Genomic DNA, 49,255 nt, shown 5'->3' with positions numbered 1-49,255 from the left:
GGAGAGGGGTTGGGGTGAGGGTGCGGTAGGTCTGCAATGAAGCAGTCGACGTCGAGCTCCGCCATCGACTCGCAATCGCGCCCTCATCCGTCCCTTCGGGGCACCTTCTCTCGATGGGAGAAGGACAGGTTGAGCCCTTCTCCCTGCGGGAGAGGGGTTGGGGTGAGGGTGCGGTAGGTCTGCAATGAAGCAGTCGACGTCGAGCTCCGCCATCGACTCGCAATCGCACCCTCATCCGCCCCTTCAGGGCACCTTCTCCTGATGGGAGAGGACAGCTTGAGCCCCTCTCCCCCATGAAGGAGGACAATGTCCCGATGGGAGAAGGAAGCGGTCATTCACCGCCCAGGCGCGAGGAGACGCGCTGGGCTTGGCCGGTGGTCGCAGACCTCTGGGGCGCCTGCTACCATGCGCGCCCCTGAGGTGACTGCTGCAGTTGCGGTGGTTTAAACGGGAATCCGGTGCGCGGCTCGCCTTGGGCGGGTCGCAATTCCGGAGCTGCCCCCGCAACGGTGGGCGAGACAAGGGTCTGCACGTCACGCCACTGTGCTTGCATGGGAAGGCGCAGGCCTGGGAAGCGTCCGCTTCCACTCGCGAGCCCGGAGACCGGCCTGAGGGACAAGACCCGGCACGCGGTGGGCGTGGCCTTGATCGTCTGGCGCTGCGGCGTTGGGCGCCTGGCCCGTTGCTGTCTGCCGCCCCCATTGCCCCCGCGCGGGTAGGCGCGGTTCCAGGAGCAGCAGTCGATGTCCGTTTCTTCCGTTTTGCCGACCCGCGCCGTGCTGGCCGTGGGGCTGTCGCTGTGCATGACCAACCTGGCCCAGGCCGAGGCCGCCGTCGATCTCGACGAGGTCGTGGTCACCGCCTCGCGCACCGCGCAGACCCAGGACCAGACGCTGGCGCCGGTTACGGTGATCGACCGCGCGCAGATCGAGCGTCGCCAGGTCAATTCACTGCAGGACCTGCTGCGTGGCGAGGCCGGCGTGTCGCTGGCCAACAACGGCGGCCCGGGCAAGCCGGCCTCGCTGTTCCTGCGCGGCACCGAATCCGACCAGGTGGTGGTGCTGATCGATGGCGTGCGCATCGGCTCAGCCACTTCCGGTGGGGCGGCCTTGCAGGACCTGCCGATCGAACAGATCGAACGCATCGAGATCGTGCGTGGCCCGTTTTCCAGCCTGTACGGTTCCGAAGCGCTGGGCGGGGTGATCCAGATCTTCACCCGTCGCCCGCAGGGCAGCTTCGTGCCGACGCTCAGCGTGGCGGCCGGCAGCAACAACGCGCGCCGCTACGGTGCCGGCCTGGCCGGGCGGAGCGAGGGCGATTTGGGCGAGGCCGGCGGGTGGTATTCGGTCAACGCAGTGCATGACGAAACCGACGGCATCAACGCGTATCTGGACACCAGTTCCAGCGCCTACGACCCGGATCGCGATGGGTATCGCAACGATTCGCTGAGCGTGCAGGGCGGCTGGCGCTTCAACCGGCAGTGGGATGCCGACGTGCACGCGTTGCGTGCGCAGAGCCGTAACGACTACGACGGCTCTGTCTTTGGCGGCAACCTGTCCAAGGGCGTGCAGCAGGCGGTCGGTGGCCGTGTGCGTTACGCACCCACCGATGCGCTCAAGTTCACTGCCAGCGTCGGCGGCAGTTCCGACTTCAGCGATGCGTATTACGACGGTGCGTACGTGTCCACCTACGACACCCGCCGCAAGCAGGGCTCGTTGCAGGCCGACATCACCACGGCACCGGGCCTGTTGACGGTCGGCTTCGACTGGCAGCGCGACGCTATCGCGAGCAGCGATAACTACGACGCCGACAGCCGTATCGACCGCGCGGCATTTGCGCAGTGGCAGCAGAGCTTCGGTGCGCAGTCCGTGCAGGCCAGCCTGCGTCGCAACGACAACAGCCAGTTCGGCGGCAAGACCACCGGCAGCCTGCTGTGGGGTTGGGACGTTGCCGAGCACCTGCGCCTGACCGCCAGCTACGGCACCGCGTTCAAGGCGCCCACCTTCAATGAGCTGTACTACCCGGACTTCGGCAACCCGCTGCTCGGGCCGGAGACGTCCAGCAGTGCGGAGCTTGGGCTGCGGGGGCGCTACGACTGGGGCACCTGGACGTTCAGCGCCTTCCAGACCCGCATCAGCGACCTGATCGCCTATGACGCGTCGCTGGTGGATGCCGCCCACCCCTTTGGCCAGCCGAACAATATCGACAAGGCGCGCATCCGTGGCGCCGAAGCCGGTTACGAGACCGCGCTTGCTGGCTGGACGCTGCGTAGCGCGCTGACCTGGCTGGCGCCGCAGGCCGATGGCGAGGTCGGGCACGGCAACTGGCTACCGCGTCGCGCCCGCCAGAGTGGGCGCATCGATGCCGACCGCACTGTCGGCGCGTTTGGCGTGGGCGCAAGCCTGTTCGGCTCGGGCAAGCGCTTCGATGACCTGGCCAACACCGAGCGCCTGGCCGGTTACGGCCTGCTGGACCTGCGCATGAGTTATGCGATCAAGACGGACTGGAAGGTGCAGTTCACCGCCAACAACGTGTTCGACCGCCGCTACGAGACCGCGCGCTGGTATGCGCAGCCCGGGCGGAATTACCTGCTCACCTTCCGCTACCAGCCAGCGCAATAACGCGATCTTTTGTCGCGCGCGAAGGCGGAATGCGCTGCGGCAGGTGCCGACCGGCCACAGGCGCTGGCCGCTTTGCCGGGCTGGGGGATTGACCGTGCTGCGTCCCCTGGCTCATGCCGCGCTGCATAGCGGCTCGCTCGCCCGACGCTATGGTTGCGCAGCCTGCCGGGCCACCCGGATGCGGCGTGCCTGCCTGCGCAAACGTGACATGTTGCCCACCGCTGCCGCAGTTGCGCGGGCAGGGGGTGCTGGTCAGCAACGCGGTCGGGCACGGCGATGTACCGCCGGGCGAACTCACGCCTCGTTTTGTCGATGAAGCCGCCCGGCGGCGCCAGGCGTTGGCGCTACAGTGCGGGCTTGCGATGGTGGTGGCAGGTTTGGCCCATGGTGCTGAAGGGAGAAGCGGTGTGACTAGCGACTGGATCCTTGCTGCATGCGCAACGCCGGATGCGCGCGTGCGCGCTGCGGCGCTGGCGCGGCAGGAACAGTTGACCAAGCCGCATGGCGCGCTGGGGCGGCTGGAGCAACTGGCGGTGCAGCTGGCCGCCTGGCAACGCAACGCGCACCCCACCGTGCAGCGGGTGTGGATTGCGGTGTACGCCGGTGATCATCGCGTTGCCGCCGAAGGTGTCTCGGCCTTTCCGCAGGCGGTCACCGGCGAGATGGTGCGCAACTTCGCGCGCGGCGGCGCAGCCATTGCGGTGCTGGCGCGCGAGCTCGGCGCACGGCTGGAAGTGGTGAACCTGGGCGTGGTGAACGACCCGGGCGAGCTGCCACGGGTGCGACGTGCGTGGATCGCGCCGTCCACCGCCAATCTCTGCGAGCAGCCGGCGATGACTCACGCGCAGTTGCGCGATGCGCTTGCCGCCGGCGCCGAGAGCATCGCGCAGGCCAGGAGTTGCGATACGCAGTTGTTCGTCGGCGGCGAGATGGGGATCGGCAATACCACCGCCGCCGCCGCGCTGAGCTGCGCCCTGCTGTCGCAATTTCCGCAGGCGATGGCCGGTGCCGGCACGGGTCTGGATGCCGAGGGCATCGCGCACAAGGCCACGGTGATCGCGCGTGCGCTGGCTGTGCACGCCGATGCCGCCACCCCGCTGGAACGGTTGCGCCGGCTCGGCGGCTTCGAGATCGCCGCCCTGGTCGGTGCGTATATCGCCGCTGCGCAGGCCGGCATCCCGGTGCTGGTGGACGGCTTCATTTCCACCGCTGCGGCATTGGTCGCCACCCGTCTCAACCCTGGCGTGCGCGAATGGCTGCTGTTCGGGCATCGCTCGCAGGAACGCGGTCACGCTGCGCTGCTGCGCGCACTTGATGCCGAACCGCTGCTGCAGCTGGATCTGCGCCTGGGCGAGGCCAGCGGCGCGGCGGTGGCGATTCCGCTGCTGCGCAGCGCCTGCGCCTTGCACAACGGCATGGCCACCTTTGCCGAGGCTGGCGTGTCCGACGCATGAGCGTGCGGACCACCGTGCTGCGGCATGCGATACCGCCAGCGCAGTGAGCGCGTACAGTTCGAGGACCCGCTGACCAAACCGGGGTGGCAACAACTGCGCACAGTTACTGCATCGCGTGATTGGAACTCCGGGCAGCATGCAGGTGGACCCTGTGCGACGTGCGTTCGTATGGCGGGCATCGTGCGCGGTCCCCATCAACCCGCCACCGGCAAAAACAGCTGCTGCGGTGGCGGGTGCATCAGGAACTGCTGGTGCGAAATATTCCAGGCGTAGGCGCCGGCCAGCGGAAAGGCCAGGTAGTCGCCGGGGGCCAGTGCGGCGACGGGTTGGTTGCGGGCCAGCACGTCCTTGGGCGTGCAGAGCTGGCCGACCAGGGTGACTGCGGCGTCGCTGATGACCGGCGGGTGCACCCCGCGCAGCACGCGGACCGGGTGGTCGTGCGCCTGTGCGGCCGGCGTGCGGAAGTGATGGGTGCCGCCGCGCGCGATTGCAAACCAAGCGCCGTGGCTGCGCTTGAGGTCAATCACTTCCATCAGGTACCAGCCGCAACTGGCGCTGACATAGCGGCCCGGCTCCAGGCGCAGGCGCACGGCATCGCCGTGCTCGCGCAACAACGCCGGCAGCCCCGCGCAGAAGCCGGCCCAGTCGAATGAAGCCTCTGGCGTCAGGTAGTCCACGCCGAAGCCGCCGCCCGCGTTCACCCTGAGCGGCCCGAGACCGTAGGCATGTCGCCACTGCTGCACGGTGCGCAGGTAGGCGGCGATCAGGTGCAGCTGCGCGCCGGCATCGCGCTGATGCGACATCAGGTGGAAATGAAACCCTTCCAGGCGCAGTGCCGACGTTGCGCGCAGCAGCTGCATGGCGGTGTCCAGGTCCTGCGGGTCGAGACCGAAGGGCGAGGGCTGCCCGCCCATCATCAGGCGCGTGCTCTTGGCGCCGGGCACGGCGATGTTCATGCGCAGGAACATCGGCACGCAGCGGCCGGCAGCCGCGGCGATGGCCGCCAAGCGCTGCAGCTCGCCGAGGCTCTCCACGTGCACGCTGCAGTCGGGCAGGGCCACCGCCTGGGCGAGTTCGCTGTCGAGTTTGCCGGGCCCGCCGAACAGCAGCGCTGCCTGTGGTTGCTGTGCATGCAGCCAGGCCAGTTCGCCACCGGATGCGGCCTCGAAGCCGTCCACATGCGGCGCGAGCGTGCGCAGGATCGGTGGCTCTGCATTGGCCTTGGCCGCGTAGAACAGCTCGCACGGCGCCGGTAGCTGCGCGCGCATCCACGCCGCATGCGCGTGCAGCGTGGCCAGATCGTAGACATACGCGCAGACCGGGCCATCGCTGCTGGCGCGCAGTTGCGGCAACGCAGCGATGACGCGGCCCGTGTCGATCTGCAGGCTCACGCCGCCACCTGCCGTGCGCGGACGATCGGCGCGATGGGATTGGGCAGGGCGGTGTAGTCGGATTGACGGTCGGCGCGTTGCAACAGACGGGTGCCGAGATTGTTCTTGCCCGGCAGCGGCGCGCCGTCGATCAACCCCTGCAGCGCGGGCTGTGCGCCGTGGCGCTGCTGCCAACGCACGGCAATCTCGCCCACGCAGTGCCACAGCTGCGCTTCCAGCGTGCCGTCACCCTCGGTCAGATGGAAGATGGCCTCGGCCAGGTTGTTGACCAGGGCGCAGTAGGCCACGCGGTTCCAGCCTTGTTCGGGCGTGTAATACAGCGATTGCCGCGCGCGCTCGCCGACGCCGTGCAGCCGTGTCGGTGGCCAATGGTGGGCAAGCAGCTTGGTGCCTTCCAGGTCGCGAATCCACACCCGTGTCGGCCACCCGTCGGCAAACCCGATCACGGTGTTCTGCAGATGCGGCTCCAGGGCGATGCCGTGCTGGAACAACGCGCTCCACACGCCGTCCAGCAACACGCTGGCATAGGCGCCGAACCAGCGCCGTGTGGCGGTGCGGCGATCCATCGGCGTACGGCTCAGCGCCTGCAGCTGCCGGGCGCAGACGCTATTGCCCTGCGCATCGCAGGTAAACAACGCTGCCGCTACCTGTGGCTGCCAGTGCGCGCGCTGCGCGGCGGGGATGGTCTTGCGGTACAGGATGCCGAAGCTCTCCGACAGGGTGCGTGCGGCGTGCGGGTCGGCGTCGTACAACGCGCGATCGACCTGCGCTACATCCAGCGAAGTCGCCGCCGGCTCCAGCATCACATCGAAGCCGGGCACCTGCGCGGCCAACGCTTGCCAGCTCGGCGCCAGCAGCGCGGTGAGGGCGACCGCACTTTCCAGTTCGTACCAGGCGTTCTTGCGCACGCAATTGGTCAGGCGCACATGCACCGAACACTTGAGGAAGTACTTCAGCGCCGGGTGATACAGCGTGCGCACCGACGAGGTGGGGCGCAGTGCAGCGCCACGCAGGCCGACCGGTGCGATGAGGCCGCGCGATTGCAGCGCGCGCAGCAAGGGGTCGTCCAGCAGGCGTTGCGCCTCCCACGGGTGGCAGGGATACAGCGCCGGGTCGCCGGACAGTTGCGTCAAGCTGGCACGCACGTCCTGGCCCTGCACGCGCAGCAGGCGCGGGTCGATGCGGAACCAGAACAACTGGAACTGCGCGCGCGCTTCCGGGGCACAGGCCAGCACCTGCTCCAGCGCGATGCCTTCGCGGCTTTTGGGCGTGGGATGCAGCGCATGCCCCCACAGCATCGATTGCTCCGCATCGATCATGGCCTCGCCGCTGGCCGCGCTGCGCTGTGCCTGCCGCAACAACGCCGCGGTGACCGCCACGCTGTTGGCGCTTTGTGCCAGCAGCTCCGGATTCACCGCCTGCCTGCTGCCCAGCGATTGCAGCAGGCAGCGTGCCAGAGCGTGCGCATCCAGGCTCTGCCACGGCTGGCCGGCGCTCTTGAGAAACGGCGTGGACGCAAACCGGCAGCGGCCCAGCTGGTCGGCATGGGCAATGCGCACGCACAGCGTGCCGGCGGCGCCCAGCGCGATGCGCAGCCAACGCTGTTCGGCAACCCGCGGGCCGGGGCGATCCAGCCCGCGGTAATCGAAATCGGCGGCATGTTGCGGGATGGCGAACTCGCGCAGGTAGCAGTTCAACCAGCAACTGCAGGCCTGGGCGTCGGCCATGCTGTCGTACCAGGGGTCATGCATCGTGTGCAGCGACATCGGTAGATCTCCTCGAAGGAAAGCGCACCAGGACGGTGAGCGCAGCAGCGGCGGCCGCCAGCGCGGCGGCCAGGAACGGGCTGGCCGGGCCGGCGGCCTGGGCCAGCGCACCGGCGGCGGCGCCGGCGGCCACGCCGGCCCACTTGCCGCAGGCATCGAACCGGCCGAACAGGCGCCCGGCGCCGTGGCCGCTGGCGACCAGGGCCAGGCTGCGGTTGAGCCCACGCAGGCCGAACAACATGCCAAGCCCGAACAGCAGCCGCGCCGCCACCAGCGCGATGGCGTCGTGCAGCAGCGCCTGCCACAGGCAGGCAAGCGCAAACAGCAACAGCCCGGGCATCAGCCATGCATGGCCATCGCCGCGCCGCCACCACGGCAGCACCACCAGGTACACCAGGTGCGGCAGGCTGTAGAGCAGGCCGGCGAGCGCATCGTGGCCGGCGCCACGCGCGAGTGCGTAGGGAATGAAATACGGGAAGGTCACCACCATCGCGAAGCAGAACAGGAACTGCGCCAGCAGCAGCGCAGGCCACGACGCTGGAGTGGCCTGCAATGGCGCCGGACCCGACGCGGCGCTTGGTGCAGCCACTGGCCGTGGAGCCGGGTGATCCGCCGGCAACCGCCAGGTCAGCGCGAATGCGATCAGCGGCAGCAGCGCGAGCGCGCGGTACAGCGATTGCGCCGGGCCCAAGGCAAGGGCCAGCCCCAGCAGCGCGGGTGCGCTCACCATTGCCAGCCGTGCCGAATACTGGGTCCAGTCCAGTGCGCGGGCCAACGGGCCGGCCTGCGGCTGGCTGGCCAGATAGGCGTTGGCCGCGGCCAGCGAGCCGCCGCAGCCGCCCTGCACGACCAGGCCAACCACCAGCCAGGTCAGCGACGGTGCGAAGCCGGCGATGGCAAAGCCCAGCGCCAGCCCCAGCTGCGCGCGCAGCAACGAACGCTTGCGCCCGTAGCGGTCGGCCAGCCGCCCCCAGGTGTCGGCCGTCAACGCGGTGCACAGCGTCGGCAGCACGTACAGCACGCCGCTCCAGCCCACCGCCGCGCCCGGTGCCAGTTCGGCCAGCACCTGCGGCAGGAACAGCGGCATGCCCAAGGCGGTGAAGGCGGCCAGATAGTGCGCTGCCAGCACCGGGCCGAGAATGCGCTTCATCGCCCACCACCGGCCTGATGGCGCGGCTGTTGCACAAACGCAGTGCCGAACGGATTGGGCGCGCTGTTGCCGTAGAACTTGTTGATGTCGCTCGCCCCGGTGAGCTGCTTGCTGAGCAGGCTGCCGGCACTGAGCAGGTACTTCACCGGCAACCGGGGCATGGCGAGCAGGTCACGCGCGGGCGCGGTCTCGATGCCTTCGGCGTGCAGGTGTTCAAGCGTCCGCGCGAGCTGCGCCTGCAGCTGCGCCGCCAGCGGCGCGCGCAGCGCCGGCTGCCACTCGGCCAGGCCTTCCAGCACCGCCTGCAGATCCAGTTGCAGCACGATGGTGCAGAACATCTGCGCCAGCGCCTGCGCATCGTCCACCGCAATCCGCGCATCGTGCAGCGGGCCCAGCGTGTCGATGTCCGGCAATCGGGCGCGCAGTTGTGGCATGGCGATCCGCGCGGCGTCGTTGTCCTTCATCAGCAGGCGGGTGCGTTGGCCGTGGGCATACACCAGCACGCTGTTTTGCTGATTGGCTTCCAATGCAATGCCGTAGCGCAGCCATAGCCGCAAATGCACCGCAAGCAGCAACTCGGTGTAGTCGCGCCACCAGGCCTGCACGTCGCCGTGGGCAAACTGCTCGGCCAGGTGGATCGCCATTGGCCGGCCATCGGGCAGCCACGCGCACAGCGCGGCCACCGGCACCAGCGTGGCGTCATCCAGGGGCGGATACCGCCGTACCAGATAGGCCAGGTGCCGGGTCTGGCCCACGTGCCCGCCATGCGACTCGTCCACGAACACGCACCGGCCCCGCAGGGCGCTGTCGTGCGCATCGATGCGACGCAACGCGCGCTCCAGCCAGTGCCCGTCGTACAGCGTGGACGGTTTGATCAGACGCAGGTTCAGTGCGCCCAGCGTGCGCATCGGGATCGGCAGCTTGAGGTGCAGGTGCGGCTGCTGCACTGGCACCAGCGTGCGCACCGACAGGGTGGGGCGCACCTGCAGCCATGCCCGCGGTGCACGCACCGCACCGGCCGGAAGCTCGAAGCCGGGCTGTTCCAGTCGCTCCCACACCAGCGGATGTACCGGCCAGGCCAGGTGGGTGTACGCAAGCGCCGACGGCAGGCCGAGCGTGGCCAGGTCCGGCCACAGCGCGGTCGGCGGCGTGCTGGTGCAGGTGGCCAGTGCATGCGGGATCGCCAGCCAGCGCAGCGCGAAGGTCGGCGCAAACTCCGGCGCGTAGTCGCGCAACTCCGATGCTTCCAGCCCGGCCTTGGCGCGCGCGGTGGGATAGAACGGGTGGTCGCGGTAGCTGGCCAGCTGGTCGCAACGGTAGGCACGTTCGGCCGGGTCTGCGTGCTGCAGGGCGGTGCCCAGCGCCGGTGCCTGCGCGTCATAGGCCTGGCGTGCCAGACCGCGGTGTGCAGCGGCGCAGTCGGCCTCGTCGGCATAGGCGCGGTGCAGCTGCAAGGTCTGCGCATCGAGCTCGGCGCCCATGCGCTGCAGCCAGGCCCGCGCGCCCTGTTCGAGCTGCGCACTGTCGGCCGTCTGCACCACCCAGCGATCGCTGCAGGCGCTGAAGTCCTGCAGCACGCCGCCGTGGTGGATCGGCAGCCACAACGTGCCGCCGGGCAGATGCGTGATGCGCCACCAGCCGTCCACCGGGCCGGGGTCGGGCCACTGCGCCAGCACGCCCGGGTCGGGCGTGGCCGCCTGGCCGCGGCTGACGATTCCGCGCAGATCCTCGCGCAGGCAGGCGTCGATGATGCGGGTGGCGATGTAGCGCTGGTCGTCGGCGCGGCTCATGCGTGCACCTGCGCGGTGTCGATGCGCCAGTGCAGACCGGCCTCGGCCTGCACCACCGCCTGCTCCAGCGCCTGCGCATCGCTGGCCACCGCACTCAGCACGCCCAGGTAATCCTTGTTGGAGTGGCTCAGCTGGATGCGTTCGCCCGGTGCGCGCATGCGCCGGTACTGCACGTCGCTGTGCGCGTCGCGACGGTGGAGGTCTTCGCTGGCGGTGACCAGCTCGCCTTCCGTTTCGGCCACGTAGTAACGCAGCAGGGCATGCGCACGCTCGCTGCGCAGCTGCGGCAGCGGTTGGCCCAGATGCGGCGCCAGCGCAGCGGCGAACCAGTGCCCGCCGAACATGCCGTCGAGCAGGAATTCGCGGCGGTCGCCGATGCTGCGGTAGTTGATCTCCACCAGTACCGGGCCCTGGTCGGTGAGGATGAATTCGCTATGGCACAGGCCGAAGTTGACGCCGAAGGCACGCAGTTGCTGCAGTGCCTGCGCAACGACGGCGGTATCGACCCGGGCATCCCACTGCGCTTCGCACTCGACAAAATGCGGTGGCGGCGACAGGCGCACCCTGAACCCGCCGATGGCCTGCAGCGTCTGCCCGTCGCCCAGCGTTTCCAGCGTGAACAATGGCCCCTGCAACATGCCTTCCAGCAGCACGGTGCGCTGCGGGTGGCGCTGCCAGAGCTCGTCGAGATAGTCCTGCAGGTGGGTGGCATCGGCGCAATGGCGCACATCCAGGCTGGCCACGCCTTCGCGCGGTTTGGCCACCACCGGCCACGGGATGTCGCCCGGTGGCGCGGCGCCGGTCGCCAGGGTGCAGAACCACGGCGAGGGCAGGCCGCGTGCACGCAGGCGCTGCCGCATCGCGGCCTTGTTCTTGGCCGCGTAGCAGACCTGCCAATCCTTGCCCGGCAACCCCAGGCCGGCCGCAACCAGCGCCGTGCTGGTCTGCAGATGATCGCTGTTGCTGAAGACCGCGCGTGGCCGCAGTGCGGCGTCGTGCAGCACATCCAGCACGCCGAGCGGATTGAACACGTCGCATTCGATCACCCGTTGCGGCGCATGCGTGGGGTGGTCGCGGAAATAGGCCAGGTGATCGAGCCGATGGTCGGTCAGCAGCCACACCGGAATGCCTTGCGCGTGCGCGGCCGGCAAAAAGCCATCGGTGATGGCCGGGTGGCAGACATGGGTGAGGATCACCAGGGGGGCTTCGGGTACAGCATTCATGGCAGCTCTCGTTCGACAGGGCGGTGGGGAAACCGATAGGGAAACGGGCTGCCTGGCGCCGCGAACGGGCGTTGGGTGGCCTGCGATCCAGCGATCGCACTGCCGCATGCTGCGGCGCTGATGCGTGCCTCATGCACGCCATGTGGTGGGCGATGGCGATGGCGTGAGCGCCATGGCCATCGTGGTCGACCACTGCCCCTGTACAGTGGTCGCGTCGTGCCGCTGCGGGTTGCTGCAGCGACGCCCATCAAGCGATGCCGACATCGGCCAGCTGTGCGTGCCGGTGCAGAACCGCAACGCGTCTCACGCCGCGTGCGCCTTGCTTCGGCCAGCACCGCGCACCGGGCGCAGTCGTTAGAACGTGTACTCCAGGCCGGCAGTCACGGTGCGGCCGGGCGCGGCCTGACGTCCCCACGGGCTGGTGTCCACGCCACGGAACCAGTACTGCCGGTCGAACAGGTTGTTGATCGCCAGCGAGGCGCTGAGTGCCTGCCCATCGCGTTCGAACAAGGTATGGCTCACCTGCGTGTTCCACACCATGTACGCCGGCAGCTGGCCCACCGAGGCGATGGCGTTTTCCTGCACGGTGTTGGCGGCATCGCTGAAGGCCTTGCTGAAGTAGTATCCCGACAGCGCGACAGTGGTATGACCGAGCGCGTAGGTACCGCCCCAGGTGATCTGATTGCGTGAGGTAAACGGCACGCGCAAGCCACGGAATGGCCCTGATTCCTGGCTGGCATCCAGATACGCGTAGCCGGCGTTGAGGGTGAGCGCGCGCAGGTTCTCGGGGCTCCATTGCAGTTCCACCTCGCCCCCTTGGTGGCGGGTCTTGCCCAGATTGCGGAACACGCGGGTGGTGTTGTCCAGCTGGATCTGCTGATCGAAGTCGATCAGGTAGGCGCCGACCTGGATGCGGGTACGGTCGTTGGGCTGATAGCGCGTACCGGCTTCGTAATTCCACGCCAGCTCGGCATCGAGATTGTTGCCGAAGATGATCTGGGTGACCTGTGGCGCGCGCATCGAACGTTGCCCGTCCGCATACAGGAACCACCGTTCATTGGCCTGGAAACCCACCGTCAGCCCCGGCAGCACGTCGCGGGTCTGGTTGAGCGTGCTCACGCCGGTGGCGCGGTTGAAATAGCGCGAATCCAGACGCTCGTAGCGCAGGCCGGGCGTAATGGTCAGGCGCTCGTCCGGCAAGGTGATGGCATTGCTGACATACGCCGCCAGGGCGCGGTCTTCGAACTGCCAGTCGCGCACCGTGGTGAACAGGCCATCGCGCAGCCGCAGGTTGCCGACCAGGAAATCGATGTCCTCACGCACCGCACGCACGCCGGCGGTCCATTGCTGCCGCACGCCGCCGGCACTGCCCATGCTCCAGCTCAGGCGCGGCTCGCTGCCCACCACGCGGAAGTCGCGCGGTGCGGTCTGGCGCAGTTGCGGCGGCAGGTCCGACCGCCAGGTTTCGGTGGCGGCCTGGCGCATGCCGACGATGAAGTTGCGGCTGCTGCGCGCGCTGAAGTTGGTCCAGTCCAGACGCACGTCCTGCAGCGGGCCCCAATCGCCCAGCAGTTGTTCATAGCTCAACGACGCGCGCGTGGTGCGGCCGTTGAAGGTGTCCAGCGGGCGCGTGGCCTGGCGCGGGTCGCGGCGATAATCGGCCGGGCTCAGGGCACCGGCCAGATCCATGTCCACCAGGTAGCGCTGTACGCTGGCCTTGAGCAACTTGGTGTCGTCCAGCCACCACTCCGCACGCACGCGCAGATTGCTGATGTCGGTGTCGCTATGCGCGCGCCAATAATCGCCGTAGGTGCGATTGGCATCGACCTGCATGCCGAAATTGTCGCTGAGGTAGCCGCCGCTGCTGAGCGCGCTGTCCTGCAGGAACTGGCCCTGGCCGCCGGCGGTGACCTTGTGCGCCAGCGTGGTGCTCCAGTCGCTGGGGATCTCCTTGCTGACCAGATTGATCACCCCGCCCACGTTGTTCGGCCCGTATTGCACCGCCGCGCCGCCGCGCACGATGTCGATGCGGTCGATCTGATTCAGCCCCACCGGAAACAGCGACAGGCTGGTTTGCCCGTACGGCGCCAGTGCCAGCGGGATGCCGTCTTCCAGCACCTGCACGCGGCCGCTGCGGCTTTCGTACAGGCCGCGCAGCATGAGCTGCGGCAATGCGCCGGTGCCGGTTTCGTCGAAGATCTTGATGCCCGGCACGCGCTGCAGGGCATCGTCCAGCGACCGGTTGCCGCCATTGCGCAGCTGCTCGCGGTCGATCACCTGGCGGCTGCCCGCGTAGCGCTGCACGTCGTCGGGTTTGGAGCGGCCGAGCAGGCTGCCCTGCACCTGGATCGCGTCCAGCGCACGGATCGGCGTCTCGCCATCGAGGCCGGCGGCATCGGGCGTATCGGTGGCGAACGCCGACGGCGACACGCTCAAGGTGAGCGCGGCCATGACGGCAGTGGTCAGGGTGTGGAAATGGAACGTCGACATCTACGGCGTGCTCCTGCAGGCGGGTAGGGAGGCGGGCGCGTCGAACGTGGCCAGATGGCCGCGCAACGCGCGCTGGATCAGGGCGCGGTCTTCGCCGGCCAGCAGCCAGCGCAGATCCGGTTGTTGCAGCCAGTGCGCGCGTTGCGCGTCGGTGCGTGGATTGGGGCAGAACGGCACGCCGGCCGCGCGGCAGTGCGCCTGCAGTTGCAGCAGCAACTCCCACACCTGCGCATGGGTGGGCTGCGGACCCAGGCCCAGATCCAGCGCCAGATCCAGCGCACCTTCCATCACCAGCGCCACGCCGGGCACGGCAAGAATGTCGGGCAATGCGGCCACGCCAGCAGCGCTTTCGATCATCGGCACAATGCGGATGTCGCGGTTGGCCTGCGCGATATAGGTCGGCAGGTCGGTGTTGCCGAAGCCGGTGACGCGGCCGCCGGTGATGCCGCGCCGGCCCAGCGGCGGAAAGCGCGCGGCGGCGACCGCGCACGCCATCTGCTGCGCCGATTCGGCGCGCGGCACCACGATGCCGCGCGCACCGGCGTCCAGCACGCGGCCGATCAGTTTTTCGTCCACCTCCGGTACCCGCACCCAGGCTTCGCAGCCGGACAGCTCACACGCGCGGATGGCATGTTCCAGTTGCTCCGGCGCACGCAACACGTGCTCCAGATCGAGCACCACGAATCCATAACCGATGCGGCCCAGCAGCTCGCACAGCTGCACGCTGGGCAACGCATTGAGAAGGCCGACTGCATACGCCATGGTAGAGGCCGCCAGGGAAACGGGCGCTCATCCTGCGCTTGATGGGAATGATTATCAAGTGTGTCTGTAGGGCAGTTTTGCGTTCCCTGGTCGCCGGCCGGAGCCATGGTCGTCTCGGCATTCTTGGTCTGAACTTTCCCCACGGACGCTGCATGCCAGCCGGATGTCTAGAATCGATGCCGTTATCTGTCGCGTGGGTGGGGCGCCCGCGGTGGTCCACGGCCCCTGCTTGCGATCGGTCATGCTCGACGCGACAACGCCCCTACCACGGCGACAAGTTCTGGACGCAGCTGAGCGCGCATGCGGCGTGTGGGCGGCGATCGCCCTGTGGTGCGACGCCGCATGTGGCACTACGGGCTGTCCGCCTGCAGCCGCCTTGCGGCAGCATCTCGCGGCATCGTCGGCTTACGACGCCGGCACATTCAACGCCCGGTACGGCGGGGTGGACATCACCATCTCGGCCAGCGAATAGGCCAGTTCGCGCTCTGCCAGCACGGCACCGTCGGCGCCGTGTTCGAGCAGATGCTTGACCTCGGTGTCGCTGTGCGCGCGCGCCAGCAAGGTCAGCGACGGGTTGATTGCGCGCAGCTTGGCCAGCGCTTCGCCGGCTTCCAGTGGCTGCGGGATGGCCAGGATCGCGATCTTGGCGTGCTCGGGGCGGGCCTCGGCCAGCACCCGATCCGCTGCCGCGCTGCCCCGGATGCCGGGAATTCCCGCTGCATGCGCCTTGGCCACGTGGTCGCCGTTGTCGTCGATCACCAGCACCGGCACGCCGCGGCTGCGTAGCAGCTGCGCCAGCGCGCTGCCGACGCGGCCGTAGCCGATCACGATGGCATGGCCGTCGGCCGGCAACGGCGGGCCAGGCGGCAGCTCCGGTTGCGCCGTGGCCGGTGCGTCCTGCGCCTGCTTGGCCTGCCAACGGTCCAGCCATGAGAACAGGAACGGGTTGGCCACGATCGACAGCAGCGCGCCGGCCAGGATCAGATCGCGCCCGGTCTCCGGCAGGATCGCCAGCTGCACACCGAGCCCGGCCAGGATGAAAGAGAACTCGCCGATCTGCGCCAGGCTGGTGGAAATGGTCAGCGCGGTGCCGGTCGGGTGGCCGAAGGCGCGCACGATCAGGAATGCCGCCAGCGACTTGCCCACGGTGATGGTCAGGAACGTGGCCAGCACCTGCCAGGGGTGGGCGATGAGGATCATCGGGTCGAACAACATGCCCACCGACACGAAGAACAGCACCGCAAATGCGTCGCGCAACGGCAGCGAGTCGCTGGCGGCCTTATGGCTGAGTTCGGATTCCTTGAGCAGCATGCCGGCAAAGAACGCGCCCAGCGCAAACGACACGCCGAACAGCGTGGCCGACACGAACGCCACGCCCAGCGCGATGCCGAGCACGGCCAGGGTGAACAGTTCGCGCGAACCGGTGGCCGCGACCTTTTCCAGCGACCACGGAATCACCCGGCGGCCGATCACCAGCATCGCCGCGACGAACGCCACCATCTTGAGCAGGGTCAACCCGAGCGCGGCCAGCAGCGAAGTGGACTGGCCGTCGTGCGCCGCCGACGGCGCGCCGGTACCGAGCACATCCGCCAGTGCCGGCAACAGCACCAGCGCCAGCACCATGACCAGGTCTTCGACGATCAGCCAACCCACCGCGATGCGGCCACGCTGGGTGTCCAGCAAGCGGCGTTCTTCCAGTGCGCGCAACAGCACCACGGTGCTGGCCACCGAGAGCGCCAGGCCGAACACTAGGCCGTGGATCAGCGGCCAGCCCATGCTCCAGGCCAGCGCCCAGCCGAGCAGCGTGGCCACCACGATCTGCGCCAAGGCACCGGGCACCGCGATCCACTTCACTTCCATCAGATCTTCGAGCGAGAAGTGCAGCCCCACTCCGAACATCAGCAACATCACGCCCAGCTCGGACAGCTGGTTGGCCATGGTCTGATCGGCCACGAAGCCCGGCGTAAACGGCCCGACGCACACGCCTGCCAACAGGTAGCCGACCAGCGGCGAGAGCTTCACCTTCTGCGCGAGCGTGCCAAGGATGAAGGCGACCGCGAGGCCGACGGCGATGATGTCGATGAGGCTGGTGTCGTGATGCATTCCAATCCGTTGTGAGAGTGTCCGGGAGAACGAGGCGGGCAGGCCCAGCCAACGGCACTGCGCCGGGCGTCGCCTGCGGGCATTGCATGGTCATGGCTGAGGTCGGCGCGAGGGGAACAGGACCGCGTTGCTGGTCCGGTTGGCCGGACGCCCATAGTACACAGCGCATGATTAACGCGATGCGACATGCGGCGCAGGCTGGCAACGCACCTGTAGGCATCAGGGCAGTGGCAACTTTTTCGCCACGCCGCGGACCCTTGCCAGGTGTACGACTGGTGGCGCAAGCCAGTGTGCGTGGCGCGGCGCGGCATGACCAGGCGAGGTGCGGATGCGCAGCTGACGCGCCCGTGCACATGGTGCGGTTGCGCACACTGTTCTGCATGAGCACTGCGCTGGATGTAACAACGCACTTCACGGTGGCGGCCGGTTGCCCGCACGCGCCCAACGCGCGCGTCGTCGCCTGCGGCCGCAAGGTGCTGCAACCGCGTATCGGGACCACGCGCTCGATCACGCAACTGCATCGCTGCAGCACATCGATTCAAGTTTGACGACAAGGCTTCGCGCCAGGGCATGGCGCACGCGCGACGGCGGCCGACAATCCGGGCGTTGCGGCGCACACGCCTCGCATCTTCCTCACGTCCACACCTTGTCGCCGCGCCCGGCGACCAGGCCCCACGAGCCCAGGCCATGCACCTTCGCGATCTCGCTACCCCACAGTTTCGCCAGGACCCTTATCCCACCTATGCGCGCCTGCGCGACGAGGGGCCGCTGGTGGAAGTGGCCGAGCGCCGGCTGATGAGCGGGCGTTACAGCGTGGTCGACAGCCTGCTCAGCGACCGACGCGTGGGCCGCGATTATCTGGAGAGCATTCGCCTGCGCTATGGCGACGATGCGCCGCAGATGCCGTTGTTCCAGGGAATGAGCCGCATGTTCCTGCTGGTCAATCCGCCGGCGCATACGCGCCTGCGCGGCCTGATGACCCAGGCCTTCAGTGCGCGGCAGATCGAGTCCATGCGCCAGGTGGCCAGCGACACCGCCACCGCACTGATCGCCAGCTTCCACGCCAACGGCCATTGCGATGTGCTGCAGGAGTTCGCATTCCCGCTACCGGTGCGCATCATCTGCCGCATGCTGGATATCGATGCGGCCGACGCCACCACGGTGGGGCATGCCACCAGCGCGCTGGCCAAGGTGTTCGACCCGATGATGACGCCCGATGAGCTGCAGGCCACCAGTGCGGCGTACCTGCAGTTGGAGCGTTATTTCCAGGACGTGATCGAGCAGCGCCGGAGCGCCGACGGCGATGACCTGATTTCCCGCTTCATCCGCGCAGAAGACAATGGCTGCCGCTTGAGCAACGACGAGATCGTCTCCAATGTAATCCTGTTGTTCTTCGCCGGCCACGAAACCACCTCCAACATGATCTGCAATGCGCTGGTGGCCCTGCATCGGCATCCGGACCAATTGGCATTGCTCAAGCAGAACCCCGCCCTGATGCCCAATGCGGTGCTCGAATGCCTGCGCTACGACAGCTCGGTACAGATGGCCACACGCACGGTGCTGCAGGAGTTCGAGGTCGATGGCGTGACCCTGCACGAGGGCGCCATGGTGTACCTGATGCTGGGTGCGGCCAATCACGATCCGGCGCAGTTCACCGACCCGCATCTGCTGGACATCCGCCGGCAACAGGGCCGTGCCTTGTCCTTCGGTGGCGGCATTCACCACTGCCTGGGCAACCGGCTGGCCTTGATCGAACTGGAAGCCGCGCTTGCGGCACTGCTAGAACATCTGCCGGCGTTGCGCCTGGAACAGCTTGACACGCTGACCTGGAACGACCGCTCCAACCTGCGGGGCGTGGACGCCTTGCTGGCGTCCTGGTGATGCCATGGAAAGGCATGGCCGCTCGTAGCGCATGGGCCGATGCAGGCGTCGACGCGAACAAACAGGCATCACCGCCGACCGGTGATGCCTGCACCCTGCGCCGACCGACGTGTCGGTCAGCGCAGGCGGCTCAATTGACGATCAGAACCGGTAGGTCACCCGGCCATACCAGTAACGGCCATTGAAGCCGAACGGTGACAGCGACGAATACTGCAGGCCGCCGGCGCGATCGTCGTAGGCGGTGGTCAGCTGCGCCTTGGTCGGGTACTGGTTGGTGAGGTTGTCCGCGCCCACGGTGAAGGTGAAGGTGTTCCAGGTCTGGCTGGCGGCCAGATTCAGCAGCCAGCGTGCGTCGTAGGTCTGGTCCTGGCTGCCATCGGCCGGGTCGCTGATGCGCTTGATCGCGCCGTAGCGGGTGGCATTGAAGTTCAGCGCAAACCCACCGATCGACCAATCCGCGGCGGCCATGTACTTGGTGCGCGGCGTGGCATCGGTGAGCAGGCCCTGGCTGGCGCGCCCGAAGTTCGGGTTGGACAGCTCCAGGATGGTGGTCTTGTTGTAGTTGGCGCTGGCACTGAGATTGAGCTTGCCGTAGCTGCCCAGGTCGGCCTGGTAGCTGTTGATCCAGTCCACGCCACGGGTGCGGCTGGTGGCGCCGTTGACGAAGAACTGCACCGCCGCCACCTGGCCGATCGGCTGCGCCAGCTGCAGCTGGTCCGAATACAGGATCTGGTCCCAGATGCGGATCTGGTAGACGTCCAGGCTGGAAGTGAAGTCCGCGGTGGGCTGCCACACGCCACCCAGGCTGTAGTTGGAGGATTTTTCCGGGCTCAGCGGGCGTGCGCCCAGCGCCACGGCAACCGGATCGGAGGTGCGGTAGGTGCCCACCTGCACCAGCTCGCCGTCCTGGATCAGGGTCACCACCGAGGCGTAGTTCTGCTGTGCCAGCGACGGCGCGCGGAAGCCGTTTGAGACGGTGGCGCGCAACGCAAACGTATCGGTGAAGGCATAGCGCGCCGACAGCTTGCCCGAGCGGGTGGAACCGGCATCGCTGTACTTCTCGTAGCGCCCGGCGATGCCGCCGGAGAGCTTGTCGGTCAGATCCGCTTCCAGGTTGGCGTAGACCGCATTGCTGTGGCGGCCGAAGCGGCCGGCCACCGACGGCTCCAGGCCGGAGAACACCTGCGCGCCACCGGGGTAGGGCGCGCCGGTGTCGGGATTGATGGTATTCGGGTCGAAGAAATACGAGTCCGGCGAGCCGGCGGTGATCTCGTAGCGGTCCTGGCGATGCTCGGCACCGAAGGCGACATTGACCGGATAGGCCAGGCCCCAGTCGAAGGACTTGTTGATGTCCAGATTGACCACGCCCTGCTCGATCTCGAAACCGCCGGAATTGAAGCGGGTCGGCGAGCTGCCGGTGGTCCAGTACAGGTTGGTGTTGATGCTGTCGAGGATGTTGAAGCTCATGTCGTTCTTGCCGTACGTGGCCGACACGTCCCAGTTCCATTCGCTGGCGGTGGTGCCCTTCAGCCCCAGCACCGCGGAGCGGTCGTTGACCGGGTTGTAGATCTGCGGCAGGAACCCGTTCGGATATACCGCCTGCACGTTGCGGCTGGTGTTGTCGAAGGCGCGGTAGTAGCCGTTGGAAGTGACTTCGCGCCGGCTCGCGCTGACATGGCCGTACAGCTCCACGTTCGGCGAGAACGCGTAGCCGAAGGCGGCCAGCCCCTGGTAGAAGGTCGAATCCGGATCGCCGTGGCGCTGGTAGGGCACGCCGCCGGGGTTGGCCGCACCGGCGATGGTGGTGGCGCGGTTGGTGTTCTCGCTGCGGTTGGTGTCCATGGTGTTCTGGTAGTTCCAGGACAGCCGCACCCAGCCCGGTGCGCTATCGCCACCGGTGCCGCCGAACGGCAGGCCGATCGAGCCGTCGATGCCGTTCTGCGCGCCATCGCCCTTGTCCATCAGGCCGCCGTTGATCGACACGCTGTTGCTGCCGGCATCGGCCCCGTGCTTGAGCACGATGTTGACCACGCCGGCGATGGCATCGGAGCCGTACTGCGCCGAGGCGCCGTCGCGCAGCACTTCGATGCGTGCAATCGCCGACATCGGCAGCGAGTTCAGATCCGCCGGGGCCGAGCCGCGACCCACGTACGGGTTGTAGTTGATCAGCGAAGAGGTGTGATAGCGCTTGCCGTCCACCAGCACCAGCACCGCGTCGGGCGAGAGCCCGCGCAGCGTTGCCGGGCGGGCAGCGTCGTTGCCGTCGGAAATGGCCGGGCGCGGGAAGTTCAGCGAGGGCAGCAATTTGCCCAGCGCGGTAGCGATGTCGGTGGCGCCGGTGGCCTGCAGCGATTGCTCGGTGATGATGTCGATCGGCGATTCGGATTCGGCCACGGTGCGGTCGCTGACGCGCGTGCCGGTGACGATCAGGGTGTCCAGGGTTTTCTGCGGTTCGGTCGATTGCGACTGCGCACTGGCAGCGAACGAACAGACCGTGAGTGCGACTGAAATCGCCAGCGAAAGTGCGTTGGTGGTGTGCATGGGAATCAAGGCTCAAAGGGGATGATGGAAACAGCGGTGACGCGTGTGATGCAGGGGAAATGCAGCGGAGCGCGGAGGCTGGCCTGCCTGCATGCCGCGCATTGCAGTGGCGCAGACGGAGGCAGCGGCGGCGATCTGCAACGCCGGTGTGACGCGGCGGGCATCCTTGCCGGGCGCATCCGAGCGGGACATGGCGATCCATCTGCGGTGTGACGCAATGGCCGGCACGTGCATGGCGCACGCGCGATGGCGTTGGCAATGCATGGTCCTGCGTTGCCGTGCAAGGCAGGCGCCGGCCGCTACCGACCGGCGTAGCCCATCACCACTTGTAGTTCACGTTGGCGTAGACCAGCGCACCGTTGAAGCCGAACGGCGAGGCGCTGCTGTAGGGCAGGTAGGTGCGCGTGCCCAGGCCCGCTTCCTGGCGGTCGGGATATTCGTTGAGCACGTTGTCGCCACCGACGGTGAAGTTCCACGCGCCCAGCTTGTAGGACGCGGCCAGGTCCAGCGTCCACTTGGCTGCATAGGTCTGGTCGCTGCCGGCGTTGGTACCGAAGGTGCTGAACTCGCCCCAGCGCGTGGCGGTGCCGGTGAACGACCAGTTGCCCGGCGACCAGGTGCCGCCCAGGAAGAACTTGTCGCGCGGCGTACCTTCGGTGATGCGGCCCAGTTCTGCGCGGCCGATGCGCACCGCTCCCGGGTCGATGGCTTCCAGTGCAGCCGGGTTGGCGGCGATGCGCTCGACTTCGGTCTTGTTGTAGTTGTAGCCGGTGGTCAGCTCCGCGCTGCCGCCATCCAGCGCCCAGCGGTAGGTGCCCACCGCATCCACGCCCTGGGTCTTGGTGTCCACCGCGTTGGTGAAGTAACGCCCGCCACCGATGCCCGGGAAGCCGTTGGCCTGCAGATAGTTGCGCGCAGCGGTGGAGGTGAGATTCTCCGACAGCACGATGCGGTCATCGATATCGATGCGATAGGCATCGACGGTGATGTACAGGTTGTCCACCGGCTGCAGCACCACACCCAGGCCATAGTTCTTGGATTCCTCGGCCTTGAGCGGCTCGGCGCCCAGTGCGATTGCGGCCGGGTTGTCGGTGCGGAAGGTGCCGATCTCGAACGGAATCGCCGTCACGCTGCCATTGGGCTGGGCCACGTTGAGGAACTGCGTGGCGATCGACTGGAAGTTCTGCTGCTGCAGCGACGGGGCACGGAAGCCGGTGGACGCGGTGGCACGCAGCGCCACCTTGTCGGTGAACGCGTAACGCAGCGACAGCTTGCCGGTGGCGGTGTCGCCGAAGTCGCTGTACTTCTCGTAGCGTCCGGCCAGGCCGGCCGACAGCTTTTCGGTGAGGTCCGCTTCCAGGTCCACGTATGCCGAGTGGCTGTTGCGGTTGTAGTACCCGGCATCGGAGAGCTTGAAGCCCGGGAATACCTGCGCGCCCGGAATCAACGCCCCGTTCGCGGAGGGAATCCCGCCATTGGCCGATGACGCAGCATCGCCCGGCGACTGGTTGAACTTCTCGCCGCGCCATTCCGCACCGAACGCCAGCGTGACCGGGTAGGCCAGGCCCCAATCGAGCGTCTTGGTGAAGTCGGCATTGAGCACGTTCTGCGTCACTTCCAGCGTACCGGCATGGAAGTCGGTGGGGCTTGCCAGCCCCAGGCTGTTGTTCAAGCTGTTGCGCACATCGAAGGTGAGATTGTTCTGGCCGTAGTTGTAGCTCAGGTCGATGTTCAAGCCGCCTTCGGTGGAGGTCTTCAATCCGCCCACCCACGACACGTCCTTGCTGACGTTGTAGATCTGCGGCAGGAAGCCGTCCGGATAGATTTCCGGGCGGTTGCGGTTGTCGCCGGCGAAACGGAAATAGCCGTTGGACAGCACTTCGCGACGGCTGACCATGCCGAACGAGTAGAAGGTGAGGTAATCGGTAGGGCTGTATTCGCCGTTGAACGAGATGGCGCCCTGGTCGATCTCGGGGTCGCCGTAGCGCTGCTCCACGCGGCCGCCGAACGGCAGCGCGCGGTTGGTCTGGTCCGAATGCCCGGCCTGCGCGGCCAGGTGCACCTTGCCGGTGCCGGCGAAGCTGAAGCCGGCATCGCCGGAGAGCTGATACTGCTCGCCGTCGCCGGCGCTGTACTTGCCGTAGCGGCCATTGACGCTGCCGCCTTCGCCGCTGCCCTTGAGCACCACGTTGATCACGCCGGCAATCGCGTCCGACCCGTATTGCGCCGACGCGCCATCGCGCAGCACTTCGATGCGCTCCACCGCCGCGATCGGAATGGTGTTGAGGTCGGCCGGCGATGAGCCGCGGCCCTGGGTGTCGTTGAGGTTGATCAGCGCAGTGCTGTGATAGCGCTTGCCGTTGACCAGTACCAAAACCTGATCCGGCGACAGGCCGCGCAGCTGTGCAGGGCGCACTGCGTCAGAACCGTCGGAGATGGCCGGGCGCGGGAAATTCAGCGAGGGGATCGCGCGTGACAGCGCGGTTGCCAACTCGGTGGTGCCGGTCGATTCCAGTGCCTGTGGCGAGATGATGTCGATCGGCGATGCCGATTCGGCCACGGTGCGGTCGGCCACACGGGTGCCGGTGACGATCAGTGTGTCGAGGGTTTTCTGCGCGGGAGCCTGTGACTGCGCGGCTGCGGTTGAAGCGGAAAACGACAAGGCGACAACGACAGCGACTGCGAGTGGACTGGACTTGCAATTCATGCGGTGACAACTCCGAGTGGGGAACGGATGCAGCGCAGTGGGCCCCCTCCCAGGCCGCGTCCGTGGCGGCAGCTGCGGTGCGTTCCCAACCATTAACCACGTGTAACCAGGTGTCAAATTGTGGTTACGTTGCGCGTGCAACCGTCATCGGAAATAAGCGTATGAAAACGGTGCCAGCTTGCACCACGGTGATGCATCGCTTGCACCGGACCTACTACCCCGCGGGTTTGCTTGCACCATCATGGACATCGATAACAGATATGAAAGTTCTGCATCAGAACGTGATTTGCACCATCTCGGCACTGCGTTGCGCAGGCCCATGGAAGACCGCTTCGATGTTGTTGCCATCCGGATCGAGCGCAAATGCCGCGTAATAGTTCGGGTGATAGGGGCGCACGCCCGGCGCACCGTTGTCGCGGCCGCCGTGGGCGAGTGCGGCCTGATGGAAGGCGTGCACCATGGCGATGTCGCGGGCCTGGAAGGCCAGATGATGGCGGCCGGTCAGGACGCCTTGCGCGACGGTGTGCCGGTCGGAAACGAACAGTTCGTCGGCCCAGAAAAACCCATCGCCCTCGCCGCCGATCGGGACGCCGAGCGCATCGAGCACGGCCTGATAGAAACGTCGGCTTGCCGGCAGGTCCTGCACCACCAGATGCAGGTGATCGATCAAGCGACCGCGACACACGTTCGATGCGTCCATCTGCATGCTCCGGCAATGACAGGAACACCGCTCATATCACGGCGCAGGCGCAGGCGCCGTCATCGTTCCGGCTGGTATGCGGACAGCGCGGCAAGGTGCCGCGTGCTAACGGAAGCGCCATGTGCACGTCGGCTCGTGCGATGCAGCCGGCGCCTGCGGCCGCTGACGCGTGTGTCGCAATCGCCTGAACGCACACGCCCCGGACAGGGCCGGGGCGTGTGGTCGAACGACAACGGCGAAGCTGCAGCGCTGACGCCAGCAAATGCGTCAGCCTGCCCGCATCGCAAGGCACGGTCGGCGTTGCCAGATCCGCTGCGCCATGCGCCGTGCAGGGGCCGTCGTTGCCGCACCTCGCGACGGCAGCGGCGCTTGCCGCTGCCTGCACGCATCGCTTACCAACGGTAGTTGATGCGCCCGTACACGTACGCACCGTTGAAGCCGAACGGCGACAGGTTGCTGTACGGAAACTGCCCGCTGGTGGAGTTGGCGAAGTTGTTCTCGTCCGGGTATTCGTCCAGCAGGTTGTCCGCGCCCAGCGTCAGCGTCCAGCGGTCGACCTTGTAGCTGGCCGAGGCATCCAGCACCCACTTGGCACCGAAGGTCTGGTCGTTGATCGCCGCAGCCGGGCGGGTGCTGTACTTGCCATAGCGCGTCGCGCCCAGCGCCAGCGTCCAGTGCTCGGAGTTCCAGCTGCCGTTGATCAGGAACTTGTCGCGCGGGAAGCCTTCTTCGATACGGCCACGCTCGGTGCGGTCGATACGCTCCAGGCTCAGCCCGTTGGCCGACAACGCCGCCGGGTTGGCCGCCACGCTGCGCACCTCGGTTTCCGAGTAGTTGTAACCGGCGGTCAGGTCCACGCTGCTGGCTGCAAGCTGCCAGCGATAGCTGCCCACCACATCCACCCCGCGCGTGCGCGTGTCCACCGCGTTGGTGAAGTAACGTCCGCCGTTGATGCCGAAGATGCCCTGCGCTTCCAGCAGGCTGCGCACGCCGGCACCGGTAAGGTTGGACGACAGCACGATGCGGTCGTCCACATCGATCTGGTACGCATCCACGGTGAGGTAGAGCGCATCGGTGGGCTGCAGCACCAGGCCCAGGCTGTAGGACAGCGAGGTCTCGGCATCCAGCGGCTCGGCACCGAAGGCACGTGCCACGGTGCTGTCGGCCGGGAAGGTGCGGATCTCGAACGGATTCGGGTTGCCGGCCAGGAAGGTGGTGCTGGTGGACTGGAAATACTGCTGCGCCAGCGACGGTGCACGGAAGCCCGACGACACCGTGCCGCGCAGGGCAATCTTGTCCGTGAACGCATAGCGGCCCGACAACTTGCCCGAGGCCTGGCTGCCGAAGTCGTCGTAGTCCTCGTAGCGACCGGCCAGGCCGGCAGAGAACTTGTCGGTGAAGTCGGCTTCGATATCGGCATACAGCGCATAGCTGTTGCGCGAGTACTGGCCCGACACACTCGGCGCGAAGCCGCCGAAGCCCTGCGCGCCACCGGCCAACGTGCCCGCCTGGAAATACGAGCCCACTTCGCCCGGCGACTGGTTCCACTTTTCGTTGCGGTATTCGGCGCCGAAGGCCACCGTCACCGGATAGGCCAGGCCCCAGTCGAAGCCGCGCTTGATGTCCAGGTTGACGATGTTCTGCGTGGTCTCCAGCGCGCCGTCGTAGAACGAGGTGGGCGAGGTCGGCCCCAGGCTCACGTTGAGCGTGTTGCGGGTGTGGAAATCGATGCGGTTGTAGCCATAGTTGTAGCTGGCATCCCAATCCCATCCGCTGGCGGTCGACCCTCGCACGCCGGCCACCAGCGAGCGGTCCTTGGCGTAGCTCTGGATCTCCGGCAAAAAGCCCTGCGGGTAGACCGACAGGATGTTCTGGCTGCTGCCCGGCGCGCGGAAGAACGCGAACGAGGTGATGTCGCGGTTGCTGGCGGTGGCAAATGCATAGCCGGTGATGCTGTCGCTGAACTGGTACTCGGTATTGAGCGAGGCGGCCTGCGCATTGACGTCCGGGTCGCCGATCTTGAACGCCTTCTGGCCCACGGCCGGCTGCGAGACGCTGGGCGCGCCGGCATAGCCGCGTGCGCGGTCGGTCGGGTCCTGCTGGTTGAGCTGGGCCGCCACATGCAGCCAGCCGCGGTCGCCGCCATAGGCCACGCCGGTGTCGCCGGACAGCTCGTAGTTGTTGCCGTCGCCGGCCGAATACTGGCCAAACCCGGCCTGCAGGCTGCCGCCCTTCTCCGCGCCCTTGAGCACGATGTTGACCACGCCGGCGATGGCGTCGGAGCCGTATTGCGCCGAGGCGCCGTCGCGCAGCACTTCCACCCGCGCGATCGCCGCCACCGGGATGGTGTTCAGATCCACCGCCGCGGCGCCGCGGCCGATGGTGCCGTTGAGGTTGAGCAGCGAGGAGGTGTGGCGGCGCTTGCCGTTGACCAGCACCAGCACCTGGTCCGGCGACAGGCCGCGCAGCTGCGCGGGGCGGATCGCGCTGGTGCCGTCGCTCAGCGCCGGGCGCGGGAAGTTCAGCGAGGGCAGGGCACGCGCCAGCGCGGTGGCCAGTTCCGGGGTGCCGGTGGCCTGCAGTGACTCGGCGCTGATGATGTCGATCGGCGACTGCGATTCGGCCACGGTGCGGTCGGACACGCGGGTGCCGGTGACGATCACCGTGTCCAGGGTATTGGCGGTTGCCGGGGCGGCGGCGTCCTGTGCCAGGGCCGGCGCGGCAAGCAGTGCAGCGACCACGGCGGTCGCAAGCGAGGAAAGGGGGATGGTCATGACAACTCCGAAAACTGTGGGGCCGTGTGCGGCCGCTAAAGGCTAGGCAGGGGGTGGTCGCGAGCGGGCGAAGACGGCGGCGGCCTACCTGAAGGCGCTAATTATTCGTTAACGCTAGAATGGCGTCGCAGGAATGCTGCTCATCTGCTCATTCCTTTTCGTTCTATCGGACTGTCCATCAATGATTTCCCTGCGCAACTTCTCCATGCGACGCGGCGAGCGTCTGCTGTTGTCCAACGTCGACCTGACCATGCATGCCGGCTACCGCGTCGGCGTGGTGGGCCGGAACGGCACCGGTAAGTCGAGCCTGTTCGCGGCGGTGAAGGGCGAGCTGGAGGCCGACAAGGGCGACGTGGACCTGCCCGGCAAGGTGCGCACCGCCAGCGTTTCGCAGGAAACCCCGTCGCTGCCCGACCCGGCGCTGTCGTTCGTGCTTGGCGGCGATATCGAGGTGTCCGCGGTGCTGCAGGAAGAGGCCGACGCGACCGCGCGCGAAGACTGGGAAGCGGTGGCCAACGCGCACCAGAAGATGGCCGAGCTCGGCGCCTACGACGCCGAGGCGCGCGCCGGCAAGCTGCTGCACGGCCTGGGCTTCCCGGCCGATACGCACCACCGCGCGGTGTCGTCGTTCTCCGGCGGCTGGCGCGTGCGGCTGAATCTGGCGCGTGCGCTGATGATGCCCAGCGACCTGCTGCTGCTCGACGAACCGACCAACCACCTGGACATGGACGCGGTGCTGTGGCTGGAGCAATGGCTGCTCAAGTACCCGGGCACATTGCTGCTGATTTCGCATGACCGCGAGTTCCTCGACAACGTCGCCACCCACACCCTGCACCTGCACGGCGGCACCGCCAAGCTGTATGTCGGCGGCTATACCGATTTCGAACGCCAGCGCATCGAACACCTGCGCCAGCAGCAGATCGCCCACGACAAGGAACAGGCAGAACGCGCGCATCTGCAGAGCTTCATCGACCGCTTCAAGGCGCAGGCCAGCAAGGCGACGCAGGCGCAGAGCCGCATGAAGCGCCTGGCCAAGATGGCCGGTACCGAAGCGGTGCGCGCCGAGCGCGAGTTCCGCATCCAGTTCGCGCAGCCCAATCGGCTGCCGTTTTCGTTGATCCGCTTGAATCATGTGCAGGCCGGCTATCCGGCTCCGACCTCCCTTCCCCCGCGTGCGGGGGAAGGTGCCCGAAGGGCGGATGGGGGCGACGCTGCCACGGTCATCCTGCACGACGTCGGGTTTGGGTTGGAGGCGGGCGACCGCATCGGGTTGCTGGGGCCCAATGGCGCGGGTAAGTCGACGCTGGTCAAGACGTTGGTGGGCGAGTTGGCGCCGTTGGCGGGGGAGCGCAGCGCGCATCCGGACCTGCGTATCGGTTACTTCGCCCAGCACACCGTGGAGTCGCTGCACGAAGGCCAGTCGCCGATGGACCACTTCCGCGACCTGTCGCCGGATCGTTCCAACCAGGCGTTCCGCGATTTCCTGGGTAAATGGAATTTCGCCGGCGACCGCGCGTTCGAGGTGGTGGATGGGTTCTCCGGCGGCGAGCGCGCGCGTCTGGCGCTGGCGCTGATCGCCTGGCAGCAGCCCAACGTGCTGTTGCTGGACGAACCGACCAACCACCTGGACCTGGAAATGCGCGAGGCGCTGGCCGAGGCGTTGAGCGACTTCGAAGGCGCCATCGTGATGGTCTCGCACGACCGCCATCTGATCGGCCTGGTCTGCGACAGCTTCTGGCGCGTGGCCGATGGCGTGGTCGAGCCATTCGCCGGCGATCTGGACGAATACGCCGCCTGGCTGCGTAGCCGCCCGGCGGCGCAGGGCACCAAGCAGAAGATGGCCGAAGCGGCACCGACCCCGCCACCGCCGACCAAGCCATTGCCGCCGAAGAAGGCCGTCAACCCGCACAAGCTGGCCAGCGCTGAAAAGCGCGTCGGCGAGCTGGAGGCGGCGCTGGCCGCGCTGGATCGTGAGCTTGCCAACCCGGGCAACTATGCCGACAGCGACAAGATGGCGGTGCTGGGGCGCGACCGCGAAACAACCGCGCAACAGCTGGCCGCCGCCGAAGCGGCGTGGATGGAGCTGATCGACGGCGCGTAAGGCAGGACGAGATGATGCTGCTGCGTGTTGATCGTGCTGATCGATCGCGCTTGCCGTAGGTGGTTTTCAGCGGTGCACGGCTTTGATGGTCTGCATCATGCGTAGACGGAGCAGTGTCTGGACCGAGCATGTGCCGCTCATCGGGTGTGCCATGAGCTCGGGTGGGTAGGGCAGTCGCCGCAGAATGCGTTGCGCTTCGCGCCCGCACCCTCATGCGGCGCTACGCGCCACCGTCTCCCCCATGAAGGAGGACAATGTCCGGGCGGGAGAAGGGTGCAAGCCGCAGCTCTGGTGACGAAACGCCCCTCTCCCTGCGGCAGAGGGGTTGGGGTGCGGGTGCGGCGGAAGACAGCCATCCTGATGGAGGGGCCAGGTGAGCTGCGGCGTAGCCATCGCATAGGAGAGGCTGTGTCGAGTGCACGCAGGCAATCACCACTGGAACGCACCCAACGTCACCCCAGCCTTTGCTCCACCAACAACCATGCAAGTAACCTCCTCCCCGCCTCACTCTCGGGCCGCGAACGTAGCCGCGTCAGCCAGTAGCGTCCCGCATCGATCGTGACCGGGAACGGGCAGACCAGGCGCCCGGCATCCAGGTCCTGGCGAAACATCGGCAATGGCAACAACGCCACGCCGGCGCCGGCCGCCGCGGCGCTGGCCAGCGTCAACGACGAATCGAACATGGCCCCACGCGCGGGCACGCTCGCCGCTCCCGCGGCACGAAACCACTGCGGCCACTCATCCAGCCGATACGAGCGCAGTAACGGCACCCGCGCCAGATCGGCCGGCGCGTGCAGGCCGCGCGCCATGCTGGGCGCGCACACCGGCGCAAACGGTGCCTCCATCAGCGCATGCGCGATCTGGCCCTGCCAGTCGCCATCGCCGAAACGGATCGCCAGATCCAGCCCTTCGCCGGCCAGATCGACCCGGTTGTTGTGGGTGGACAGGCGTAATTCGATATCCGGATGCGCGGCATGAAAGGTCGGCAATCGCGGCAGCAGCCAGCCGGTGGCGAAGGTGCCCACCACGCCCACGCTGAGCACCTCGCGATAGCGCCCATCGGCGAAGCGCTCCAGGGTGGCGGCGATGCGGTCGAAGGCCTCGCCCAGCACCGGCGCCAGCGCCGCGCCCTCGTCGGTCAGCGCCACCCCGCGTGGCAGGCGGTGGAACAGGCTGGTGCCCAGCTGTTGCTCCAGCGCCTTGATCTGGTGGCTGAGCGCTGCCTGGCTCACGCACAGCTCGTTCGCCGCGCGGGTCAGGTTTTGATGGCGGGCGGCGGCTTCGAACGCGCGCAGGGCATTGAGCGGGAGGCGGGGGCGGGGCATCGGGAGAGATTAGTTCAATTCATGCCTGGGATCGAAACATCGCGATGGTCGGCTGCGCCACGCGCCTCGATACTGCGGGCTCCCTCAAGGAGGCAGACGCATGTTGAATCGGCGAGAGTTCTTGTACGCAACCGGCGCGGGCATGCTGTTTGCGGCGTCCAGACCCGCACTGGCGCTCAGTCCGGCGGTGAATATGGACGACATGCTGCGGGCACAGTGGGCGGACATCGAACGTGGCACCGGTGGTCGCCTGGGCATCAGCCTGCTCGGCAGCGCCCCCGGCTGGCGCCTCGGGCAGCGCGAGAACGAGCGCTTCCCGATGTGCAGTACCTTCAAATTTGTATTGGCTGCCGCGGTGCTGCAGCGGGTGGATCAGGGCAAGCTCACGCTGGCGCAACCGGTCAAGATCCGTGCCGCGGACATGCTTGAGCATGCCCCGGTCACCGAGCGCCATGTCGGCGGCGCGCTGAGTGTCGGCGAACTGTGCCGGGCCACGATGATCCACAGCGACAACCCGGCCGCCAACCTGTTGTTCCCGCTGGTCGGCGACCCGGCCGGATTGACCGCCTTCCTGCGCAGCATCGGCGATGTCAAGACCCGCAGCGACCGCTACGAGCCGGAGATGAACGGGTTCGCCCCCGGCGAGCTGCGTGACACCACCACGCCTGCTGCGATGGCGTCCACGCTGCGTACGCTGCTGCTTGGCGATGCGCTGCAGCCTGCCTCGCGCAAGCAGCTGACCGACTGGATGATCGACAACCGCACCGGCGACGATTGCCTGCGCGCGGGGCTCACGGCCGACTGGAAGATCGGCGACAAGACCGGTAGCAACGGCACCGATACCCGCAACGACATCGCCATCCTCTGGCCGCCGAAGGGCCAGCCGCCGCTGCTGCTGGCGACGTACTTGAACGGCGCCAAGGTCGACGCTGCTGCACGCGATGCGGCGCTGAAGGCAGTCGCGGTCGCGGTGCGGGAATGGTTTGAAAGGTGAGCCTGCCGAAGCGATACGTGGCGATAGCGGTGCATGTCGATTCGGCAGGCACAATTGCGGCGAGGGAGGGTGCGACGTTCCTCCACGCAGCAGCGGTGATGCGGAGCGATGGTTGCCGCTGGCCAGCGGCAACATTCAACCTGGCACGGCCACTCGGCCCAGCGCATCGATCGCGACAGGTCTTTCCTGCTGCAACCGCGCCGGTCCACCCATGGCGGGATCGCTGACGCTGTCGGCGCCGGTTTCGATGCGACCTGCCAGGCGCTGGGCCGCGCCGTCGTGGTGCACCCACAGGTCGTACCAGCCACCGGTTGCTGCCGCTTTCCAACGGCGCTGCTCGGTCGCGCCGGGCGCAATGCTGAGGCGCTCGTGCGGCTGCGCGGCTGCATACGCGCCTGGTTGCAGGTCCACCTGCACGGCAGTGCTGCCGCCATTGCGTAGCGATAGCATCACGGATGTGGCGTCGTCCGGATCTTGGCTGATCTCGGTCATCAGCAACGGGGCGCTCAGGTCGCCGCGATAATGGCGATGGAATCCGTTGGGGCCGATCAGCCACAGATCGTAACGGCCATCGTAGGTGGTCCAGTCGCCGTCCAGCGTGGCATCGGCACCCACCGTATAGCGGCGCGGGATCGCCGCCAGGTCGTAGCGGTCGTAGACATGTAGTACCGCCGCCGCGCCGCTGTTGTGCATGCGTAGCCGGACCTCGCCACGCTCGGGCACCTGCGCCAGTTGCACGCTCGGCCGATACGGTACGGCGCGCGAACGGCGCACGCCAAACGGTTGCGCGGGCGGCTGCAAAGTAGACGGCAGCGGCGGCAGCGTGTGCTCGCGCAGGGCCGCTGCGCGCGTTGCCGCATCGCCCACATCGGGCAGCGCCGCGACGAACGGGCGTGCATCGGCGCTGCGGAAATCGAACGCGTTGGTCAGATCGCCACACACCGCACGCCGCCACGGCGTGATCTCCGCTGCGGGCACGCCGAAGCGGCGTTCCAGCAGACGCAGCACCGAGGTGTGGTCGTACACCTGCGAGTCCACCCAGCCACCACGGCTCCATGGCGAGATCACATACATCGGCACGCGCGGCCCCAGCCCGTACGGGCGCCCGCGCAGCTCGGGCAGATCCACCTTCTGCTCGCCTGGCGCCGGGTGACGGTGGTAGTCGTCGTCGGTGGCGATGCTGGATGCGCCGGTAAATCCACCGGCGGTGCGCGCGTCCGGCGACGGTGGCGCGGGCGGCGGCATGTGGTCGAAAAAGCCGTCGTTCTCATCGAACATCAGCAGCAAGGCCGTGCGGCTCCATACCGCCGGATCGGCGGTGAGCGCATCCAGCACGCGTGCGGTGTAGGCCGCGCCTTGGGCGGGGCTGGATGGATCGGGGTGTTCGCTGCCGGCCGCATCGGCGATGACAAAGCTCACCGACGGCAGCCGGCCGCCCAACACGTCTGCGCGTAGCTGCTGCACACCACGCGTGCTGATGCCACGCGCACGCAGCTGCGCGTCGTGGCCAGGGGCATTGCGGTACGCCTGCCGGAACGCGTCGAAGCCGGCCAGCGGGTTGTCGGTGAAGTTGTCGGCCATGTCCTGGTAGATCTGCCAGGACACACCCGCGCGCTGCAGATGTTCGACATAGGTGGCCCAGCGATACGGCTCGGCAAAGCCGCCCAGTTCCGGAAAGTTGTCGTGCGAATTCCCGATCACCGGGCCGCCTGCGCGCGCCTGCGGATCGTTGCCGCCGGTCCACAGGAACACGCGGTTGGAATTGGTGCCGGTCTGGATCGAAGCGTGGTACGCATCGCAAATGGTGAAGGCATCGGCGAGCGCGTACTGGAAGGGAATATCCGCGCGGCCGTAATGGCCCAGCGCATGGTCGTGCTTGGCGGCGGCCCAATGTCCGAGCGGGCCATGGTCCCAGGCCTGCTGCGCATCCGGCCAGCTGTGCGGTGTGCCCTTGACGCGCATGAAGCCGAACTGCGCGGCGGTGTCCAGTGCAAACGGCGTCAGCCATTGCTTGCCGTCCTCGCTGGGTTGCAGCCACACCGTGCGCGAGGACGCACCCGGCAGCGGCGGGGCTGGAATCGGAAAGCGATCGCCGAACCCGCGCACGCCGGGCAGGGCACCGAAGTAGTGATCGAACGCGCGGTTTTCCTGCATCAGGATCACCACGTGCTGCAGGTCGTTGAGCGTGCCGCTGCGACGGTCCGGTGCGACGGCGGCGGCCCGCGCGATGCTGGGAGGCAGCAGCGCGGCAGCGGCTCCGGCAAGCCCGGTCTGCAGAACGCGGCGGCGGGGAAGATCGATCATCGTGTCACCTGATTGGCTGAACCCTCACGAGTCCCTTCCACCGCCTGCGGGGGAAGGTGCCCGAACGGCGGATGGGGCACGGTCGGCAAGCAGCTAGTTGCAGGCGTAGGCGCGGGCTTTCTGGACCCCTGGTGTCTATGCCCCGCCGGCCTCGCCCTCATCCGGCGCTACGCGCCACCTTCTCCCGCCAGCGGGAGAAGGGAAACGCTGCCTTCCACCGCCTGCGGGGGAAGGTGCCCGAAGGGCGGATGGGGGCGCAGTACCCGCACCTAAAAATCTCTGACTAGCGTAAGTCAGTAGCAGCGCCCGTGCACCACGCACCGGTCGATCCGCCGTTACAGATCCAGCGTCAGCGTCAAACCGACCGTGCGCGGCGCCGCGATGAACGCGCTGTCGCTGCCGTCCACGCCTTCCAGGTAGCGTTTGTCGGTGAGGTTGCTGACATTGAGTGCCAGCAGCAGGCCGGTGAGTTGCGACGATAGCTGCGACAGCTCCACCCCCAGGTTCGCATTGAAGGTCGTCACACCATCGAGCGCGGCGCGGTTGGACGCGTCCAGATAGCGCTTGCCCAGGTAGCGTCCGGCCACGCCGAAGCGCCAGGCCTGTCCGCGCCAGTCGGCCGACACCACCAAGGTGTTGCGCGGCTGGCCGATCACCTGCGCACCGGGGGTGATCTCCAATGCGGTATCGCGCGCGGCATCGCCGCTGCCCAGATAATCGGCCTTGTTATAGGTGTAGGCACCGTTGATGCGCCAACCGTTGTCCCAGCCATAGCCCAGCGCTGCTTCCACGCCGCGTGCATGCACGCCGCCGAAGTTTTCGTACACGCCATCGGTTTCGCCCAGGTAGTCGATACCACTGACAAAGTTGGCTGGCACATACACGATGCGGTTGTCGAAACGGATGTCGTACAAGGTCACGCTGCCGGTCAGCGGCCAGCGGCTGATGCGCAGGCCAAGTTCGACGTTGTCGGCGGTTTCCGGTTTGACCCGGCTCAGTGCGATCGGGTCGGTTTCGCCCAGCACCCCGGAGGGGATGGCGGCAAAATTCTGCGAGTAACCGGCAAAGGCTTCCAGGCCCTGCACCGGCGTTGTCCAGGTCAGGCCGGCCGACAGCAGCGGGTCCGAATGCGCATCCGATTCCACATGCTGCGCCTCGCCGATGCGGCGGTCGCGGGTCTGGTCGAGGAAGAACTGCTTGACGCCCACGCGCCAGGCGAAGGCGCCGTAGCGCATCACGTCCTCGACGTAATACATCTGCTCGTCGGTCTGGTAGTTGTCCTTGAACTGCACCCAGTACGGCTGATGATCGAAGCTGATGTTGGTGCCGACGTTGAGCAGGCGATGCCAGTCGCGGGTGACACTGCGGTCGTAGCGCTCCAGCCAGGCGCCGGCGCGCACGGTATTGTCGATGGCGCCGAGATCGGCGCGCCATTCCACATCGGCCATCGCGCCGGCGCGGTGGTTGTCGTAGTGGCTGTGCCGATACGACTGCACCGGCACCGAGCCGGCCGGATAGCAGGCCGGGTTGGATTCGGCCGGCACCGCATCGCTGCCGGCGCAGCCAGCCAGCATGGTCGCAGCCGCGCCGCCGGGCGTGAGGTAATACAGCTTGCCCAGGTCACTGCCGGCGTACGCGGTGTTGCTGCCCCGGGCTTCGGATTCCGGCGCGCCGGCGCCATCGTTGGTGACATCCACCAGATACGGCGGAATCCAGTCGCCGCGGCCCTGCATGCGGTGCGCGTAGCCGGTGAGCGTGGCCTTGATGCCGTTGCCGCCATCAAAGGCGCCGCGCAGGTAGCCAAACGTGTTTTTGCGTAATGCACGCGAGCCGGAGCGGTAGTTCTGGTCCAGGTAGGGAATGCCGGTGAGCCTGCCTGTCAGCAGGTCGTGTTCGGGATCGCGCGCGAACTGCTCCGGCGTCACGCTGGTGTATTCGGATTCGTCGGCATCGTCGTAGGACGCGTAGCCGCTGAGCGCCCACTTGTCCAAGGCGCTGACGAATTTGCCGGCCAGGTGATCGCGGCTGGTGTGGCCGCTACCGTCGATCCAGTCGTCGTTGCGCGCCGACGAGCCGCTGATCCAGGCGCGCGTGTTGCCGCCGAGCAGGCCGGTGTCGTAGCGCGCGTAATACTTGCGCGCCTGGTTGTCGCCGATGCCGCCGATCACCCGCACACGCTGGGTGTCCAGCGGTTCGCCGGTGAGGTAATTCAAGGTGCCGCCCAACGCTTCGTTCGAGCGCGATGCGATGTCGGCGGTGCCCTGGCTCACTTCCACCGTTTCCAGATCCGGCATGTCGATGAAGCGATTGGCCTTGGAGCCGCCGCCATAGGCCGAGCCGCCATTGGGCACGCCGTCGATGGTAGTGCCGATCTGCTGGGTATCGCGATTGCTGACGAAGCCACGCATGCTGATCTGGGTGCCCCAATCCGACGAGCCGAAGGCATCGGCCTCGGTGACCACCACGCCGGGCAGTTCGTTGAGCGCATCGTTGACGCTGCCGAGCACGAACTGGCGGTCCAGCATTTCCTTGCTGACGGTGGTCTTGGAATACGTCATCGCCTGGCCGACCACCTGCACCTGGTCCAGCGTGGACACTTGCTCGCCAGTGCCAGTGCCAGTGCCATTGCCGTCTGCAAGCGGCGCGGATGGTGCGGCGCCGTCGGGAGCTTGTTGTGCGTATGCGGGAAAGGTCAGCGGAACCAGCAGCAAGGCAAGCGTGGCCGGATGGCGCACGCGCGGGCAGGACATCGAATCCATTGCAATCCAGCGGGCGGGGAAGGGAATGGCCGCAGCCTGCCGCGCTTGCGTTGCGTGATGATGACCGCGCAACCGATGCGGCTGCGATCACCCAATGGACGCAGCCCCTGGGCCGTCTACCAGGGCGACCGTCTGCCGCTGTCTGGGCGTCGACGCGGTATGGTGCTCTGGCATGAGATGCCAGAGGTGGCGCAGCCCCAGGTGCTGGAAGGGCTTCGCCCTCATGGTTTTTTGAGGGCGCAATCAACGAATCATAAGCCTATTCACAGCGTGGGTCAGCGCTGCGTATCTGGGTTTGAGCAAGTGCGATCACGGCCGGTTCCAGTGTCTTCAGGCCGGCCGCGCGTCCACCTTCGAGTGCCGCGGCAAGCGCTGTTCCCCGGTTGAACACCTGGTCAAGCGTAACCATCGCACCTACGCGGTTGGAGCTGGCGCAGTGGATCAAGACGTCGCCCTCGAGGCGGGCCTGATCGAGCATCCGCCCGAACGCACGTATCCGCGTGGGGTCAAGATCACTGGCGTCGGCGATCGGTAGCGATGCGTAACGCAGGCCAAGTCGATCAGCCTCCATCGCTTCGTCGTAGTCCACCGGCTCCTCGGGTGCGCGCAGGTTGATCACCGTTCGCACACCCTTGCGGGCGAGCTCCGCCAATTCAAACTGCGTCGGTTGGCCGCTGGCGTAATGGCCTTTGGCAAACAGTATGGGGGTCGTCATTGAATGGCCTCAGGCAGCACGTGGGCGGGCGTTGCGCTTAGAGCCAGCCAAACGCGCTGGCAGCACGCAACAGCATGTAGAGCGCAACAACAACGATCAGGCCGGCGAGTACGAGATTGAGCAGGCCATTGCGGTGGGCCAGGCGCGTGGCCAGACGCGCGCCCAACAGGCTGCCGACCGCCCCACCGCCGATGAAGATTCCAGCCAACGACCAGGCGACCAAGCCGGAGCTCGCGTAACTCACGGCGGTTGTCAGGCCAAACGCGCTGACCGCCACCAGTGAGGAGCCGACCGCAAACAGAATCGGCATGCCGGTCGACGCGATGAGGCCAGGAACGACCAGAAAGCCCCCGCCGATGCCAAAGAAGCCAGAGAGCAGGCCGGTGGCTGCACCGGACCCCAGCAGCTTGGGCGCATTGCTACCGTTGAACATCACGGAAGGGTCACCTCCGCGGCCGCGCGAGCGCACCATCATGCCGGCCACGGCCAGCATCAACAGGGCAAACAGGGCAAGCAACTTCTGCCCATCCATCGTCTTGCCCAGCGTTGCACCGAACCATGCGCCCACGACGCCGGCTGTCGCAAATGCCGCTGCACAGCGCCATTTGACGTTGTGCTTGCGAGCATGAGTGGTCAGGCCAATCAGCGCGTTGGCTGCTACAGCCAGTGCGCTGGTTCCGATCGCCACGTGCGGATCGTGCACGCCCACCAGATAGACCATGAGCGGTACCGCCAGGATCGATCCGCCACCGCCGACCAGCCCAAGCGTGAACCCCACTGCGCCTCCCGCCAGCGCGGCCAGCACGATTTGCAGTGAGGTCACTGGCGGGATTCCTGGCCAACGCAATACGCGGCGCACAACGCATCGATGACGCTCACAGCCGGGCCCTCGGCAAGCGCGTAGTAGATGGTCTGCGACTCGCGGCGCGTGGTGACAAGGGCCATCTCGCGCAACACCGCCAGGTGTTGCGAGAGCGCCGACATGCTCAGGCCCGTGATTGGCTGCAGGTCCCCCACCGAGGATTCGCCCTCGACTAGCTGGCAGAGCACGAGCAGGCGCGCCGGATGCGCCAAGGCCTTGAGCAGCGCTGCCGCCTCATCGGCATAGCGCAACATCTCTTCGGGAGACGGGATCGCCCTCTTTTGCTTCGGTGAACGGCTCATGGCTGCTTGCTTTGGAATTTGCTTGAAAATAGGTGTAGGAAAATCTAATTTAGATAAATCTAAATAAAAGCGCAAGAGGGCCCGGATGAATCCGCAAGTTCAAAGCTTCCACGATTCAGCAACATCCACCTTCACGCATTTGGTGTATGACCAGGACGGCGGACGGTGCGCCATTGTCGACCCGGTATTGGACTACGACCCAGCCCAGGCCCGGACCCAGACCACATCGGCAGATCGCGTGCTTGCGTTCGTGGACCAACACGCCCTGCGCGTGGACTGGATCCTGGAGACCCATGCACACGCCGACCACCTCACCGCTGCGGCCTACCTCAAGCGCATGACCGGAGCGCGCGTGGCCATCGGCCATGGCATCACCCGCGTACAGGAGCGTTTCAAGGCGTTGTTCGGGCTTGAGCCTGAGTTTGCGCCAGATGGTCGGCAATTCGACCGGTTGTTTGTCGATGGAGACACGTTTGCGATCGGCCAACTGCAGGCGCGTGCAATCGCCACGCCGGGTCACACCGATGACAGCCTCACCTATCTCATCGGCGATTCGGCGTTCGTGGGTGACACGGTGTTTGCTCCCGAAACAGGAACTGCGCGGGCAGATTTCCCGGGTGGCGATGCGCGCAAGTTGTATCGCTCCATCCACACGCTATTCGATCTGCCGCGTGATACGCGCCTGTTCCTTTGCCACGACTATCCGCCTGCCGGACGCCAGGCGCACGCGCAGAGCTCGCTGGAAGAGCAGGCGCAGCGCAATGTGCATATTGGCGGTGGAACAGAGGAAGCTGCATTCGTGAAGATGAGGACCGAGCGCGATGCCACCCTGGCAGTGCCCAAGCTGATCCTTCCCGCCTTGCAGGTAAATATCCGTGCGGGCGAGTTGCCCCCGCCTAGCGCCAATGGCATCCGGTACTTGCGGCTTCCTTTGAACCAGTTGGGAGTCGACGCATCGTGACATGGCTCATCACCCTTTCCGGTGGCGTACTGATCGGCCTGTCCGCAACGCTTCTGCTCTGGCTGAATGGTCGCATCGCCGGCGTCAGCGGAATCCTGGCCGGCCTGCTGTTTCCAAAGGCAGGGGATGTGTGGTGGCGGGCGATGTTTCTGCTTGGCTTGATCGTCGCCGCGGGCCTCTACCTGCGGCTGGTTCCAGGTGCGCCGCTGCCACGTAGCGACCATGCTCGCCTGGGCCTGATTGCCGCCGGTCTGCTGGTAGGCCTGGGCACCCGCATGGGCAATGGCTGCACCAGCGGTCACGGCGTGTGCGGCCTCGGTCTTTTTTCGCTGCGCTCCGCGGCCGCAGTCCTCACGTTCATGGTCACTGCGATGGCGACGGTGTTCGTCGTCAGACACCTCTGGAATTGACGATGAAGAAGCGTTCGTTTGCGGCCTTGCTGTCCGGTGTGCTGTTCGGGCTGGGGCTGGCGATGTCCGGCATGACCGATGCGCGCCGCGTCCTCGGTTTCCTCGACGTGTTCGGCCAGTTCGACCCATCCTTGGTCCTGGTCCTCGGCAGTGCCGTTGCTACCACCGCCATCGCGTTCCGCTTCGTGCTACGCCGCAACAGGCCCGTGTTTGCCGAGAGGTTTCAACTAGCCGGCGCGCGAGCGGTAGACCGCCGGTTGCTGGCCGGGGCAGCACTGTTCGGAATTGGTTGGGGTCTTGCCGGCTATTGCCCGGGGCCTGCGCTTGCCGGGTTGGGAACAGGCTCCGTGGAGGCCTTGTGGTTCGTGCCCGCGATGCTTGCTGGAATGTTGATGCACCGTGCCCTTGACCGCGCGTGACACTTGTACGGCCCAGCCTTCCTTGCAATGTGTGGCTGTGTTGCCGCGGCGGCATCGGCGGCATCGCAACGGTGCCGGGATGCCTTGCGAGGTGTAAGCGCAGTGCTTGGTGCACTTGCTGCTTGCGCAGTACATCCGAGCAGGCAGACGCTCGGTCGGTATCCAGGCTGCCGGACAGTTTCGAAGGCCGCACGGTGCTGGAGCAGCCTTGGCGGTTGCCGCTTGTCCGATCCACGCACACCACCACCGCCAGGGAGGGCTTGCCGTTCGCCGTCGCGGGCCTGTCCGTGGCGCGGCGGGCAATCAAAGCGCCCTGGAGGTCGTTGCGGCGTGTGCCGCGACGATGGATGCGCAAGGATCCGCCGCCATGCAGCGGGGCGTACGAAACGCGCTGTCGTCAGCTGCGCGTGCTGCTCGGTGCCACTTCGGCCTGTTGCGTTTCCGGCATCAATTCCAGCGCCGACGGCGTGGTGCGCAGCATCGGGCGGAACGCAATGGGGTGGGTGCGACGGCGTGCAAACCGCAGCAGCCGCGACAGCGTGAAGCCGGCTAGCGCCAGCAGCATCACCGCGAAATATACCGGCAAGGCGGTCGGGCCGAACTTCTGCATTGCACCGCCGGCCAGCGCCGGGCCGATCGCCGCACCCACACCGTGTACCAGTAACAGGCTGCTGCAACCGGACAGCAGGTCCTCGCGCGGCAGGTAATCGAGCATGTGCGCAACTGCAAACGGGTACAGCGAAAACGCCAACCCGCCATAGACGAAAAACAGCACGAACAACACGGTGGTCTGCGTCTGCACCATCGGCATGGCGGCAGCGATGGCGATACCGGCGGCCAGTACGCTCACCGTGACCAGGCCGATGCGGCGGTCATGCCCGTCGCTGATGCGCCCGATCGGCCATTGCAGCACCGCACCGCCCACGATGGCAGCGAGCATGAACATCGCCACGCCATCGGCATCCAGCCCGATGCGGTTGGCGTACACCGGCAACAGGCCCCAGAACGCACCCATCGCCAGTCCGGAAAGGCCGGCACCAACCGTCGCCACCGGCGCCAAGGCGTACAGGGTTTTCAGTCGCAGGCGCGAGACCTGCGGTACCTCGGGCGGGATCAGCCGCGTGGTCATCACCGGCATCACCGCCGCGCAGATCAGGATCGCCGTCAGCGTAAACATCGCCGGTGCACCTGCATCGCCGATGCTGAGCAGGATCTGGCCCAGCGCCAGCGCCGATAGATTGATCGCCATGTAGACCGAAAATACCCGGCTGCGCCGACGCGCGTCCGGCTCGGCGTTGAGCCAGCTTTCGATCACGGTGTACAGGCCGACCAGCGCCGCGCCGGTGACCAGGCGCAACACGCCCCAGCCCCAGGGATCGAGCCAGATCGGATGCAGCAGCACCGCAATCGCCGCCAGCGATGCGTAGAACGCGAATGCACGGATATGTCCGATGCGGCGGATCAACGGCGGCGCGAAGAACGTGCCGAGGAAGAAACCGGCGAAGTAGCCGGACATGATCAGCCCCAGCGCACGCGCATCGAAGCCGGCCTGGCCACCGCGCACGGCGAGCAAGGTACCAAGCAGCCCACTGCCGGTCAGCAGCAGGGCAACGCCGAGCAATAAGGCAGTCAGCCGCAGCATGGATGCGGCCCTCGTGGGGGGAAAGGCGCGTCGATCACATGTTCGAGTGTAGCAGCCCGGGCAGTGCGGCTCAGTCCGGATCTCGCCGCGCGCAGCCTGCAGCGACGGTCGCCCGCACTGGCGCATGTCCACGAACTGCAGCGCATGTGGGTGCGGATGGGCGACCCGCGCACGCAGTGCCTCGGTTGCCACGGAGAAGTCGGACCGGATGATCGCGTGGCGGCTGTCGTATTTGCCGGCATGCCTGTCTCAACCGGCTGGCCACTGCGGCATCGCACTGCGTCGCCGGCGTCTCCGCGCATCACGCAGTGCGACGTGCCAACGCATCAGGCCCCATCTTCGCGCGCACGGGTTGGCCATTGCGCCGACGCACCCGCATCCGTCTAGAATCTGCGCCCCTGCATCGTCTTCCTCATCTTCTGCCATGCCCATCTACGCGTTCCAGTGCACCACCTGTGGCCATTCGTTCGACCGCCTGCAGAAGATGGCAGACCCCGACCCGCAGAGCTGCCCGGCCTGCGCCGCAGCCACCATCAAGCGCCAGGTCACCGCGCCGTCGTTCCGCTTGTCCGGCAGCGGCTGGTACGAGACCGATTTCAAGTCGGCTGGCGAAAAGAAGAAGAACCTCACCGACAGCAGCGCAGGCGGCGAGGCCAAGCCGGCCGCGGCCGGCGACAGCAAGCCAGCGGCTGCGCCGGCCGCAGCGGCGGCGAAGCCGGCATCCGGCGCGGCGTGACGGCGACCCTGCCAGGCGGTGGCACCTGCACGACTTGCGCGACGAAAACGACACAGGCCGGTCCACGCCGGACCGACCTGTGGATTCCCGCCTGCAACGGCCCGCGTTCAACCCTCAGCGGGCGTCGAACCGCGCGCGGCAACCGTCGTTGACCCAGACGGTCGAGCGGCGCGGGTCGTAGCCCCAGGTGCGGCCTTCCTCGCAGCGCGTGTCCGACAGCTGGCGGGTCAGCACAGGGCGGCCGGCGCCCACGTCCCAGTCGCAGGTGCGCAGGCGGCGGTCGTCGCTGTTGCAGGTCACCGAGTAATCGCCGCGAGGGCGACCGCCGCGGTCGTCCCGATCCCAGCCGCCGCCACGGGCCTGCGCAAAATCGGCCCGGCAGCCGTCGTCCACCCAGATGCGGCCTTGTTCCTGATGCCAGTTGCGTCCCTCCACGCAGGGGGTGCCGGAGAGCTGGCGCACGATCATGGCGCGCCGCCAACCGGTATTGCAGACCGCCTGGCGCTGGTCGCGGCTCTCGCAGCGCACCGTGCCGGCCGCGGCGTTGCCGGGGCGATCGTCGCCGCCGTTCCAGCCACCACCGCCCCAGCCTCCGCGGGCCTCGGCAAAGCGGCCGCGACAGCCGTTGTCCACCCAGATCCGGCCGCGGTCGCTGCCCCAGTTGCGCCCTTCGATGCAGCGCGTGCCGGAAATGTTTTCCACCAGCGCCGCGCGGCCACGGAACGGGGTGTCGCATTCGCGGCGGCGGTTGTCGTTGCTGGAACAGGTGACCGTCTGGCCGTTCCAGCCACGGTGCTGCGCGGCGGCGGGACGGCTGGCCAGCGCGCCACCGAAGGCGAGGAGGCTGAAGCCGGAGATCAGCAGGGCGGTGCGCAGCATCGTGGCGTCCTTGGTGCGGGAGGGGCGTGGCGCCTATTCAGCCGGGCGCCGACTTAAGCGTCGGTGACCGCCGCCGCATTTGCTCCTGCCGGCCGCCGGCCCCAGAATATCCGGCTTTCCGGCGCCGTCCTGCGTCGGGTTTTCAGCGGAGCTTTCGATGCGTACCCACTTCTGCGGCCTGGTCGACGAGACCATGATCGGCCAAACCGTCACTCTCGCCGGCTGGACCGACGTGGCCCGCAATCTGGGCGGGGTGTGCTTCATCGACCTGCGCGACCACGAAGGCATCGTGCAGGTGACGGTGGAGCCGGTGGCCGGCGACGACGCCAGCGCAGAGCTGTTCAAGGTGGCTGCCAGCCTCGGCTACGAGGACGTGCTGCAGGTCGAAGGCGTGGTGCGTGCGCGCCATGCGGTCAACGACAAGCTGCGCACCGGCAAGGTGGAAGTGATCGCCACGCGCATCAGCATCCTCAACAAGGCCGCGCCGCTGCCGTTCCACGCGCACGAGAACCCCGGCGAGGACACCCGCCTGAAATACCGCTATCTGGACCTGCGCCGTCCGGAAATGCAGCGCATGCAGCGCACCCGCATCAAGCTGGTGCAGGCGCTGCGCCGGCACCTGGATGCGCGCGATTTCCAGGACATCGAAACCCCGATCCTGACCAAGGCCACTCCGGAAGGCGCGCGCGACTTCCTGGTGCCGGCGCGCATGCATCCGGGCGAGTTCTACGCCTTGCCGCAGAGCCCGCAGCTGTTCAAACAGATCCTGATGGTGGCCGGCTTCGACCGCTACTACCAGATCGCACGCTGCTTCCGCGACGAAGCGCTGCGCGCCGATCGCCAGCTGGAATTCACCCAGCTCGACATGGAGTTCGCCTTCGTGCGCGAACGCGACGTGCAGGATTTCGTCGAGGACATGATCCGCGCCATCTTCAAGGAAGTGGTGGACGTCGAGCTGGCGGCGCAGTTCCCGCGCATGACCTGGGCTGAGGCGATGCGCCGCTATGGCTCGGACAAGCCGGACCTGCGCATTGCGCTGGAACTGGTCGATGTGGCCGAGCTGGTCAAGTCCAGCGAATTCCCGGTGTTTACCGCCGCCGCCAACGATGCCGACGGCCGCGTTGCCGCGTTGCGCATCCCCGGTGGCGCAACGCTGTCGCGCAAGCAGATCGACGACTACGCCGCGCATGCCGCCAAGTACGGCGCCAAGGGCCTGGCCTATATCAAGCTCTCGGAGACCGGCGAAGTCAGCTCGCCGATCGCCAAGTTCTTCAGCGAAGAGGCGTTTGCCGCGCTGCTCAAGCACGTGGGTGCGAGCAATGGCGACATCGTGTTCTTCGGTGCCGGCGGCTACAACACCGTGTCCGATTTCATGGGCGCGTTGCGCCTGAAGGCCGGCAAGGACTTCAGCCTGGTCGCCGATGGCTGGGCGCCGCTGTGGGTCACCGATTTCCCGATGTTCGAATGGGACGACGAAGCGCAGCGTTACGTCGCCTTGCATCACCCCTTCACCGCACCGGCGGTGGACGATATCGCCGACCTGCGCGCCAATGCCCGCACCGCGGTGTCGCGTGGCTACGACATGGTGCTCAACGGCAATGAAATCGGCGGCGGCTCGATCCGTATCCATCGCCCGGACATGCAGAGCGCAGTGTTCGAGCTGCTCGGCATCGGCGCCGAAGAAGCGCGCGCCAAGTTCGGCTTCCTGCTGGATGCCCTGAACTACGGCGCACCGCCGCACGGCGGCATCGCCTTCGGCATCGATCGCATCGCTGCGCTGATGGCCGGCACCGAATCCATCCGCGACGTGATCCCGTTCCCCAAGACCACCGGCGCACAGGACCTGATGACCGACGCCCCGTCGCCGATCGCCGCCGAACAGCTGGCCGAGGTGCACGTGCAGGTGCGCCCCAAGCAGGCCTGACCTGCGCGCAAACACGGCCACGCCTCGCGCGTGGCCGTGTTTGCCCTGCCAGGCGCCAACGACCTTGGCGAAGTAGTGGCGAGCCATCCGTGCGCCGCGCTCAGGCGCCGCATCTGCCGATTCCCGATTCTCCACTTGCAGCAGCGCCGCCGCATGCGAGAAGCTGCCACGTCCCATCCGGTACGAGAGGCCCGCATGACCCGCATTCGCCGCGCCACACCGGACGATGCCGAAGCGCTGTCGCTGTTGGCCGCACAGACCTTTACCGAAACCTTCGGGCATCTGTATCCAGAAGAAGACCTGCGTGGTTTTCTCGAAGAAACGTATGCGGTCGAGCGCGCGCGCATCGTGCTGGCGCATCCGGACTACGCGATCTGGTTGCTGGAGATGGACAACCTGTTGGTTGGTCATGCCGCCGCCGGCCCCTGCGGGCTGCCGCACGCAGACGTACGCCCAGCCGATGGAGAACTCAAGCGGCTGTATCTGCTGAAGGACTACCAGAACAGCGGTTGGGGCAGCCGGCTGTTCGAAACCGCACTGGAGTGGCTGGAGCGCGACGGCCCGCGCACCCTGTGGATCGGCGTGTGGTCGGAGAACTTCGGCGCGCAGCGGTTCTATGCGCGCTACGGTTTCGAGAAAGTGGGCGAGTACGACTTCCCGGTTGGCAAAGTTGTCGATCGCGAACACATCCTGCGTCGCAGGCCGCTGATTGCGGCCGATTGACGGCATGCCGGCACCGTCCGCACTTGCCCGGCGATTGCGCGCCACCTGCAGGCAATCGCGCTGATGCCCGGCGCGGCCGCTGCATTTCCAGGTGCAGCCAGGCGCGCCTCGCGCGAGCCGGCGACCACCGCCGACGTGCTGCTGGTCCACGGCATCTGGAACACCGCGCACTGGCTGCTGCCGCTGGCCCGGCGGCTGCGGAGCGAGGGACTGGCGCCTGCAGTGTTCGGCTATGCCAGCGTGTTCGGCGGTCCGGCGCAGGCAGTGCCGCAATTGATCGCGCGGCTGCGCGCCAGCCGTGCACAACTGTTGATCTGCCATAGCCTCGGCGGCCTGGTGGCCCTGCAGGCGTTGCAGGACGCGCCCGATCTGCCGGTGCGTCGGGTGGTCTGCCTTGGCTCGCCGCTGCGCGGCAGTGCCGCCGCGCGCAGCCTGGCCCGGCGTGGCGGCGTATGGGCCATGGGCCGCAGCGCCGCGCTGTTGCAGCACGGGTTCACCCGTTGGGACGGGCCGGCCGAGATCGGCCAGGTGGCCGGCTGCGTGCCACGCGGCGTCGGCCGCTGGCTGGCGCCACTGGACGCCGGCTCCGACGGCACCGTTGCGCTGGCCGAAACCCGCCTGCCCGGCCTGCGCGACCATTGCGTGGTGGAGGCCAGCCACAGCGGCTTGTTGCGCTCGCCCGAGGCGGCCCGGCAAGCCCTGGCCTTCCTGCGCTACGGCCACTTTGCGCCTTGAACATCCGCTGGCGCATGTCGGCGCCCCGGTGCGGGCGGGCAATCAGGTAAAATCCGCGCCCTGTCATCCAAGCCAGTCTGGAACCACCCATGGGTAGAGGCCCCTCGATCGAAGGCCGCAAGAACGCCTCCGACGCCAAACGCGGCAAGATGTTCACCAAGATCATCCGCGAGATCAGCGTGGCCGCCCGCGCCGGTGGCGGCGATCCTTCCAATAACCCCCGTCTGCGCACCGCCATGGACAAGGGCCTGTCGGCGAACATGTCCAAGGACGTGATCGAGCGCGCCATCAAGAAGTCCACCGGCGAGCTGGAAGGGGTGGAATACGAAGAAGTGCGCTACGAGGGCTATGCGCCCGGCGGCGTGGCGGTGATCGTGGACTGCCTGACCGACAACCGCGTGCGCACCGTGGCCGACGTGCGCCACGCCTTCAGCAAGTGCGGCGGCAACATGGGCACCGACGGCTCGGTGGCCTTCATGTTCAAGCGCCTGGGCGTGCTGAGCTTTGCCGCCGGCACCGACGAAGACACCCTCACTGACGCGGCCATCGAGGCCGGCGCCGACGATGTGGTGGTGTACCCGGAAGACGGCGCCATCGACGTGCTGACCGCCCCGGACGCCTTTGCCCAGGTCAAGGACGCCCTGGTCGCTGCCGGGCTGGAACCGGCGCATGCCGAAATCACCTTCCGCGCCGACAACGACATCGCCGTGGACGGCGACACCGCCGTGCAGGTGCGCAAGCTGCTCGACATGCTCGAAGACCTGGACGACGTCCAGGACGTCTATTCGAACGTCGACCAAGCGGCGCTCGGCGCGTAAGCGCCGGGAATCGGGAATGGAGAATCGGGAATCGAAACAGCAGCATCCTGCATCGCTCGGCAATATCGAGCACGCCAGTAGGCCGCTTTACCCATTCCCGATTCCCGACTCCCCAATCCCGGCCTCTAGATGACCCGCATCCTGGGCATCGATCCCGGCTCGCAGCGCACCGGCATCGGCATCATCGATATCGACGAGGGCGGGCGCAGCCGGCATGTCTACCACGCCCCGCTGGTGTTGCTGGGCGAGGGCGACTTTGCGCAGCGGCTCAAGCGCCTGCTGCATGGGCTGGGCGAGCTGATCGAGACCTACCGGCCGGACGAGGTAGCGATCGAGAAGGTGTTCATGGGCAAGAGCGCCGATTCGGCGCTCAAGCTCGGCCATGCACGTGGCGCGGCGATCTGCGCGGTCGTCATGCGCGACCTGCCGGTGCACGAGTACGCTGCCACCGAAATCAAGCTGGCGCTGGTCGGCAAGGGCGGTGCGGACAAGGTGCAGGTGCAGCACATGGTCGGCATCATGCTCAACCTGAAAGGCAAGCTGCAGCCCGACGCCGCCGACGCACTGGCGGTCGCCATCACTCACGCCCACGTCCGCGCCACCGCGCAACGTCTGGGCGTCAATACGCAACAGGCCTGGAGCCGCAAGAAATGAGAATCGGGATTCGGGAGTCGGGATTGGGGATTCGCAAAAGCGGGTCCGCTTGCGCTGAGCGGATCGAGATGTATGCGGCAGGCGTTAACGGCCGCGAGGGAAATAACCAATCCCCAATCCCGAATGCCCAATCCCGGCACCGCCCCGGCGGTGCCCAATGATCGGCCGTCTGCGCGGGATCCTGGCCTACAAGCAGCCGCCGTGGCTGGTGATCGACGTGGGCGGGGTGGGTTACGAGCTGGAGGCGCCGATGAGCACCTTCTATGACCTGCCCGACGTCGGTCGCGACGTCATCCTGTTTACCCATTACGCGCAGAAGGAAGACAGCGTGGCGCTGTACGGCTTCCTGCGCGAGGGCGAGCGGCGGCTGTTCCGCGACGTGCAGAAGGTCACCGGCATCGGCGCCAAGATCGCGCTGGCAGTGCTGTCCGGAGTCAGCGTGGACGAGTTCGCCCGCCTGATCACCAGCGGCGACATCACCGCACTCACGCGCATCCCCGGCATCGGCAAGAAGACCGCCGAGCGCATGGTGGTGGAGCTGCGCGACCGCGCGGCCGACTTCAGCAGTGGTGCGCCGATCACCGGCCAGCTCGGCCCGGATGCGGTGTCCGAAGCCACGGTGGCCTTGCAGCAGCTGGG

General features: G+C 67.2%; 35 protein-coding genes, 1 pseudogene and 1 riboswitch (1 of these 37 running past the window's edge). Of the genes and pseudogenes, 16 read left to right on the top strand and 20 right to left on the bottom strand.

Going from position 1 to position 49,255, the window contains the following annotated elements; genetic code table 11:
- Positions 1 to 401: 401 nt before the first annotated feature.
- A riboswitch (cobalamin riboswitch) is annotated at positions 402 to 626 on the top strand.
- A 117-nt stretch (positions 627 to 743) separates the two neighbouring features.
- The 3 genes and pseudogenes from btuB (at position 744) to cobT (ending at position 4,075) form a co-directional block, all read left to right on the top strand.
- A complete protein-coding gene (gene btuB, locus ABQZ09_RS04640) occupies positions 744 to 2,621 on the top strand; it encodes a TonB-dependent vitamin B12 receptor (RefSeq protein WP_349776226.1) in 1,878 nt (625 codons plus the stop codon).
- A gap of 144 nt (positions 2,622 to 2,765) precedes the next feature.
- Positions 2,766 to 3,032 (top strand): annotated as a pseudogene (locus tag ABQZ09_RS04635) (bifunctional adenosylcobinamide kinase/adenosylcobinamide-phosphate guanylyltransferase); the annotation flags it as partial.
- A complete protein-coding gene (cobT, locus tag ABQZ09_RS04630; protein ID WP_349776225.1) occupies positions 3,029 to 4,075 on the top strand; it encodes a nicotinate-nucleotide--dimethylbenzimidazole phosphoribosyltransferase in 1,047 nt (348 codons plus the stop codon). The pseudogene ABQZ09_RS04635 and the gene cobT, both read left to right, overlap by 4 nt.
- A gap of 194 nt (positions 4,076 to 4,269) precedes the next feature.
- On the opposite strand, the gene ABQZ09_RS04625 is transcribed toward cobT, so the two are convergent.
- From ABQZ09_RS04625 to ybaL, 8 genes are all read right to left on the bottom strand, one after another.
- Complete coding sequence (locus ABQZ09_RS04625) at positions 4,270 to 5,466, bottom strand: type III PLP-dependent enzyme (RefSeq protein ID WP_349776224.1); 1,197 nt, start codon at positions 5,464 to 5,466, stop codon at positions 4,270 to 4,272.
- Complete coding sequence (locus ABQZ09_RS04620; protein WP_349776223.1) at positions 5,463 to 7,232, bottom strand: IucA/IucC family protein; 1,770 nt, start codon at positions 7,230 to 7,232, stop codon at positions 5,463 to 5,465. The genes ABQZ09_RS04625 and ABQZ09_RS04620 overlap by 4 nt, the downstream gene beginning before the upstream one ends.
- The gene (locus ABQZ09_RS04615) at positions 7,210 to 8,382 is read right to left on the bottom strand and encodes an MFS transporter (RefSeq protein ID WP_349776222.1); all 1,173 of its coding nucleotides are present in this window, start codon (positions 8,380 to 8,382) and stop codon (positions 7,210 to 7,212) included. The genes ABQZ09_RS04620 and ABQZ09_RS04615 overlap by 23 nt, the downstream gene beginning before the upstream one ends.
- Complete coding sequence (locus tag ABQZ09_RS04610) at positions 8,379 to 10,172, bottom strand: IucA/IucC family protein (RefSeq protein ID WP_349776221.1); 1,794 nt, start codon at positions 10,170 to 10,172, stop codon at positions 8,379 to 8,381. The genes ABQZ09_RS04615 and ABQZ09_RS04610 overlap by 4 nt, the downstream gene beginning before the upstream one ends.
- On the bottom strand, positions 10,169 to 11,395 hold the full coding sequence (locus tag ABQZ09_RS04605; protein ID WP_349776220.1) for a siderophore biosynthesis protein PvsA: 1,227 nt from the start codon (positions 11,393 to 11,395) through the stop codon (positions 10,169 to 10,171). The genes ABQZ09_RS04610 and ABQZ09_RS04605 overlap by 4 nt, the downstream gene beginning before the upstream one ends.
- A gap of 354 nt (positions 11,396 to 11,749) precedes the next feature.
- Positions 11,750 to 13,885 (bottom strand): TonB-dependent receptor family protein, encoded by a 2,136-nt coding sequence (locus ABQZ09_RS04600; RefSeq protein ID WP_349776219.1) that lies wholly within the window; start codon positions 13,883 to 13,885, stop codon positions 11,750 to 11,752.
- Positions 13,886 to 14,647 carry an HpcH/HpaI aldolase family protein gene (locus ABQZ09_RS04595; protein WP_166744782.1) on the bottom strand — a complete coding sequence of 254 codons (762 nt, stop codon included), beginning with the start codon at positions 14,645 to 14,647 and terminating at the stop codon, positions 13,886 to 13,888. It abuts the gene before it with no gap.
- A 405-nt stretch (positions 14,648 to 15,052) separates the two neighbouring features.
- Positions 15,053 to 16,750 carry a YbaL family putative K(+) efflux transporter gene (gene ybaL / locus ABQZ09_RS04590; protein ID WP_104579895.1) on the bottom strand — a complete coding sequence of 566 codons (1,698 nt, stop codon included), beginning with the start codon at positions 16,748 to 16,750 and terminating at the stop codon, positions 15,053 to 15,055.
- 687 nt (positions 16,751 to 17,437) lie between these two features.
- On the opposite strand from ybaL, the gene ABQZ09_RS04585 reads away from it, so the two are divergent.
- Positions 17,438 to 18,631, top strand: a complete 1,194-nt coding sequence (locus ABQZ09_RS04585) for a cytochrome P450 (protein WP_349776218.1) — start codon at positions 17,438 to 17,440, stop codon at positions 18,629 to 18,631.
- A gap of 141 nt (positions 18,632 to 18,772) precedes the next feature.
- Here ABQZ09_RS04585 and ABQZ09_RS04580 read toward each other — a convergent pair whose 3' ends face one another.
- The 4 genes from ABQZ09_RS04580 to ABQZ09_RS04565 form a co-directional block, all read right to left on the bottom strand.
- Complete coding sequence (locus ABQZ09_RS04580) at positions 18,773 to 21,172, bottom strand: TonB-dependent receptor plug domain-containing protein (RefSeq protein WP_349776217.1); 2,400 nt, start codon at positions 21,170 to 21,172, stop codon at positions 18,773 to 18,775.
- Positions 21,173 to 21,491: 319 nt separating this feature from the next.
- Positions 21,492 to 23,879, bottom strand: coding sequence for a TonB-dependent receptor plug domain-containing protein (locus ABQZ09_RS04575; RefSeq protein ID WP_039405639.1), 2,388 nt, complete (start codon positions 23,877 to 23,879; stop codon positions 21,492 to 21,494).
- Between the two features lie 274 nt (positions 23,880 to 24,153).
- Complete coding sequence (locus tag ABQZ09_RS04570) at positions 24,154 to 24,579, bottom strand: VOC family protein (protein ID WP_047695575.1); 426 nt, start codon at positions 24,577 to 24,579, stop codon at positions 24,154 to 24,156.
- A gap of 392 nt (positions 24,580 to 24,971) precedes the next feature.
- Positions 24,972 to 27,353: a TonB-dependent receptor plug domain-containing protein gene (locus ABQZ09_RS04565; protein ID WP_349776216.1), complete on the bottom strand. Its 2,382-nt coding sequence runs from the start codon at positions 27,351 to 27,353 to the stop codon at positions 24,972 to 24,974.
- A 181-nt stretch (positions 27,354 to 27,534) separates the two neighbouring features.
- On the opposite strand from ABQZ09_RS04565, the gene ABQZ09_RS04560 reads away from it, so the two are divergent.
- Positions 27,535 to 29,454 (top strand): ABC-F family ATP-binding cassette domain-containing protein, encoded by a 1,920-nt coding sequence (locus tag ABQZ09_RS04560; protein WP_349776215.1) that lies wholly within the window; start codon positions 27,535 to 27,537, stop codon positions 29,452 to 29,454.
- Positions 29,455 to 29,906: 452 nt separating this feature from the next.
- Here ABQZ09_RS04560 and ampR read toward each other — a convergent pair whose 3' ends face one another.
- On the bottom strand, positions 29,907 to 30,779 hold the full coding sequence (ampR, locus tag ABQZ09_RS04555; RefSeq protein WP_349776214.1) for a LysR family transcriptional regulator AmpR: 873 nt from the start codon (positions 30,777 to 30,779) through the stop codon (positions 29,907 to 29,909).
- A 100-nt stretch (positions 30,780 to 30,879) separates the two neighbouring features.
- Here ampR and bla point away from each other — a divergent pair, with 100 nt between their 5' ends.
- A complete protein-coding gene (bla, locus tag ABQZ09_RS04550) occupies positions 30,880 to 31,773 on the top strand; it encodes a class A beta-lactamase (RefSeq protein ID WP_349776213.1) in 894 nt (297 codons plus the stop codon).
- 135 nt (positions 31,774 to 31,908) lie between these two features.
- On the opposite strand, the gene ABQZ09_RS04545 is transcribed toward bla, so the two are convergent.
- The 5 genes from ABQZ09_RS04545 to ABQZ09_RS04525 all read right to left on the bottom strand — a co-directional run bounded on the left by ABQZ09_RS04545 (position 31,909) and on the right by ABQZ09_RS04525 (position 38,715).
- Positions 31,909 to 34,077, bottom strand: coding sequence for a phosphocholine-specific phospholipase C (locus tag ABQZ09_RS04545; RefSeq protein ID WP_349776212.1), 2,169 nt, complete (start codon positions 34,075 to 34,077; stop codon positions 31,909 to 31,911).
- Positions 34,078 to 34,412: 335 nt separating this feature from the next.
- On the bottom strand, positions 34,413 to 36,836 hold the full coding sequence (locus ABQZ09_RS04540; protein WP_349776211.1) for a TonB-dependent receptor: 2,424 nt from the start codon (positions 36,834 to 36,836) through the stop codon (positions 34,413 to 34,415).
- A 259-nt stretch (positions 36,837 to 37,095) separates the two neighbouring features.
- On the bottom strand, positions 37,096 to 37,551 hold the full coding sequence (locus tag ABQZ09_RS04535; RefSeq protein ID WP_349776210.1) for a protein tyrosine phosphatase family protein: 456 nt from the start codon (positions 37,549 to 37,551) through the stop codon (positions 37,096 to 37,098).
- A 37-nt stretch (positions 37,552 to 37,588) separates the two neighbouring features.
- Positions 37,589 to 38,365 carry a sulfite exporter TauE/SafE family protein gene (locus ABQZ09_RS04530; RefSeq protein ID WP_221205606.1) on the bottom strand — a complete coding sequence of 259 codons (777 nt, stop codon included), beginning with the start codon at positions 38,363 to 38,365 and terminating at the stop codon, positions 37,589 to 37,591.
- Between the two features lie 5 nt (positions 38,366 to 38,370).
- Positions 38,371 to 38,715: an ArsR/SmtB family transcription factor gene (locus ABQZ09_RS04525; RefSeq protein ID WP_184556756.1), complete on the bottom strand. Its 345-nt coding sequence runs from the start codon at positions 38,713 to 38,715 to the stop codon at positions 38,371 to 38,373.
- Positions 38,716 to 38,800: 85 nt separating this feature from the next.
- Here ABQZ09_RS04525 and ABQZ09_RS04520 point away from each other — a divergent pair, with 85 nt between their 5' ends.
- The 3 genes from ABQZ09_RS04520 to ABQZ09_RS04510 are packed head-to-tail and all read left to right on the top strand — an operon-like array spanning position 38,801 to position 40,505.
- Positions 38,801 to 39,676 (top strand): MBL fold metallo-hydrolase, encoded by an 876-nt coding sequence (locus ABQZ09_RS04520; protein ID WP_184556753.1) that lies wholly within the window; start codon positions 38,801 to 38,803, stop codon positions 39,674 to 39,676.
- Positions 39,673 to 40,086 (top strand): YeeE/YedE family protein, encoded by a 414-nt coding sequence (locus tag ABQZ09_RS04515; protein ID WP_184556750.1) that lies wholly within the window; start codon positions 39,673 to 39,675, stop codon positions 40,084 to 40,086. The genes ABQZ09_RS04520 and ABQZ09_RS04515 overlap by 4 nt, the downstream gene beginning before the upstream one ends.
- A gap of 2 nt (positions 40,087 to 40,088) precedes the next feature.
- Positions 40,089 to 40,505 (top strand): DUF6691 family protein, encoded by a 417-nt coding sequence (locus ABQZ09_RS04510; RefSeq protein WP_184556747.1) that lies wholly within the window; start codon positions 40,089 to 40,091, stop codon positions 40,503 to 40,505.
- A gap of 397 nt (positions 40,506 to 40,902) precedes the next feature.
- On the opposite strand, the gene ABQZ09_RS04505 is transcribed toward ABQZ09_RS04510, so the two are convergent.
- Positions 40,903 to 42,147, bottom strand: coding sequence for an MFS transporter (locus tag ABQZ09_RS04505; protein WP_349776209.1), 1,245 nt, complete (start codon positions 42,145 to 42,147; stop codon positions 40,903 to 40,905).
- A 424-nt stretch (positions 42,148 to 42,571) separates the two neighbouring features.
- Between ABQZ09_RS04505 and ABQZ09_RS04500 the strand changes: the two genes are divergently transcribed.
- Complete coding sequence (locus ABQZ09_RS04500; protein WP_039413797.1) at positions 42,572 to 42,883, top strand: FmdB family zinc ribbon protein; 312 nt, start codon at positions 42,572 to 42,574, stop codon at positions 42,881 to 42,883.
- A 114-nt stretch (positions 42,884 to 42,997) separates the two neighbouring features.
- Here the strand turns inward: ABQZ09_RS04500 and ABQZ09_RS04495 are convergent, their stop codons facing one another.
- Positions 42,998 to 43,762, bottom strand: a complete 765-nt coding sequence (locus tag ABQZ09_RS04495; RefSeq protein ID WP_349776208.1) for a DUF3011 domain-containing protein — start codon at positions 43,760 to 43,762, stop codon at positions 42,998 to 43,000.
- Between the two features lie 157 nt (positions 43,763 to 43,919).
- On the opposite strand from ABQZ09_RS04495, the gene aspS reads away from it, so the two are divergent.
- The 6 genes from aspS to ruvA form a co-directional block, all read left to right on the top strand.
- Positions 43,920 to 45,686, top strand: coding sequence for an aspartate--tRNA ligase (gene aspS / locus ABQZ09_RS04490; protein ID WP_349776207.1), 1,767 nt, complete (start codon positions 43,920 to 43,922; stop codon positions 45,684 to 45,686).
- A gap of 195 nt (positions 45,687 to 45,881) precedes the next feature.
- Entirely contained in the window at positions 45,882 to 46,409 is a 528-nt protein-coding gene (locus ABQZ09_RS04485; RefSeq protein WP_047695294.1) for a GNAT family N-acetyltransferase, read from the top strand.
- Between the two features lie 63 nt (positions 46,410 to 46,472).
- A complete protein-coding gene (locus ABQZ09_RS04480) occupies positions 46,473 to 47,144 on the top strand; it encodes an alpha/beta fold hydrolase (RefSeq protein ID WP_349776206.1) in 672 nt (223 codons plus the stop codon).
- 89 nt (positions 47,145 to 47,233) lie between these two features.
- A complete protein-coding gene (locus tag ABQZ09_RS04475) occupies positions 47,234 to 47,962 on the top strand; it encodes a YebC/PmpR family DNA-binding transcriptional regulator (protein WP_047695292.1) in 729 nt (242 codons plus the stop codon).
- A gap of 129 nt (positions 47,963 to 48,091) precedes the next feature.
- On the top strand, positions 48,092 to 48,616 hold the full coding sequence (ruvC, locus tag ABQZ09_RS04470; protein WP_039563630.1) for a crossover junction endodeoxyribonuclease RuvC: 525 nt from the start codon (positions 48,092 to 48,094) through the stop codon (positions 48,614 to 48,616).
- Between the two features lie 157 nt (positions 48,617 to 48,773).
- Positions 48,774 to 49,255, top strand: partial view of a Holliday junction branch migration protein RuvA gene (gene ruvA / locus ABQZ09_RS04465; protein ID WP_039413813.1) — the 5' portion only. 103 nt of this gene lie beyond the right edge of the window; 482 of the gene's 585 nt are visible here — the first part of the coding sequence; it begins with the start codon at positions 48,774 to 48,776; the stop codon falls past the right edge of the window.

The sequence above is a fragment of the Xanthomonas sp. WHRI 6106 genome, assembly GCF_040202405.1.
GTDB lineage: Bacteria > Pseudomonadota > Gammaproteobacteria > Xanthomonadales > Xanthomonadaceae > Xanthomonas > Xanthomonas cannabis.
Note: the sequence above shows the minus strand (reverse complement) of the source record. Positions and strands in the feature narration are given on the sequence as shown.

Coding starts and splice junctions, on each gene's coding strand:
- btuB (WP_349776226.1), top strand. CDS start 744: ATGTCCGTTTCTTCCGTTTTGCCGACCCGCGCCGTGCTGGCCGTGGGG.
- ABQZ09_RS04620 (WP_349776223.1), bottom strand. CDS start 7,232: ATGTCGCTGCACACGATGCATGACCCCTGGTACGACAGCATGGCCGAC.
- ABQZ09_RS04615 (WP_349776222.1), bottom strand. CDS start 8,382: ATGAAGCGCATTCTCGGCCCGGTGCTGGCAGCGCACTATCTGGCCGCC.
- ABQZ09_RS04610 (WP_349776221.1), bottom strand. CDS start 10,172: ATGAGCCGCGCCGACGACCAGCGCTACATCGCCACCCGCATCATCGAC.
- ABQZ09_RS04605 (WP_349776220.1), bottom strand. CDS start 11,395: ATGAATGCTGTACCCGAAGCCCCCCTGGTGATCCTCACCCATGTCTGC.
- ABQZ09_RS04600 (WP_349776219.1), bottom strand. CDS start 13,885: ATGTCGACGTTCCATTTCCACACCCTGACCACTGCCGTCATGGCCGCG.
- ABQZ09_RS04595 (WP_166744782.1), bottom strand. CDS start 14,647: ATGGCGTATGCAGTCGGCCTTCTCAATGCGTTGCCCAGCGTGCAGCTG.
- ybaL (WP_104579895.1), bottom strand. CDS start 16,750: ATGCATCACGACACCAGCCTCATCGACATCATCGCCGTCGGCCTCGCG.
- ABQZ09_RS04585 (WP_349776218.1), top strand. CDS start 17,438: ATGCACCTTCGCGATCTCGCTACCCCACAGTTTCGCCAGGACCCTTAT.
- ABQZ09_RS04580 (WP_349776217.1), bottom strand. CDS start 21,172: ATGCACACCACCAACGCACTTTCGCTGGCGATTTCAGTCGCACTCACG.
- ABQZ09_RS04575 (WP_039405639.1), bottom strand. CDS start 23,879: ATGAATTGCAAGTCCAGTCCACTCGCAGTCGCTGTCGTTGTCGCCTTG.
- ABQZ09_RS04570 (WP_047695575.1), bottom strand. CDS start 24,579: ATGGACGCATCGAACGTGTGTCGCGGTCGCTTGATCGATCACCTGCAT.
- ABQZ09_RS04565 (WP_349776216.1), bottom strand. CDS start 27,353: ATGACCATCCCCCTTTCCTCGCTTGCGACCGCCGTGGTCGCTGCACTG.
- ABQZ09_RS04560 (WP_349776215.1), top strand. CDS start 27,535: ATGATTTCCCTGCGCAACTTCTCCATGCGACGCGGCGAGCGTCTGCTG.
- ampR (WP_349776214.1), bottom strand. CDS start 30,779: ATGCCCCGCCCCCGCCTCCCGCTCAATGCCCTGCGCGCGTTCGAAGCC.
- bla (WP_349776213.1), top strand. CDS start 30,880: ATGTTGAATCGGCGAGAGTTCTTGTACGCAACCGGCGCGGGCATGCTG.
- ABQZ09_RS04545 (WP_349776212.1), bottom strand. CDS start 34,077: ATGATCGATCTTCCCCGCCGCCGCGTTCTGCAGACCGGGCTTGCCGGA.
- ABQZ09_RS04540 (WP_349776211.1), bottom strand. CDS start 36,836: ATGGATTCGATGTCCTGCCCGCGCGTGCGCCATCCGGCCACGCTTGCC.
- ABQZ09_RS04535 (WP_349776210.1), bottom strand. CDS start 37,551: ATGACGACCCCCATACTGTTTGCCAAAGGCCATTACGCCAGCGGCCAA.
- ABQZ09_RS04525 (WP_184556756.1), bottom strand. CDS start 38,715: ATGAGCCGTTCACCGAAGCAAAAGAGGGCGATCCCGTCTCCCGAAGAG.
- ABQZ09_RS04520 (WP_184556753.1), top strand. CDS start 38,801: ATGAATCCGCAAGTTCAAAGCTTCCACGATTCAGCAACATCCACCTTC.
- ABQZ09_RS04510 (WP_184556747.1), top strand. CDS start 40,089: ATGAAGAAGCGTTCGTTTGCGGCCTTGCTGTCCGGTGTGCTGTTCGGG.
- ABQZ09_RS04505 (WP_349776209.1), bottom strand. CDS start 42,147: ATGCTGCGGCTGACTGCCTTATTGCTCGGCGTTGCCCTGCTGCTGACC.
- ABQZ09_RS04500 (WP_039413797.1), top strand. CDS start 42,572: ATGCCCATCTACGCGTTCCAGTGCACCACCTGTGGCCATTCGTTCGAC.
- ABQZ09_RS04495 (WP_349776208.1), bottom strand. CDS start 43,762: ATGCTGCGCACCGCCCTGCTGATCTCCGGCTTCAGCCTCCTCGCCTTC.
- aspS (WP_349776207.1), top strand. CDS start 43,920: ATGCGTACCCACTTCTGCGGCCTGGTCGACGAGACCATGATCGGCCAA.
- ABQZ09_RS04485 (WP_047695294.1), top strand. CDS start 45,882: ATGACCCGCATTCGCCGCGCCACACCGGACGATGCCGAAGCGCTGTCG.
- ABQZ09_RS04480 (WP_349776206.1), top strand. CDS start 46,473: ATGCCCGGCGCGGCCGCTGCATTTCCAGGTGCAGCCAGGCGCGCCTCG.
- ABQZ09_RS04475 (WP_047695292.1), top strand. CDS start 47,234: ATGGGTAGAGGCCCCTCGATCGAAGGCCGCAAGAACGCCTCCGACGCC.
- ruvC (WP_039563630.1), top strand. CDS start 48,092: ATGACCCGCATCCTGGGCATCGATCCCGGCTCGCAGCGCACCGGCATC.